General features: G+C 76.4%; 49 protein-coding genes and 1 tRNA gene (2 of these 50 only partly in view). 30 read left to right on the top strand and 20 right to left on the bottom strand.

Translation table 11 applies throughout. The features are described from left to right. Positions 1-406, top strand: the 3' portion of a protein-coding gene (locus tag K5O09_RS15225) for an amino-acid N-acetyltransferase (RefSeq protein ID WP_222170298.1). 152 nt of this gene lie to the left of the window's left edge; the window shows 406 of its 558 coding nt (coding positions 153-558); its start codon lies beyond the left edge, outside the window; it ends in the stop codon at positions 404-406. On the opposite strand, the gene K5O09_RS15220 is transcribed toward K5O09_RS15225, so the two are convergent. Next, positions 388-1269, bottom strand: a complete 882-nt coding sequence (locus tag K5O09_RS15220) for an A/G-specific adenine glycosylase (RefSeq protein WP_222172837.1) — start codon at positions 1267-1269, stop codon at positions 388-390. The genes K5O09_RS15225 and K5O09_RS15220 overlap by 19 nt on opposite strands. A gap of 250 nt (positions 1270-1519) precedes the next feature. On the opposite strand from K5O09_RS15220, the gene K5O09_RS15215 reads away from it, so the two are divergent. Beyond that, positions 1520-2149, top strand: coding sequence for a hypothetical protein (locus K5O09_RS15215; protein WP_255595691.1), 630 nt, complete (start codon positions 1520-1522; stop codon positions 2147-2149). Between the two features lie 10 nt (positions 2150-2159). Here the strand turns inward: K5O09_RS15215 and disA are convergent, their stop codons facing one another. After that, the gene (gene disA / locus K5O09_RS15210; protein ID WP_222170297.1) at positions 2160-3236 is read right to left on the bottom strand and encodes a DNA integrity scanning diadenylate cyclase DisA; all 1077 of its coding nucleotides are present in this window, start codon (positions 3234-3236) and stop codon (positions 2160-2162) included. 140 nt (positions 3237-3376) lie between these two features. On the opposite strand from disA, the gene radA reads away from it, so the two are divergent. Beyond that, positions 3377-4819 (top strand): DNA repair protein RadA, encoded by a 1443-nt coding sequence (radA, locus tag K5O09_RS15205; RefSeq protein WP_255595690.1) that lies wholly within the window; start codon positions 3377-3379, stop codon positions 4817-4819. A 126-nt stretch (positions 4820-4945) separates the two neighbouring features. Beyond that, positions 4946-5947 carry a hypothetical protein gene (locus K5O09_RS15200; protein WP_222170295.1) on the top strand — a complete coding sequence of 334 codons (1002 nt, stop codon included), beginning with the start codon at positions 4946-4948 and terminating at the stop codon, positions 5945-5947. A gap of 22 nt (positions 5948-5969) precedes the next feature. Here the strand turns inward: K5O09_RS15200 and K5O09_RS15195 are convergent, their stop codons facing one another. The 3 genes from K5O09_RS15195 to K5O09_RS15185 all read right to left on the bottom strand — a co-directional run bounded on the left by K5O09_RS15195 (position 5970) and on the right by K5O09_RS15185 (position 8750). Then, a complete protein-coding gene (locus K5O09_RS15195) occupies positions 5970-7559 on the bottom strand; it encodes a cell wall metabolism sensor histidine kinase WalK (protein ID WP_222170294.1) in 1590 nt (529 codons plus the stop codon). Then, positions 7556-8290 carry a response regulator transcription factor gene (locus K5O09_RS15190; RefSeq protein WP_222170293.1) on the bottom strand — a complete coding sequence of 245 codons (735 nt, stop codon included), beginning with the start codon at positions 8288-8290 and terminating at the stop codon, positions 7556-7558. Before K5O09_RS15190 ends, K5O09_RS15195 begins: the two co-directional genes overlap by 4 nt. A 79-nt stretch (positions 8291-8369) precedes the next feature. After that, positions 8370-8750, bottom strand: coding sequence for a VOC family protein (locus K5O09_RS15185; protein ID WP_222170292.1), 381 nt, complete (start codon positions 8748-8750; stop codon positions 8370-8372). Between the two features lie 197 nt (positions 8751-8947). Here K5O09_RS15185 and K5O09_RS15180 point away from each other — a divergent pair, with 197 nt between their 5' ends. Together K5O09_RS15180 and topA are read left to right on the top strand one after the other, a co-directional pair. Further along, on the top strand, positions 8948-9949 hold the full coding sequence (locus K5O09_RS15180; protein ID WP_255595689.1) for a phosphatase PAP2 family protein: 1002 nt from the start codon (positions 8948-8950) through the stop codon (positions 9947-9949). Positions 9950-10106: 157 nt separating this feature from the next. Then, the gene (gene topA / locus K5O09_RS15175; RefSeq protein WP_222170291.1) at positions 10107-12872 is read left to right on the top strand and encodes a type I DNA topoisomerase; all 2766 of its coding nucleotides are present in this window, start codon (positions 10107-10109) and stop codon (positions 12870-12872) included. A gap of 19 nt (positions 12873-12891) precedes the next feature. Here the strand turns inward: topA and bsh are convergent, their stop codons facing one another. From bsh to K5O09_RS15160, 3 genes are all read right to left on the bottom strand, one after another. Beyond that, entirely contained in the window at positions 12892-13839 is a 948-nt protein-coding gene (bsh, locus tag K5O09_RS15170; RefSeq protein ID WP_222170290.1) for a choloylglycine hydrolase, read from the bottom strand. Between the two features lie 119 nt (positions 13840-13958). Next, entirely contained in the window at positions 13959-15275 is a 1317-nt protein-coding gene (locus K5O09_RS15165; RefSeq protein WP_222170289.1) for an alpha-amylase family protein, read from the bottom strand. Between the two features lie 140 nt (positions 15276-15415). Further along, positions 15416-16537: a glycerol dehydrogenase gene (locus K5O09_RS15160; protein WP_222172834.1), complete on the bottom strand. Its 1122-nt coding sequence runs from the start codon at positions 16535-16537 to the stop codon at positions 15416-15418. Between the two features lie 181 nt (positions 16538-16718). On the opposite strand from K5O09_RS15160, the gene K5O09_RS15155 reads away from it, so the two are divergent. The 9 genes from K5O09_RS15155 to K5O09_RS15115 all read left to right on the top strand — a co-directional run bounded on the left by K5O09_RS15155 (position 16719) and on the right by K5O09_RS15115 (position 24190). Next, on the top strand, positions 16719-17723 hold the full coding sequence (locus tag K5O09_RS15155; protein WP_222170288.1) for a Gfo/Idh/MocA family protein: 1005 nt from the start codon (positions 16719-16721) through the stop codon (positions 17721-17723). Positions 17724-17874: 151 nt separating this feature from the next. Continuing rightward, positions 17875-18525 (top strand): dTMP kinase, encoded by a 651-nt coding sequence (gene tmk, locus K5O09_RS15150; protein ID WP_222172833.1) that lies wholly within the window; start codon positions 17875-17877, stop codon positions 18523-18525. Beyond that, positions 18522-19658 carry a DNA polymerase III subunit delta' gene (locus K5O09_RS15145; RefSeq protein ID WP_222170287.1) on the top strand — a complete coding sequence of 379 codons (1137 nt, stop codon included), beginning with the start codon at positions 18522-18524 and terminating at the stop codon, positions 19656-19658. Before tmk ends, K5O09_RS15145 begins: the two co-directional genes overlap by 4 nt. Positions 19659-19749: 91 nt before the next feature. Continuing rightward, entirely contained in the window at positions 19750-21315 is a 1566-nt protein-coding gene (locus K5O09_RS15140) for an alpha/beta hydrolase (RefSeq protein WP_222170286.1), read from the top strand. A 78-nt stretch (positions 21316-21393) separates the two neighbouring features. Beyond that, positions 21394-21466: transfer RNA gene (locus tag K5O09_RS15135), tRNA-Thr, on the top strand. Positions 21467-21740: 274 nt separating this feature from the next. Further along, positions 21741-22100, top strand: a complete 360-nt coding sequence (locus K5O09_RS15130) for a LapA family protein (protein WP_222170285.1) — start codon at positions 21741-21743, stop codon at positions 22098-22100. Next, on the top strand, positions 22097-22531 hold the full coding sequence (locus K5O09_RS15125; protein ID WP_222170284.1) for a hypothetical protein: 435 nt from the start codon (positions 22097-22099) through the stop codon (positions 22529-22531). Before K5O09_RS15130 ends, K5O09_RS15125 begins: the two co-directional genes overlap by 4 nt. A gap of 277 nt (positions 22532-22808) precedes the next feature. Continuing rightward, complete coding sequence (locus K5O09_RS15120; protein ID WP_222170283.1) at positions 22809-23252, top strand: DoxX family membrane protein; 444 nt, start codon at positions 22809-22811, stop codon at positions 23250-23252. Between the two features lie 92 nt (positions 23253-23344). Next, positions 23345-24190 carry a sulfurtransferase gene (locus tag K5O09_RS15115; protein ID WP_222170282.1) on the top strand — a complete coding sequence of 282 codons (846 nt, stop codon included), beginning with the start codon at positions 23345-23347 and terminating at the stop codon, positions 24188-24190. A 39-nt stretch (positions 24191-24229) separates the two neighbouring features. Here the strand turns inward: K5O09_RS15115 and K5O09_RS15110 are convergent, their stop codons facing one another. From K5O09_RS15110 to tkt, 5 genes are all read right to left on the bottom strand, one after another. After that, positions 24230-25363 carry a hypothetical protein gene (locus K5O09_RS15110; protein ID WP_222170281.1) on the bottom strand — a complete coding sequence of 378 codons (1134 nt, stop codon included), beginning with the start codon at positions 25361-25363 and terminating at the stop codon, positions 24230-24232. Between the two features lie 107 nt (positions 25364-25470). Beyond that, positions 25471-25692, bottom strand: a complete 222-nt coding sequence (locus K5O09_RS15105) for a DUF5701 family protein (RefSeq protein WP_222172832.1) — start codon at positions 25690-25692, stop codon at positions 25471-25473. Next, positions 25689-26816, bottom strand: a complete 1128-nt coding sequence (ligD, locus tag K5O09_RS15100; RefSeq protein ID WP_222170280.1) for a non-homologous end-joining DNA ligase — start codon at positions 26814-26816, stop codon at positions 25689-25691. Before ligD ends, K5O09_RS15105 begins: the two co-directional genes overlap by 4 nt. Positions 26817-26903: 87 nt before the next feature. Next, positions 26904-27344 carry a class Ib ribonucleoside-diphosphate reductase assembly flavoprotein NrdI gene (gene nrdI / locus K5O09_RS15095; protein ID WP_222170279.1) on the bottom strand — a complete coding sequence of 147 codons (441 nt, stop codon included), beginning with the start codon at positions 27342-27344 and terminating at the stop codon, positions 26904-26906. A gap of 339 nt (positions 27345-27683) precedes the next feature. Continuing rightward, the gene (gene tkt / locus K5O09_RS15090) at positions 27684-29849 is read right to left on the bottom strand and encodes a transketolase (protein WP_222170278.1); all 2166 of its coding nucleotides are present in this window, start codon (positions 29847-29849) and stop codon (positions 27684-27686) included. Positions 29850-30061: 212 nt separating this feature from the next. Here tkt and K5O09_RS15085 point away from each other — a divergent pair, with 212 nt between their 5' ends. Further along, on the top strand, positions 30062-32737 hold the full coding sequence (locus tag K5O09_RS15085; RefSeq protein ID WP_255595688.1) for a phosphoenolpyruvate carboxylase: 2676 nt from the start codon (positions 30062-30064) through the stop codon (positions 32735-32737). 77 nt (positions 32738-32814) lie between these two features. Here the strand turns inward: K5O09_RS15085 and K5O09_RS15080 are convergent, their stop codons facing one another. From K5O09_RS15080 to K5O09_RS15070, 3 genes are all read right to left on the bottom strand, one after another. After that, positions 32815-34023, bottom strand: coding sequence for a cobalamin-independent methionine synthase II family protein (locus K5O09_RS15080; RefSeq protein WP_222170277.1), 1209 nt, complete (start codon positions 34021-34023; stop codon positions 32815-32817). A gap of 123 nt (positions 34024-34146) precedes the next feature. Then, a complete protein-coding gene (locus K5O09_RS15075; protein ID WP_222170276.1) occupies positions 34147-35835 on the bottom strand; it encodes a long-chain-fatty-acid--CoA ligase in 1689 nt (562 codons plus the stop codon). Positions 35836-35902: 67 nt separating this feature from the next. Next, positions 35903-36580, bottom strand: a complete 678-nt coding sequence (locus tag K5O09_RS15070; protein ID WP_222170275.1) for an alpha/beta fold hydrolase — start codon at positions 36578-36580, stop codon at positions 35903-35905. A 186-nt stretch (positions 36581-36766) separates the two neighbouring features. Here K5O09_RS15070 and K5O09_RS15065 point away from each other — a divergent pair, with 186 nt between their 5' ends. Both K5O09_RS15065 and K5O09_RS15060 read left to right on the top strand, forming a co-directional pair. Further along, positions 36767-37480, top strand: coding sequence for an HAD family phosphatase (locus K5O09_RS15065; protein WP_222170274.1), 714 nt, complete (start codon positions 36767-36769; stop codon positions 37478-37480). Positions 37481-37598: 118 nt separating this feature from the next. After that, entirely contained in the window at positions 37599-37991 is a 393-nt protein-coding gene (locus K5O09_RS15060; protein WP_222170273.1) for a PspC domain-containing protein, read from the top strand. 24 nt (positions 37992-38015) lie between these two features. Here the strand turns inward: K5O09_RS15060 and K5O09_RS15055 are convergent, their stop codons facing one another. Both K5O09_RS15055 and K5O09_RS15050 read right to left on the bottom strand, forming a co-directional pair. Beyond that, complete coding sequence (locus K5O09_RS15055; RefSeq protein ID WP_222170272.1) at positions 38016-38261, bottom strand: hypothetical protein; 246 nt, start codon at positions 38259-38261, stop codon at positions 38016-38018. A 42-nt stretch (positions 38262-38303) separates the two neighbouring features. After that, positions 38304-39755 carry a DHA2 family efflux MFS transporter permease subunit gene (locus K5O09_RS15050; protein ID WP_222170271.1) on the bottom strand — a complete coding sequence of 484 codons (1452 nt, stop codon included), beginning with the start codon at positions 39753-39755 and terminating at the stop codon, positions 38304-38306. Between the two features lie 152 nt (positions 39756-39907). On the opposite strand from K5O09_RS15050, the gene K5O09_RS15045 reads away from it, so the two are divergent. Then, positions 39908-40354, top strand: a complete 447-nt coding sequence (locus K5O09_RS15045; RefSeq protein ID WP_222170270.1) for an ATP-binding protein — start codon at positions 39908-39910, stop codon at positions 40352-40354. A 57-nt stretch (positions 40355-40411) separates the two neighbouring features. Here K5O09_RS15045 and K5O09_RS15040 read toward each other — a convergent pair whose 3' ends face one another. Continuing rightward, the gene (locus K5O09_RS15040; protein ID WP_222170269.1) at positions 40412-41182 is read right to left on the bottom strand and encodes an endonuclease/exonuclease/phosphatase family protein; all 771 of its coding nucleotides are present in this window, start codon (positions 41180-41182) and stop codon (positions 40412-40414) included. Between the two features lie 57 nt (positions 41183-41239). On the opposite strand from K5O09_RS15040, the gene K5O09_RS15035 reads away from it, so the two are divergent. The 5 genes from K5O09_RS15035 (at position 41240) to K5O09_RS15015 (ending at position 46103) form a co-directional block, all read left to right on the top strand. Next, a complete protein-coding gene (locus K5O09_RS15035; RefSeq protein WP_222170268.1) occupies positions 41240-41869 on the top strand; it encodes a hypothetical protein in 630 nt (209 codons plus the stop codon). 124 nt (positions 41870-41993) lie between these two features. Further along, a complete protein-coding gene (locus K5O09_RS15030; protein ID WP_222170267.1) occupies positions 41994-42563 on the top strand; it encodes an RNA polymerase sigma factor in 570 nt (189 codons plus the stop codon). A gap of 59 nt (positions 42564-42622) precedes the next feature. Beyond that, positions 42623-44164, top strand: a complete 1542-nt coding sequence (locus K5O09_RS15025) for a DUF4527 domain-containing protein (protein ID WP_222170266.1) — start codon at positions 42623-42625, stop codon at positions 44162-44164. Between the two features lie 225 nt (positions 44165-44389). Then, positions 44390-44971, top strand: coding sequence for a hypothetical protein (locus tag K5O09_RS15020; RefSeq protein WP_222170265.1), 582 nt, complete (start codon positions 44390-44392; stop codon positions 44969-44971). A 136-nt stretch (positions 44972-45107) separates the two neighbouring features. Continuing rightward, positions 45108-46103 (top strand): 5'-3' exonuclease, encoded by a 996-nt coding sequence (locus K5O09_RS15015; RefSeq protein ID WP_222170264.1) that lies wholly within the window; start codon positions 45108-45110, stop codon positions 46101-46103. A gap of 224 nt (positions 46104-46327) precedes the next feature. Here the strand turns inward: K5O09_RS15015 and K5O09_RS19450 are convergent, their stop codons facing one another. Continuing rightward, on the bottom strand, positions 46328-50539 hold the full coding sequence (locus K5O09_RS19450) for a S8 family serine peptidase (protein WP_222170263.1): 4212 nt from the start codon (positions 50537-50539) through the stop codon (positions 46328-46330). A 591-nt stretch (positions 50540-51130) separates the two neighbouring features. On the opposite strand from K5O09_RS19450, the gene K5O09_RS15005 reads away from it, so the two are divergent. The 6 genes from K5O09_RS15005 to K5O09_RS14980 all read left to right on the top strand — a co-directional run. Continuing rightward, positions 51131-52555 (top strand): D-alanyl-D-alanine carboxypeptidase family protein, encoded by a 1425-nt coding sequence (locus K5O09_RS15005; RefSeq protein WP_222170262.1) that lies wholly within the window; start codon positions 51131-51133, stop codon positions 52553-52555. 91 nt (positions 52556-52646) lie between these two features. Beyond that, positions 52647-53084, top strand: coding sequence for an OsmC family protein (locus tag K5O09_RS15000; protein ID WP_222170261.1), 438 nt, complete (start codon positions 52647-52649; stop codon positions 53082-53084). A 117-nt stretch (positions 53085-53201) separates the two neighbouring features. Further along, the gene (locus tag K5O09_RS14995; RefSeq protein WP_222170260.1) at positions 53202-53441 is read left to right on the top strand and encodes a FeoA family protein; all 240 of its coding nucleotides are present in this window, start codon (positions 53202-53204) and stop codon (positions 53439-53441) included. Continuing rightward, on the top strand, positions 53438-55441 hold the full coding sequence (gene feoB, locus K5O09_RS14990) for a ferrous iron transport protein B (RefSeq protein ID WP_222170259.1): 2004 nt from the start codon (positions 53438-53440) through the stop codon (positions 55439-55441). Before K5O09_RS14995 ends, feoB begins: the two co-directional genes overlap by 4 nt. Further along, on the top strand, positions 55438-55665 hold the full coding sequence (locus K5O09_RS14985) for a hypothetical protein (protein ID WP_222170258.1): 228 nt from the start codon (positions 55438-55440) through the stop codon (positions 55663-55665). Before feoB ends, K5O09_RS14985 begins: the two co-directional genes overlap by 4 nt. Positions 55666-55826: 161 nt before the next feature. After that, positions 55827-57671: the 5' portion of an FAD-binding and (Fe-S)-binding domain-containing protein gene (locus K5O09_RS14980; protein WP_222170257.1), read on the top strand. It continues 1080 nt past the right edge of the window; 1845 of the gene's 2925 nt are visible here — the first part of the coding sequence; the start codon lies at positions 55827-55829; its stop codon lies beyond the right edge, outside the window.

The raw sequence follows: 57671 nt of genomic DNA, 5'->3' as shown, positions 1-57671 counted from the left end.
CGCCGAGGCCGAGGACGGCACCCTCATCGGCTGCGGGGCGCTGCACGTGATGTGGCAGGACCTCGCGGAGGTCCGCACGCTCGCCGTGGCGCGGGAGTGGCGCGGCCGGGGGGTGGGGCACGCCCTGCTCGAGGCCCTCACGGAGCGGGCGCGCGACCTGGGCCTCAGCCGGCTGTTCTGCCTGACGTTCGAGGTCGGCTTCTTCGCCGCGCACGGCTGGGGCGAGGTCACCGGCCCGGCCGTGCCGCCGGAGGTGTTCGCCGAGCTGCTGCGCTCCCACGACGACGGCGTCGCCGAGTTCCTCGACCTCGCCCGGGTGAAGCCGAACACGCTCGGCAACACCCGCATGATCGTGCAGCTCGACGCGCCCGGCGACGACACCGGGGCTCACAGGGGCAGCCGGTAGCGCACGGGGTCGTCCGGCCCGGCGCCCGGGACACGCTCCACCAGGCCGTCGTCGAGCAGCCCCGCCAGGCAGCGCCCGCGCTGCGCGGCGTCGGGCCACGCGGCCGCCACGGCGTGCTCGGGGACGGGCTCGAGGGCGTCGCGCAGCAGCGCCATGATCCGCCCGCGGACCTGCCGGTCGGTCCCCGCCCACGCCTGCGTGCGGCGCCGCGCGGCGTGCAGGTCCGCCGGGTAGCCCTCCGCCCGCCACGCACAGGCGTCACGCACGGGGCAGGCGTCGCAGCGCGGCGACCGGGCGGTGCACACCAGCGCACCCAGCTCCATCGAGGCCGCCGCCCACCGCGCGGCCGCGTCGTCCTGCGCCGGGACGAACCGCTCCGCGAGCAGGCGCTCGCCGGCCGTGATCGCCGGCGCCGGCAGGGCGACGCCCTCCGCCACGCGCGCCAGCACCCGCCGCACGTTCGTGTCGAGCACCACCGACCGCAGCCCGAAGGCGAACGCCCGCACCGCGGCCGCCGTGTACGCGCCGATGCCGGGCAGCGCGAGCAGCGCCGCCTCGTCGGAGGGGACCAGCCCGCCGTGCCGCTCGACCAGCGCCCGCGCGCAGTCCTGGAGCCGCAGCGCGCGGCGCGGGTAGCCCAGCCGGTCCCAGGCGCGCAGCACGTCCGCCGGGCTCGCGGCCGCCAGGTCGGCGGGCTCGGGCCACCGCGCGAGCCACGCCCGCCACGCCGGCTCCACCCGGACCACCGGCGTCTGCTGCAGCATCACCTCGCTGACCAGGACCCCCCACGGCGTGCGGTCCGGCGCGCGCCAGGGCAGGTCGCGCGCGTGGGCGTCGAACCACGCGACGACGGCCCCGCGCACCGCTGCGGGGTCGAGCGGCTCGAGCGGCTCGAGCGGCTCGAGCGGGGCGCTCACCCCCGGCGGGGGAGCGGGGACGGCAGTGGCGGGCGCGAGCGGGGAGCGGGGCGGCACGGGGACATCCTCACCCGGGACGGGCAGCACCGGCGCACGGCAGCTGCCGCCCGGCCGGGGCCCGGAGGTCCGCGCACCGTGGCGGCCGGACGCGCCCCCCGGGCGTGCCGCGCGGGTGCCCGGCGGCGCTCCGGCTACCGTGGCCTCGGCGACCGAGCGGGAGGAGCAGGACATGGGCGTGCTGCGGCCGGCGGGCTCGCTGCCCGCGCGGGTGTACTGGACGCGCCGGCTCGTGGTGCTGCTCGCACTGGCGGCGGTCGTCGTCCTCGTCGTGGTCGGCGCGAGGGCGATCCTCGGCCCCGACGACGACCCGGCGCCGGCCCCCGACCCCGCGTCCACCACGGGCGCCGCGGGCGACGGCACGGAGCCGAGCGCCCCCGGCACGCCCGCGTGCGCGCCGGCCGACCTCGGCCTGCAGCTGGTGGCCGACGCGACGTCGTACCCGGCCGGCGCACTGCCCACCTTCACCGTGCGGCTGGTCAACGACGGCGGGGCGGCGTGCCTCGTCGACGCGGGCGAGGCCCAGCGGCAGATCCTCATCACGTCCGGCAGCGACCGGATCTGGGCCAGCACGGACTGCGCCTCCGACGAGCCGCTGAAGCTCCTGCTCGCACCGGGCGAGCCCGACGAGCGGCAGGTCCAGTGGGACCGCAACCGGTCCGTCGAGGGGTGCGCGGGCGACCAGCCCGCCGCCCAGCCCGGCACCTATCAGGCGGTGCTCACGCTGGCGGGCGTCAGCACCGAACCGGTGGTCTTCGGGCTGGAGTGAGCGGCAGGCGCTAGACGTACCGCTCGAGGATGCTCGACTCCGCGAGCCGCGACAGCCCCTCGCGCACGGCGCGCGCCCGCTGCTCGCCCACGCCGTCGACGGCCATGAGGTCGTCGATGTTCGCCGCCAGCAGCTTCTGCAGCCCGCTGAAGTGGCCCACGAGCCGGTCGACGATCGCCGCCGGGAGGCGCGGCACCTTCGACATCAGGCGGTAGCCGCGCGGGCCCGTCGCCGCGTCGAGCATCTCCACGCCCGACGGCAGGCCCAGCACGCGGGCGATCAGGGCCAGGTCGAGCAGCTCGGTGGAGTCGAGGGCGGCGAGCGCCGACTGGATGACCTCGGCGTCCCGCCGGCTGGAGTCGAGGTAGTCGCGGATCACCAGCTCGCTGTCCGAGCCGATGCCGCCGGTCAGCTCGTCGAGCTGCAGCGACAGCAGGCGGCCGTCCGTGCCGAGCTCGACCACGTAGCCCGCGATCTCCTCGGAGATGCGACGGACCATCTCCTGGCGCTGCACGACCACGCAGACGTCGCGGACGGTGACGAGGTCCTCGATCTCGAGGGCCGACAGCGTGCCGCTCACCTCGTCGAGCCGGGACTTGTACCGCTCGAGCGTGGCGAGGGCCTGGTTGGCGCGCGACAGGATCGCGTCCGCGTTCTCGAGCACGTGGCGCTGCTCGCCGACGTACAGCGCGATGATCCGCATGGACGCGGACACCGAGATGACCGGCAGGCCCGTCTGCTTGGCGACGCGCTCGGCGGTGCGGTGGCGGGTGCCGGACTCGGAGGTCGCGATGGTCGGGTCGGGCAGCAGCTGCACGGCCGCCCGCACGATGCGCGCCGTGCCGGGGTCCATGACGATGGCGCCGTCCATCTTCGCGAGCTCGCGCAGCCGGGTGGCGGAGAACTCCACGTCGAGCTCGAACCCGCCCGAGGAGATGCTCTCGACCGTCGCGTCGCGGCCGAGCACGATGAGCGCGCCCGTACGGCCGCGCAGGATCCGCTCCAGGCCGTCGCGCAGCTCGGTGCCGGGGGCGACCGCGGCCAGCGTGTGCCGCAGGAGGTCGTCCGGCGGGGTGGTCGTGGGCACGGCGCGATCCTACGGGGACGGCGACCGGCGCGCCGGGAACCGCCCGGGTCGCGGACGTTGCGATGCGGTCACGGTGCCGGGCCTCCGCGCGGGTCGGTGCGCCCGCTGGCGTGTCGGTGGCGGCGGCTAGCGTGGCGTTCGTGACCACCACCACCTCCGCCCGGGCCGCGCGCCCCGCGTTCCGCTGCGCGGAGTGCGGCTGGACCACCTCCAAGTGGGTCGGGCGGTGCGGGGAGTGCCAGACGTGGGGCTCGGTCTCCGAGGACACCGGGCCGGGTGGTGCGGCTCCGCGGACGGCGGTCCAGGTGCCGGTGCGCGGCGCCGCGCGCCCGATCGCGGAGATCGACGTCGAGGCCAGCCGGTCGCGGCCCACGGGCGTCGGAGAGCTCGACCGGGTGCTGGGCGGGGGACTCGTCCCGGGCGCCGTGGTGCTGCTCGCGGGGGAGCCGGGCGTGGGCAAGTCGACGCTGCTGCTCGACGTCGCGAGCCGGGTGGCGACCGGTGGGCGGACGGTGCTGTACGTGACGGGCGAGGAGTCGGCCGGTCAGGTGCGGCTGCGCGCCGAGCGGATCGGCGCGCTCGCGGGCTCCCTGCTGCTGACGGCCGAGACCGACCTCGGGACGATCCTCGGGCACCTCGCGCAGACCGAGCCGGACCTGCTGGTGCTCGACTCCGTCCAGACGGTCGCGTCGGCCGCGGTCGAGGGCTCGCCCGGCGGGGTGGCGCAGGTGCGTGAGGTCGCCGCCTCGCTCATCGCCGCCGCGAAGGAGCGCGCGCTGCCGGTGGTCCTGGTGGGGCACGTGACGAAGGACGGCGCCGTGGCGGGGCCGCGGACGCTCGAGCACCTCGTCGACGTCGTCTGCCAGTTCGAGGGCGACCGGCACTCCCGCCTCCGGCTGCTGCGCGCCACCAAGAACCGGTTCGGCCCCACGGACGAGGTCGGGTGCTTCGACCTCACGGAGACGGGCATCGTCGGGCTCGCGGACCCGTCGGGGCTGTTCGTCTCCCACGAGCGGCACCACGTCCCGGGCACGTGCGTCACCGTCACCCTGGAGGGGCGGCGCCCGCTCGCCACGGAGGTGCAGGCGCTCGTGGCGCCGAGCATGCTCGCGAACCCCCGCCGCACGACCAGCGGCGTCGACGGCTCGCGGCTCGCGATGGTGCTGGCGGTGCTCCAGCGCCGGGCGGGTCTCCGCGTCGCGGACCAGGACGTGTACGTGTCGACCGTGGGAGGTGCGCGGGTCGTCGAGCCGGCGGCCGACCTGGCGCTCGCGCTCGCGACCGTCAGCAGCCGGGAGAACGTGGCGCTGCCGCCGCGCCTGGTCGCGATCGGCGAGGTGGGGCTGGCAGGGGAGATCCGCCCGGTGACGGGCACGGCACGCCGGCTGGCGGAGGCCGCCCGGCTGGGGTTCACCCACGCGGTGGTGCCCGCGGGGTCGGTGGAGCCCGCGCAGGTGCCCGACGGCATGCGCGTCGCGCAGGCGGCCGACCTGGCCGAGGCGGTCCGGCTCACGCGCCCGGACGCCGTCCGGGGACGCGGAACCCGGGCCGAGGCGGGGGCCGCGCCGGACGCGGCGGGCTGACACCGCCGGTGACCCACGGACGAGGGGTCCGACGCCGCGGCATCGCCGGACAGTAGGCTGCCGCGGAACCTCCGGACGTCCGCCGCCGCGGCGCCCGGGACGAGTGGAGCGGCAGGGAGCACGGGCATGAGCGACACCGACGGCCGGCAGCCGCACGCGGACGACGCGTCGCGGGCGGGCGACGGCGGGCCCCGGTGGCCCTCCCTCCCGGAGGGTGGTTCCCCGTCGGCGAGGCGCGCCCGCCGGGCGGCGCACGCGGGTGACGTCGACCCGGCTCCGACCCCCGCGACTCCGGTGGCCTCCGCCCCGGCGGGCACGGACCCGCGTCCGGCCAGCGGGGCGCACGCCGCGGTGCCGGCCGCGACGCCGCGGACGGCCGGGACGGGCACGGCCTCCCCGGCCGGCCCGGATCAGCCGTCCGGCACCCCGGAGGCCCCCGCCGGTGACGGGGCGGACGACGCCCCGGCCAGGTCCGGACGACGTCGGGCCCTCGTGGTCGGCGGCGTCGTCGCGGGCGTCGTGCTCGTCGGCGGCGGGATCGCCGCGGCCCTGCTGCTGCGCGGCGACGGTGCCGAGCCCGCAGCCGGGCCCGCGCCGGTCGTCACCCTGCCGTCGCCGACCTCCACCGCCACGCCGGTCGCTCGTGAGGCCGACACCCCGTTCGCCGCCGCGCTGCCCACCACGGTGCTGCAGTACGCGCTGGCGGACTCCGCGCCCGACGACGAGTGGCTCGGCGCGGACGCCCTCGAGGCGTGGTCGGAGACGTACTCCGACGGCGGGTCCGGGACGGTCACCGTGCGGGCGGGCCAGTGGGAGACGGCCGAGGAGGCCGCCGCCGTGCTCGCCGGCCTCCGGGACGCCCTCCCGGCCGTCGCCGACGCGGCCGGGGGCGACGCGACCTCCACGGCCCCGGCCACCGACGCCCCGTCGGCCGGTGCGACCGGCGGCGGTCCCGCCGTGCTCCTGGAGGGCGACGTGGTCGTCGCCGGGGAGCCGGTGGGCGCCGTCACGGTCGTCGACGCCGGTGACGGCACCGGCGTGGCGGTGTGGAGCAACGGGACGGCGGTGTTCCGGGTGGCCGGACCTGCCGTCGACATCCGCAACCTGTACGCGGCCTACCCGCTCTGACGCCGCGCCGCCCGGCCCCGGCTCACCGGGTGCCGGGTGCGACGTGCGCCCCCGGGGCGGGCAGCCGCACGGTGAAGCTCGTCCGCCCGGGCGTGCCGTCGACGCCGATGGTGCCGCCGTGCGCCGCGACGACGGCGTGCACGATGGCGAGGCCCAGGCCGGTGGATCCGGCGGCACGGTTCCGTGACGCGTCCCCGCGGGCGAACCGCTCGAACAACCGGGAGCGGAGCGGCTCCGGGATGCCGGGGCCGTCGTCCGCCACGCGCAGCACGACGTCGTCGCCGTCGGTGGTCACCGACACGACGACGGTGGTGCCGGCGGGTGTGTGCACCCGGGCGTTCGAGAGCAGGTTGACCAGGACCTGGCGCAGCCGGTGCTCGTCCCCGACCACGAGGGCGCCGGGCTGGTCCGGCCCGTCGTCACGGGAGTCGTCGCCGGCGGCGCCCAGGTCGAGCCGCCAGACGTGCTCGGGGCCCGCGACGTGCGCGTCGGCGACGGCGTCCACCGCGAGCGCCGCGAGGTCGACCTCCCCGACGTCCAGGTCGCGGCCCGCGTCGAGCCGGGCGAGCAGCAGCATGTCCTCGACGAGACCGGTCATGCGCCGTGCCTCGGACTCCACGCGGTGCATCGCCCGCACGGCGTCGTCCGGCAGGTCGTCCGGGAGGCGCTGCACGAGCTCGGCGTAGCCCCGGATGGAGGCCAGCGGGGTGCGGAGCTCGTGGCTGGCGTCGGCGACGAACCGGCGGACCTGCGTCTCGGACTCGTGCCGGGCGGCGAGCGCCGACTCCACGTGGCCGAGCATCCGGTTGAGCGCGGCGCCGACCTGGCCGACCTCGGTGGCCGGGTCGGTGTCGCGCTCGGGCACGCGCTCGCGGATGTCGACCTCGCCGCGCGACAGCGGCATCTCGGACACCCGCGCGGCGGTCGCGGCCACCCGGTCCAGGGGCCGCAGCTCCCGGCGCACCAGCACCGTGGCGGACGCGGCGGCGAGCAGCAGCGCGACGACGGCGACGGCCAGCTCGACGACCACGTAGCGATCCACGGTGGCGGTCACGGACTCCAGCGGCAGGGCGGTGACGGAGGTGTCACCGCCCTCCGTGACCACCGCGACGACGCGGTACTCCCCGAGGTCGGGCAGCACGACCGTGTCCACGGTCCCGTCGGGCGTGAGGTCCAGCAGAGCGTCGGTCTGGGCGTCCGTCAGCGGGCGGATCGTCCCGGAGTCGTCCAGGTAGCCCGCCTGCAGGGCGGAGGCGTCGGCGCGCTGGAACAGGACCACGGTGCCGACGTCCTGCCCGGGCAGGCCGAACGCCGGGGGCACGCCGTCGTCCTCCCCCTCGGGCAGGGGTGCGGGGCGCGTGGCGTCGTCCGAGGGCGTGGTCCCGCCGTCCCCGAGGTCGTCCACGCGGTCGCCGCCGAGACGGCCCGGTGCGGCGGCGGCGCGGCTGCTCGCGGACTCGAGTCGTTCGTCGATCTGCTGGACCAGGGTCGAGCGCAGCGCGAGGGTGGAGACGAGGCCCATGACGGCGGCGACCACCGCGAGCAGTGCGACGACGACCACCACGAGCCGCCGGCGGAGCGTCCACCGGCGGCGCGCCGGCGCGGCCGTCACGGGGCGGGCTTGAGCACGTACCCGACGCCCCGCAGCGTGTGGAGCATCGGCTCGCGCCCCTTGTCGATCTTGCGGCGCAGGTAGGACACGTACAGCTCGACGATGTTGGCCTGGCCGCCGAAGTCGTACTGCCACACGCGGTCGAGGATCTGCGCCTTCGACAGCACGCGCCGCGGGTTGCGCATGAAGTAGCGCAGCAGCTCGAACTCCGTCGCGGTGAGCCGGATGTCGTCGCCGCCGCGGGACACCTCGTGCGAGTCCTCGTCCATGCGCAGGTCGCCGACGACGAGGACAGCCTCCTCGCGGTCGGCCACGGCCCCGGCCCGGCGCAGCAGCGCGCGGAGCCGGGCGACGACCTCCTCGAGGCTGAACGGCTTCGTGACGTAGTCGTCGCCGCCGGCGGTGAGCCCGGCGATGCGGTCCTCGACGGCGTCCTTGGCGGTGAGGAACAGCACGGGGACCGTGGGGTGGGTCGCACGGATGCGGCGCAGCACCTCCAGGCCGGACAGGTCGGGGAGCATGACGTCGAGCAGGATGACGTCGGGGTCGAACGCCTTGGCCTGCTTGACGGCGCCGTGGCCGGTCAGGGCGTGCTCGACGGACCAGCCCTCGTAGCGCAGTGCGGTCGCGAGGAGCTCCGCCAGGGTGGGCTCGTCGTCGACGACGAGGGCGCGGACCGGCTGGCCGTCCGCGCGGGTGAGGGCGTCGCGCTGCAGGGTCGAGGTCGTCATGCGGTCGAGCATGGGTGCCGGACCTGGGGCCCACCTGCCGCGTGGCTGTGAAGCACCTGAGCGTCCCGCGGGACGGAGGTCAGTCCTCCTCGATCACCGACAGCACGTTGCCGGACGGGTCGGTGAACCAGGCGATGAGCGGACCGCCGCCGCGGAACACGCCGTCCTCGTCGGTCTGCACGGGGGTGCCCTCGTAGCGCTCGAACTGCACGCCACGCCCTCGCAGCTCCGCGACCGCCGCCGGCACGTCCGGCACCGGGAAGTTGAGCACCGTGTACCCGGCCGGCGCGTGCGCGTCGCCCTTCGGGTACAGCAGCACGTCGCGGCCACCGGACAGGTGCAGCCAGAGCATCCCGTCGCGCTCCTGCGCGTCGAGGCCGAGCACATCCGCGTAGAACGTCCGGGCGGCGGGCACGTCCGCCACCGAGTACCCGCTGAAGCCCTTGCTGAGGTCGAGCACGGCAGCCTCCTCGTCGTCGTGCGTCCCGGTCCCAGCGTGGACCCTGCGGAGGCCGGCGGGAAGCCCCCGCCCCCGCCCTCGCCCCCGGGCCCCGGCGCCTGGCCCCGCGTCGGCGACCCCGGCGGGGCTGGTGGAGGAATCGTGCGCGTGCACGACCCGCGCGGCGCGGCGTGGGTGCCCTCCCCTACCGTGGACGGGTGTCCCGCCCCGCCACCGCCGTGCCGCCCGCACGCCCCGAGCCCGAGCCGCTCGCGCCCGTCCGCGGCGCCCGGGGCCCGGCCGTGGGCCGCGCCCTGGTCGCGCTGCTCGTGGCGCTGGTCGCGAGCGCGGGCATCGGCGTCACCTGGGCCGTCTTCGTGGGGACGGAGCACGGCCAGGCGGTGGACCAGGCGTCGCTGGACGGCGCGCACATCGGGCAGATCCGGCTCTGGGAGGTCGCGGGGCCGGTGCTCGACGTCGTGTCGGTGGGCTTCATCGCGGCCGCCGTCCTCGGGTGCGCCGCGATCGCGGTCGTGCGGCGGCGCTGGGGCCTCGCCGTGGTGGCGGCGGTCGTGCTCGGCGGCGCCAACCTGACGACGCGGGTGCTCAAGGTCCTCGTGCTCGACCGTCCCGAGCTCGGGCACGGACCGGAGTTCAACACGCTGCCGAGCGGCCACACCACCGCCGCCGCCTCCGTGGCCGCCGCCCTGCTGCTGGTGGTGCCGCCCCGCGTCCGGCCCTGGGTGGCGGTGCTCGGCGCCGGCTACGCGGGTGCGACCGGGGTGAGCACCCTCGTGGGGCAGTGGCACCGCCCGTCGGACGTCGTCGCCGGGCTGCTCGTCGTGCTCGCGTGGGGCGCGGTGGGCTGCGCGCTGCTCGCGCTCGGCGGGGACCCGGCGGGGGAGCGGACCCCGCCGACCGCGGCGGTCCGCGCGGTGACGTCCGGGACGCGCGGACCCGCGGCCACGGACCGCGCGGCCACCTCGGTCGCGCTCGCGCTGCTCGGTGCCGTCGCCGTCGTCGCGGGGGCCGTCGCCGCGGTGGCGCTGCGCCGCACGTGGCTGTCCGCGGACCCGGTGGGCGGCCGCGCGGAGCTGCTGACGTCCTACGGCGGCGGCGCCCTGGGGATCGTCGCGGTCGCGGCCGCGTCGTCCGCCGTGCTGCTCGTGCTGCGCCGGGCGGCGACAGCGGGATCGGCCGGTGCAGGACGGACGTCGTAGAGTTCCCCCGCACGGGGGGTGGCATCCTGTCGTCGCCCGACCGGACCGGACCTGAGCACCGGAGCCGGCCGCCGCAGCGGGGGCACGGTGGGGCACGGTCGCCCCGGGAGCCCGGCACCGCGCCGGGCACCGGGCAGTTCTGAGGAAGCAGGAGCGCATGTCGTCACGTCGCAAGCTGGTCATCGTGGAGTCGCCCGCCAAGGCGCGCACGATCGCCGGGTACCTCGGCGACGAGTACGAGGTCGAGGCGAGCGTCGGGCACATCCGTGACCTGCCGCAGCCCAGCGAGCTGCCCGCGGACATGAAGAAGGGTCCGTTCGGGAAGTTCGCGGTCGACGTGGACAACGGCTTCGAGCCCTACTACGTGGTCGACTCCGACAAGAAGAAGAAGGTCGCCGAGCTCAAGCGCCTGCTCAAGGAGTCCGACGAGCTGTACCTCGCCACCGACGAGGACCGCGAGGGCGAGGCCATCGCGTGGCACCTGCTGCAGGAGCTCAAGCCCCAGGTCCCGGTCAAGCGCATGGTGTTCCACGAGATCACCCGGGAGGCCATCGCCCGCGCGCTGGAGAACACCCGCGAGCTCGACGACCGGCTGGTGGACGCCCAGGAGACGCGGCGGATCCTCGACCGGCTGTACGGCTACGAGGTCAGCCCGGTGCTGTGGCGCAAGGTCCGCCAGGGCCTGTCGGCCGGCCGGGTGCAGTCGGTCGCGACGCGCATGGTGGTCGAGCGGGAGCGCGAGCGCATGGCGTTCGTCGCGGCGGACTACTGGGACCTGACGGCGACGTTCGCGGTGCAGGACGCCGCGGAGCCGACGTTCGACGCCCGGCTGGTGCAGCTCGGAGAGCGGCGCGTGGCGACGGGGCGCGACTTCGGCGACGACGGCGTGCTGCGGGGCAGCGGTGCGAGCCGTCCCGTGCACCTCGACGAGACCGCGGCGCGGGCGTGGGTGACGGCCCTCGACGGCGCGGCGTTCGGCGTGCGGTCGCTCGAGACCAAGCCGTACACCCGCCGTCCGGCGGCGCCGTTCACGACGTCGACGCTGCAGCAGGAGGCCAGCCGCAAGCTGCGCATGGCCTCCCGGCAGACGATGCGCACCGCGCAGTCGCTGTACGAGAACGGCTACATCACCTACATGCGGACCGACTCGCCGACGCTGAGCACGCAGGCGGTGGACGCCGCGCGCCGGCAGGCGGCCGAGCTCTACGGCGCGGACCACGTGCCGGATCGGCCGCGCGTCTACGCGTCGAAGGCGAAGGGCGCGCAGGAGGCGCACGAGGCGATCCGTCCCGCCGGCGACGACTTCCGCACGCCCGCCCAGGTGGCCGGAGAGCTGTCCGGCGACCAGTTCCGCCTGTACGAGCTGATCTGGAAGCGCACCGTGGCGTCGCAGATGGCGGACGCGCGCGGCTCGACGGCCTCGGTCCGGATCGCCGCGACCGTCCCCGCGCCGGCGGCCTCCGGGGGGCCCGACGCGGGCGCGCCGACCGACGCCGTGTTCGCGGCCTCCGGCACCGTCATCACGTTCCGTGGGTTCCTCGCGGCCTACGAGGAGGGCCGCGACGTCGAGCGGTACTCGGGCGACACCGAGGGCGGCGAGAAGGGCGGTGCCCGGGAGACCCGGCTGCCGCAGATGGCCGAGGGCGACCCGGTCACCGCCTCCGACCTCACCGCCGACGGCCACCGGACCTCGCCGCCGCCGCGCTACACCGAGGCGAGCCTGGTCAAGGCGCTGGAGGAGCGCGGCATCGGCCGGCCGTCGACGTACGCCGCGACGATCTCCGTCATCCAGGACCGCGGGTACGTGACCTCGCGCGGCCAGGCGCTCGTGCCGAGCTGGCTGGCGTTCGCGGTCACGCGCCTGCTGGAGGAGAACTTCGACCGGCTCGTCGACTACGACTTCACCGCCTCGATGGAGGAGGACCTCGACGCCATCGCCGCGGGGCAGAAGGACCGCGTGGACTGGCTGACGCGGTTCTACTTCGGGTCGGCGGCGGCCGACGGCCCGGACGGGGACGGCCTGCGGGAGCTCGTCGCCAACCTCGGCGAGATCGACGCCCGCGAGGTGAACTCGATCGACATCGGCGAGGGCATCACGCTGCGCGTGGGCCGCTACGGCCCGTACATCGAGGACTCCGCCGGTGAGCCCGGCCCGGACGGCACCCCGCGCCGCGCGTCGGTCCCGGACGACCTGGCGCCGGACGAGCTGACCGTCGAGAAGGCCCGCGAGCTGCTCGAGACCCAGCCGGAGGGCGACCTCGTGCTGGGCACCGACCCGGCGACGGGGCACACGGTCGTGGCGAAGAACGGCCGCTACGGCCCGTACGTGACGGAGCTGCTGCCCGAGCCGGAGCTCGACCCCGGGCTGTCCGCGGCCGCGCGCAAGAAGGCGCTCGCGGCGCTGCCGAAGCCGCGCACGGGCTCGCTGCTGAAGTCGCAGTCGCTGCAGACGATCACGCTCGACGAGGCGCTGCAGCTGCTGAGCCTGCCGCGCGTCGTCGGCACCGACCCCGAGACCGGGCTGGAGATCACCGCGCAGAACGGCCGGTACGGGCCGTACCTCAAGCGCGGCACCGACTCCCGCACGCTGCCGTCCGAGGAGGCGATCTTCACCACCACGCTCGAGGAGGCGCTGGCGATCTACGCGCAGCCCAAGCGCGGGCGCGGCGCGACGGCCACCCCGCCGCTGCGGGAGCTGGGCGACGACCCGACCTCGGGCAAGCCGATCGTGGTGAAGGACGGCCGGTTCGGGGCGTACGTGACCGACGGCGAGACGAACCGCACGCTCCCGCGGGACGTCACCCCGGAGTCGATCACGCCCGAGCAGGCGGTCGAGCTGCTCGCCGAGAAGCGCGCGCAGGCGCCGAAGAAGAAGCCGGCCCGCAAGGCGGCCCCGCGCGCGAAGGCGGCGTCGAAGAAGTAGCCGGGCGGTCCCGTGGGCGCTACGCGGTGACCAGCTCCGTCCCGGTCGTGTCGTGGTCGGCCATCCGCACGCTGCGGATGGCCGGCTCGTCGTAGGTGTTCCAGTAGTAGGTGCCGGTGCGCGCCGAGAACAGCCCCGTGTAGATCGTCTTCTCGAACTCCCCGCTGTCCATCGCGGCGGCACCGTCCACCATCGCGACCTGCTGGAGCGTGTGGAACGCGCGGCTGACGTTGGCCTCCTCGCCGTCCTGCTCGGGGTAGTGCGCGTGGACGTACGCCGCCCGCACGAACCGGGACGTCGAGGAGTAGTCGCCGGGGATGCCGCGCATGTGCGACCCGGAGCCGAACGGCACGAGGTGCGCCCGTCGGAGCACGGTCTCCCCGGGGAACTCGGGGGACGTGTTGAGGTAGTTCCGCAGGTTCTCGTGGTGCCAGCCGAAGCCGGGCTGGTTCGTCAGCACGTCGACGTCGTCGTCGTGCACGTGCAGGCCGTCCGCCGTCTGCTCCACGACGACCGCGCGGTCCGCGTCGCCGATGATCCAGTGCAGCATCGAGCTCGGGAACCGCTCGCTGACGGGCCGGTCCACGATCACGACGTGCTCGAGCGCCGCGACGACCTCGTCGACCGTCGCGAACTGCGAGGCCACCCAGAGCGGGAGCTCGAAGGCCGCGACGTTGGTCGCGCCGTCCACCGGCCCGGGTGCGTACGAGGCGTACCCGGGGAAGTTCAGGCCGGCGACCGCGAGGCCGGCGTCGTTGCCGCAGTCGAAGTAGAGCGGGACGCCGGCCTCCACGATGCCCGTGCCGATGACCGCGTGGCGGATCGTCGGCACCGCGCCGAACGGCGAGCGGGGCGCGTACCCCGTCGGGGTCAGGACGACCCCCTCGCCGTAGCCGGTCGTCCAGTCGAGGTTGCGGGCGAGGTAGAGGTGACCGTCGCCGTCCGTGAACCTGATCCCTGTGCACATGTCGTGGCCCCTGTCCGGTGCGCCCGGCCGTCCGGGTGCCGCGGCGTCGGTGGCGCGGCGCGGCCGGGTCCGCCCTCCCAGCATGTGCCTGCCCGGGGTGTCCCGCAGCGGCAGCGGGGTCAGACCTCCCAGACCGCCCAGCAGCGGCCGCCGACCCCGCCCGTCGCGGGCCCGCCGTCGGACGCGACGAGGCGTGCCCCGGCGGGCGGCGCGAACGGCCACGGGTCGTCGTCCAGGTTCAGCGCGACGAGCAGGGTCGCGGCCCCGTCGGCGGCGCGCGACTCGTACGCCAGGTGCGTCCCCGTGACCTCGACGACGTGGGTGCGGGCGGTGTGCAGCCACGGGTGGCGGCGCCGCAGGCCGATCAGCGCCGCGTGCCGGTCGTGGGTGGGGCGGCCGTCCGGGGCGACGTCCGGCCCGGCGAGGTCCTCCGGTGTCGGCGGGTACGGCGGGCGGACCGCGTCGTCGCCGCCGGCGCGGTCCTCCTTCACGCCGCGGTACGCCTGCTCGTCGCCGTAGTAGACCGCCGGGGTGCCGCCCACGGTCATGAGCACCACGAGAGCGTGGCCCGCGAGCGTCGCGTCGCCCACCCGGCTGGTGAGGCGCGTGACGTCGTGGTTGCCGACGAACGTGTACGGCACGAACGCGTCGAGGAACTCGTCGTGCCGGCTCAGCGTCCACGCGAGCTCGTGCCAGTTGCGGTCGACGACGGAGGACCAGATCGCCTTCCACAGCTCGTACTGCGTCACCGAGTCGACCCCGGACTCCGCGACGAACCCGGTGTAGTCGCCGTGGATGACCTCGCCCATGAGGTACGCATCGGGGTGGGCGGCCCGCACCCGGTCGGTGACCTGCCGCCAGAAGGCCGTCGGCACCGCGTAGGCGGCGTCGAGGCGCCAGCCGTCCGCCCCGGCGTCCAGCCAGTGGGTCATCACGTCGGCGACCAGGTCGACGACGCGCGGCGAGTCGTGGTTCAGCGTCACCAGCGAGCGGTGGCCCTCGAAGCAGTCCCACTCCGGTACGCCGTCGGCCCAGCGGATGCGGAACAGCTCCGCCTCGGGCGCGCCCGGGCCGCCCTCCAGTGCCGCGCGGAACAGGGGGTGCTGGTCACCGACGTGGTTGAAGACGCCGTCCAGCAGCACGCGCACGCCGCGCTCGTGCGCCGCGGCGAGCAACCGGTCGAGGTCGTCGCGGTCGCCGAGCCGGGGGTCGACGCGCAGGTGGTCGACGGTGTCGTAGCCGTGCGTGGCGGAGGCGAGCACGGGGCCCAGTGCGAGCCCGTTCAGCCCCAGGTCGACCAGGTAGTCCAGCCAGCGCTCGACGTGCGCCAGCCGGTGCGTGACCGGTGTGGCGGCGTCCGCCGCCGGCTCGGCGCCGGTGAAGCCCAGCGGGTAGACGTGCCACCACAGGGCGTGCTCCACCCACGCGGGCGCCATCGTGCCTCCTTCGTCCGTCCCTCCGTGCAGACTCGCAGGCCCGCGGCCCCGTGTCACCTCGGCGGCCGGGCGCGCGACCCGGCGCTCCGGGCGGGGCCGGCGGGGGCACCGCGGACCCGCCCGGAGCGGCCCTCAGGCCCTCAGTGCGCCCGGTGCGGCACCGGCTCGGGCAGCCCGGCGTCGGCCCGCACGCCGCGCGAGAAGCCCTCGATCGAGCGCAGCGCGTCCACCAGGTCCGGCACCCGCACCGTGAACGGCATGGCGTGGATCGTCTCGCCCTCGGCGGTGGCGGCCTCCGCCACGCGCGTGAGGTCGTCGACGTCGTCGGGGGACAGCCCGACCTCGGTGAGGGTGTTCGGGAGGCCGACGCGCGTCGTGAACTCGACGAAGTCCCGGATCTCCTGGACCGGCGCCCCCTCGAGCACGAGCTGCGTCACCGAGCCGATGTTGACCTTCTGCCCGTGCGTGAGGCCGTGCGTCTGCGGCGCGGCGGTGAGGCCGTTGTGGATCGCGTGCGCCGCGGCGAGCCCGCCCGACTCGAACCCGAGGCCCGACAGCAGCGTGTTCGCCTCGACGACCTTCTCGACCGACGGCGTCACCAGGTGGTCCCGCACGGCGGCGACGGCCGGCAGCGCGTGCTCCCAGAGGATGTCCCAGGAGAGCCGGGCGAGCGCCGTCCCCGTCGCGGTCGGCAGGCCGCCGGCCATCGTCGTGGCGTCGGTGCGCGCCACGGCCCGCGCCTCGATCCACGTGGCGAGCGCGTCGCCGACGCCCGCGACGAGGAAGCGCGCGGGGGCGTTCGCGACGAGCTGCGTGTCGACCAGCACCAGGTCGGGGTTGCGCGGGAAGAACCGGTACTCCTCGAACGCGCCGTTCTCGTCGTAGATCACCGACAGGGCGGAGCAGGGCGCGTCCGTCGAGGCCAGGGTCGGCACGGACACCCACCGGATGCCGGTGAGGAACCCCGCCGCCTTGACCGCGTCGAGCGTCGACCCGCCGCCGACGCCCACCACCACGTCGGCGCCCGTCTCCCGGATGCGGGCCGCGATGCCGTCGACGGCCGCCGCGGTGGCGTAGACCCCGAAGCCGTCACGCGTCAGCGGCAGACCCGCCGTCTCGAGCGAGCGCGAGACGGCGTCGCCGACGAACGACCACACGGTGTCGTCGGCGACGACGAGAGGCGTGCGGCCGATGGGCTCGACCAGCTCCCCGAGGCGCTCGATCGCGCCGCGCCCCTGCGCGTAGCGGCCGGGGCTGATCATCGTGCGGACGGGCAGATGGTCCTGGGTTGCGGACACGGCTCCTCCTCGGGTCGTGCGCCGGAGGGAGGGCCGTCGTGCCGGCCCGGACGTCCCACCGACTCGTCCACCGTACGGACGCGGCCGGGCGGGGGCACGGGGACGTCGGTCCCGACCTGGGAGGCCGGACGCTACTGTCGCGGGCATGACACTCGTCGAAGACCCGCGCACCGCGCCGCCGATCCGATGGGGGATCCTCGGCGCCGGCAACATCGCCGGAGCGTTCGCCTCCGCCGTCCGCTCCGCCACCCGGGCCCAGCTCGTGGCCGTCGGATCCCGGGACCGCGTGAAGGCCGAGCGGTTCGCCACGCAGCACGGCATCCCCACCACGCACGTCGGGTACCGCGACCTGGTCGAGGACCCGCAGGTGGACGCCGTCTACGTCGCCACCCCGCACTCCGAGCACCGCGAGCACGCGCTGCTGGCGATCGCCGCCGGCAAGCACGTGCTGGTCGAGAAGGCGTTCACCCGCAACGCCGCCGAGGCCGAGGAGGTGCTCGCGGCCGCGCGCGCCGCGGGCGTGTTCGTCATGGAGGCGATGTGGACGCGGTTCCTGCCGCACGTCGCCGCGCTGCACCAGGTGATCGACTCCGGCGAGATCGGCGAGGTCGTCACGCTGCAGGCCGACCACGGCCAGTACTTCGCGTTCGACCCGGCGAGCCGGCTGTACGACCCGGCGCTCGCGGGCGGCGCGCTGCTGGACCTGGGGGTCTACCCGGTGTCGTTCGCGCACGACCTGCTCGGCGTCCCGGACTCCGTGCGGGCGGTGGGCACGCTGACGGAGACCGGCGTCGACGGCCAGATCGGCATGGTCCTGCAGTACGGGGAGCGCACGCAGGCGGTGCTGCACACCACGCTCTGGGCGAAGACGCCGACCACCGCCGCGATCACCGGCACGGAGGGCAGCATCGTCGTCGAGGGCTCGTTCTACGCGCCGACGTCGTTCCGGGTGCAGCGGCGCGACGGGCGGACCTGGCAGTTCAGCCAGCCGACGCCGCACGGGCTGCAGTTCGAGGCCGCCGAGGTCGCGCGCCGCGTCGCCGAGGGCGCGACGGAGAGCCCGCGCATGTCGTGGGCGGGCACGCTCGCGGTCCTGCGCACCATGGACGAGGTGCGCGCGCAGGTCGGGGTCGTCTACCCCGGCGAGTGAGGCACCGCGGCCGCCGCGGGCGGGTCGGGGGGTGTGGGCGCGGGTGGATACCCTGACGCCCGTGACGCTGCCCGAGCCGCCCGCGGCCCCCGCTGCCCCGTCGTCGAGCCCCGGTCCCGGGCAGGCGCCCGCCGGGCCCGTCGACGGCGTCGTGCCCGGCGGGCTCTTCGTGTCGTTCGAGGGTGGCGACGGCGTCGGCAAGTCCACGCAGTCGCGGCTGCTCGGGGAGTGGCTCGAGGGCCTGGGGCTCACCGTCGTCCTCACCCGGGAGCCGGGCGGCACCGAGCTGGGGAGGGTGCTGCGCCGCGAGGTGCTGCACGGCGGGCACGTGGACCCGCGCACCGAGGCGCTGCTGTACGCCGCCGACCGCGCCCACCACGTCGCGTCGCTGGTCCGGCCCGCGCTCGAGGCCGGGCAGGTCGTGGTGACCGACCGCTACCTCGACTCGTCCGTGGCGTACCAGGGCACCGGGCGGGACCTCGGTGCCGACGAGGTGGAGCGGCTCTCGCTCTGGGCGACGGGCGGCCTGCTGCCCCGGCTGACCGTGCTGCTCGACCTCGACCCCGCGGCGGGCCTGCGGCGGCTGCACGCGCGGCCCGACCGGCCGGACCGGCTGGAGAGCGCCGGGGACGACTTCCACCGCCGCACCCGCGAGGCGTTCCTGGCGCGGGCGGCGGCCGACCCCGGCCGCTGGCTCGTGCTGGACGCGGACCGCCCGGTCGGGGCGATCGCCGCCGACGTCCGCGGCCGGGTCGCGGCGCTGCTCGGCGTGCCGGACGCGGCGGCTGAGGTGGCGCCGTGACGACCGTGTGGGACGACGTCGTCGGGCAGGAGCCGGCCGTCCGCGTGCTGCGGGAGGCCGCCGAGGACCCCACCCGCATGACGCACGCGTGGCTGCTCACCGGGCCGCCGGGGTCGGGGCGCTCCAACGCGGCGCGCGCCTTCGCGGCGGCGCTGCAGGACCCCTCGGGGGACCCGCGCAGCCCCGGGTGCGCGACGGTGCTGGCCGGGACGCACCCGGACGTCACGTTCGTCGCCACGGAGGGGGTCGTCATCCGCGCGGACACCGTGCGCCCCCTCGTCGAGCTCGCCCAGCGGGCCCCGTCGCAGGGCCGCTGGCGGGTGATCGTCGTCGAGGACGCCGACCGGCTCAACGAGACCTCCGGCAACGTGCTGCTCAAGGCCATCGAGGAGCCGCCGCCGCGCACGGTGTGGCTGCTGTGCGCCCCGAGCCCGCAGGACGTGCTGGTGACGCTGCGCTCCCGCAGCCGGTCCGTCGCGCTGCGCGTGCCCCCGGTGGAGGACGTCGCCGACCTGCTGGTCCGGCGTGACGGCATCGACCCCGCGACCGCGCTGGTCGCCGCCCGGGCCGCCCAGTCGCACGTCGGGGTGGCGCGGCGGCTCGCCCGCGACCCGGAGGCCCGGGCGCGGCGCTCGGCGGTGCTGCGCATCGCCCCGCGGGTCCGGGGCGTGGGGGACGCCGTGCTGGCCGCCGGGGAGCTGGTCGAGACCGCGCAGGCCGACGCGAAGGCCGCCACGGAGGAGCGCGACGCCCGCGAGCGCCAGGAGCTGCTGCGGTCCCTGGGTGCCGAGGGGCTCACCGCGATCCCCCCGGCGCTGCGCGGGCAGGTGCGGCAGCTCGAGGAGGAGCAGAAGCGCCGCGCGACGCGGGCGCAGCGCGACGTGCTGGACCGGGCGATGGTGGACCTGCTGTCGTTCTACCGCGACGTGCTGGTGATCCAGCTCGGCGCGGATGTGCACCTGGTCAACACGGAGCACGAGGACGCGGCGCGGTCCCTGGCCGCGTCCTCGACGCCGGAGCAGACGGTGCGGCGCATGGACGCCGTCTCCGAGGCGCGCACCCGGCTGGAGGGGAACGTGGCACCGCTGCTCGCGGTCGAGGCGATGATGATCGCCCTGCGCCCGCAGGCATGACGCCGGGCGGGGGCGCGGGCGCGGGAACCCGCGCGTGACCGGCCTGGGGACGACGCGCCTGCGGGTGCCGGGCGGCCGTTACGGTTGTCCGGTGACATCCGCCTCGCCGCTCCCCAGCCCCTCCGCGCCCGCTCGCCGGGCCGCCCGCCGCGGCGGACGCGTGGCCGCGCTCGCCGCCGTCGCCGCCCTGGTGCTCGCCGGGTGCGTCGGGCCCAAGGAGCAGACCGAGGTCACCGCGCAGCCGACGCCGACGGCCGCGGACGTGCGCGGGCTCGACGCGATCTACGACCAGGACCTCGACTGGCAGCCCTGCGGGGACCTGGAGTGCGCGACGCTCGTCGTGCCGCTCGACTACGGCGAGCCCGACGGCGACACCATCGAGGTCGCGGTGAACCGTCACCGGGCGACCGGCGACCGGATCGGCTCGCTGCTCATCAACCCCGGCGGCCCGGGCGCCTCCGGGCTCGACGCCCTGTCCGGCATCGCGCTGCCGCGGTTCGGGGAGGAGGTGGTCGCGCGCTACGACCTGGTGGGCTTCGACCCGCGCGGCGTCGGGTCCTCCACCCCGGTGACGTGCGTCGACGGCCCCGCCATGGACGCGCTCGTCTCCACCGACTTCGACCTCGCGACGGACGCGGGGGTCGCGCAGGCCGAGGCCGCGTACGGCGACTTCGGGGCGGCCTGCCTGCAGAACACCGGGCCCGTGCTCGGGCACGTCGACACCGTCAGCGCCGCGAAGGACATGGACGTGCTGCGCGCGGCCCTCGGCGACGAGACCCTCGCGTACGTCGGCTACTCGTACGGCACGCAGCTCGGCGCCACGTACGCGGCGCTGTTCCCCGAGCACGTCGGCCGCCTCGTCCTCGACGGCGCGCTCGACCCGACGCTGCCCGCCGAGGAGATCTCGAAGGGCCAGGCCGTCGGGTTCGAGAACGCCCTGCGCGCCTACGTCGCCGACTGCCAGGCCGGTGCCGACTGCCCGCTGACCGGCTCCGTCGACGACGGCCTCGCGCAGGTCCGGGCCCTGCTGGACCGCGCGCGGACGTCGCCGCTGCCCACCGGCACGGACCGGCCGCTGACCGGCACGCTGGCGTTCAGCGGGATCGCGCTGCCGCTGTACGACGAGGGCTCCTGGAGCTACCTCACGATGGGCCTCGACGCCGCGCTCACCGAGGGCGACGGGTCCGTGCTGCTGCAGCTCGCCGACCTGTACTACGACCGCAACCCCGACGGCACCTACGCGACGAACTCCACCGCCGCGTTCTGGTCCATCGGGTGCGCCGACGACCGCAGCACCACGGACGTGGCGCAGATGCGGGCGCAGGCCGCCGACATCGAGGCCGCGGCGCCCACCGTCGGCTCCTTCTTCGGCTACGGCGGCACCGTCTGCGCGCAGTGGCCCGTCCCCGAGGCCGGGGGGCTCGACGACTACTCGGCGGCGGGTGCCGCGCCGATCGTCGTCATCGGCACCACCAACGACCCCGCGACGCCGTACGCCTGGGCCGAGAGCCTCGCGCGGACGCTCGACTCCGCCACGCTCCTGACGTACGAGGGGGAGGGGCACACGGCGTACGGGCGCTCGAACTCCTGCATCGCCGACGCGGTCGACGCCTACCTGGTCGACGGCACCGTCCCCGCGGAGGGCACCCGCTGCTGACCCCCGGCGCCGCCGCTTTGGAGGACGCGCCGTGCGCCGGGTACAGTGTCGGTGCTCGTCCGCCGGAAGTGCGGGCGCGCCGCCTTAGCTCAGTCGGCAGAGCGTCTCACTCGTAATGAGAAGGTCAAGGGTTCGATTCCCTTAGGCGGCTCAGGTCCAGAACAGCCCGGGATCATCGCGATCCCGGGCTGTTCTGCTGTTCCCGGCGACGCGGCCTCCGGCGGGCCCGCGTGGGCCGACGGGCGGGACCACGTGATCGGCGTCGACGCCCCACCGCTCGACGGCGACGGTGTGGTCCGGCGCCTCCCTCCGGGGTGCCGGCCGGCCGGTCGGGGCCTGGCCCGGCGGGGCGTAGACTCGGGACCAGCCCGGTGTCGAGGACCTCCCAGCGAGGCGACGACCCGGATCCAGCATCGGAGGGCGTCATGCCCGTCCAGCCTGCTTCCCACTCCGCCCCCACCCGCGACCGTGAGCCCGTCGGCCCCGCGCAGCGCGCCCCCGGTGCCACGGCACCCACCCGGGCCTCCGGCACCCGCACCAGCGCCGCGTGGCTCGGGATCTGCCTCGGCGTCCTCGTGCTGGTCGCGCTCGTGGTGTTCATGCTGCAGAACACCGGGCCGGTCGAGGTCTCGTTCCTCGGCCTGAACGGCACCGCGCCGCTCGCGCTGACCCTGCTCATCGCGGGACTCGGGGTGGGGATCGTGGTCCTCGTCGTCGCCTCCTTGCGCATCGGCCAGCTCCGCCGTCGAGCAGCCGGCGGGCGCCCGACCGGAGCGCGGCGATGACCGCCCACGGCGAGCTCGCCACCGGCGAGGCGCTCCGCCTCAGCTCGATCCTCACCAGCGGGTTGCCCGCGCTGCTCGGCACGGGTCAGGCGCCGACGCGGTACACGGTCCCGGTCGTGTTCTCCCGCCAGGTGTCGGTGCCGGAGAAGACCGCCATCGAGGGACCGGAGACCGTGCGGCGGCTCGCCGGGCGCGGCTACCCGCAGGTGACGCTGCAGGTCTCGGACCGGCGCCTGCTCGTCGGCCACACCAGCCTCGAGGAGCTCGAGGAGGGCCTCGCGCACGAGCTCACGCTCCTGCTCGCCGACATCGGGCAGGCGGTCTCACGCGAGCGCGACGAGCGCGCCGCGGCCGCAGCCGTCCGCCAGTCCGCCGAGTCCGACCGCGCCGTCGACGTGCAACGGGCGGTCGACCGCATCGTCTTCGCGTGAGGCAGCAGCGTCGTCCGTCTGGGCCGTGGACGCGGTGACCGGGGAGCCCCGGTGGTCCACCCACGCCGGGCCGAGCGACGCCTGGCAGGTGCAGACCGACGGCCGGGTGCTACTACGCACCGAGCAGGCGCCGGCCCCGGCCCGCGGGCCCGCACCCGCGCAGGTCGCCCTCGCGCGGGTCGCTGACCCGTCCTACCGTCGATGGTGGTGCCCGTGGGGCACCGTCCCACCCACCCTCGCCGGGCACGCGCCCGGCGCTCCGCACCCTGGAGGCCGCATGGACGTGCGCGACCTGCCGCTGCGCCTCGGCGCCGGCGCCTACATCCTCAGCTCGGGAGTCGACAAGCTGTCGGCCGACGAGGAGACCGCCGCGGGGTACCACGGCATGGCCGCCGGGGCGTACCCGTTCCTGGCCGACGTCGATCCGGCGACGTTCACGAAGGCGCTCGCGGCCACGGAGATCGCGCTCGGCGCCGGTCTGCTGCTCCCGGCCGCCCCGCGGAAGCTGCTCGCCGCCGGGTTCACGGCGTTCTCGGCCGGCCTCGTCGGCATGTACTGGCGGACGCCGTCGCTGCGCCGGGGACCGAGCGACCCGCGGCCGAGCCCCGACGGCGTCGGCGTCGCGAAGGACGTGATCATGCTCGGCGCGTCGGCGTCCTACCTGCTGCACGCGCTGACCCGGCGGTCGGGGCACCGGAAGCAGCGGGCGCGCAGGGGCTGACGGCGCGGCCGGCATCCCCTGCCGGCGACGCGCTGTTCGCGCTGCGCTGACCCCCTTGCCGGGCTGCCCCTCGTCGCACGTACGGTGGCGCCATGCCCGACGTCATCGTGTCCGCCGCCGACCTCGCCCGTGAGCTCGACGGACCGCGCCCGCCCCGCCTGCTCGACGTCCGCTGGACGCTCGGCGGCCCGCCCGGGATCGGGGCGTACCGCGAGGGCCACCTCCCCGGCGCCTCGTACGTGGACCTGGACACCGAGCTCGCCGCCGCCCCGAGCGCCGCGGCCGGCCGGCACCCGCTGCCCGACGTCGCCGACCTGCAGTCAGCGGCCCGGCGGTGGGGTCTGCGGGCGGGTGAGCCCGTGGTCGTCTACGACGACTCCGGCGCGATGTCGGCGGCCCGGGCCTGGTGGCTGCTGCGCTGGGCCGGGGTGGAGGACGTGCGGATCCTCGACGGCGGACTGGCCGCCTGGACCGCCGCGGGCGGGGCCGTCGAGACCGGGGAGCGCGACGTGGAGCCCGGCGACGTCGAGCTCTCCCCGGGGCACCTGCCGACGCTCGACGCCGACGGCGCGGCGCAGTGGGCCGACGAGGGCGTGCTGCTGGACGCGCATGCCGCCGAGCGGTATCGGGGCGAGGTCGAGCCGGTCGACCAGCGCGCGGGTCACATCCCCGGGGCCGTCAGCGCGCCGACGGCGCAGAACCTCGGCGCCGACGGGCGGTTCCTGCCCGCGGACGACCTGACGGCCCGGTTCGCGGCGCTCGGGGTCCCCGAGGGCGACGTGGCGGTGTACTGCGGGTCCGGCGTGACGGCCGCGCACCAGGCGGCGGCGCTCGTGATGGCCGGGCGGACGCCCGTGCTGTACCCGGGGTCGTGGTCGCAGTGGTCCGCGGACCCGGAGCGCCCCGTCGCGACCGGCGAGGACGCCGCAGCCCGCTGACGTCCGCCGGCCACGGTCCCACGGGACGCGGGCCGGCGGTCACGGTCCCGATGCTGCTCCCAGGACCTCGCGCTCCGCGCGCCGCACCACGTACCGGTCGCTGAGCACCACGACCAGCGTGATGACGTACGCGAAGAACAGCACGTCCGCGGTCGACAGGATGCCGCGCCGCCCGCCGACCAGGGCCGTCAGCAGCACCAGGGCGGCGGCGTTCACGACCAACGAGACCACCGCCGTCGTCACGGGTCCCCGACCGGGGCCGCCCGTGCGGGCCACGAGGGCGGCGTTCGCGAGCACGACGAGCGCCACGACGAGGACCACCTGCGTCGGGCGCGGCTCCGGCCCCGGGTAGACCTCCACGAGGATCACGGTGAGCAGGGCGGTCAGCACGACCTTCTCGGCGAGCGGCCACCCGCGGTCCGTGCGGACGCGGGCGGGGCTCCCGGCGGGCACCCAGCCGATCGCCGCGCTCACGGCGTCCGCGTCGAACCGCCACGGCCAGTCCGGGCGCGGCAGCCGCGGCCACCCCCACCGCACGGCCAGGACGACCGCCACGGCCAGCAGCACCAGCACCGCCGCGACCCACGGCCGGTTCCGGAACCCCGCAGCCCAGCCGTCCGTCGGGTCGACGCCGAGGACCACCCGAGCGAACTCGTCCGTGGCGTCCAGCTGCGCGACGTGGATCCACCACTCCTGCGGCAGCTTGATGACGACCCAGACCACCGCCGCGGTCACCACCAGCGCCCGCCGGCTGATCCGCAGCGGGTTCCAGCGGGTCCGGACGGCCTCGACGGCGATCACGACGTACTCGAACGTGTTCGGGAACACCAGGAGCAGCCAGCGCGCCCCGGTGAGCTCGAACGCCAGCACGCCCACCAGCCGGTAGTACCAGAGAGCCGCGACCACGGCGACGGAGAACCGGTCGGGCCAGTTCCGCCGCACCGCCAGGTACGTGATCGCGAGGTAGTAGACGTCGAGGGCCTTGTCGAACGACTGGTACCAGTCGACCCCGACGTCCGTCAGCGCCGACAGGATGCCGCCGTCCACGCCGTCGACCACGAGCGACGCCAGCAGCGCCGGCAGCGGGAAGCGGGGGATGAGCAGCGGGACCGCGAGGCGCAGCGCCAGGACGACGGCGACCACGCTGCCGTCGGTGAACGAGTCGGCCGACATGCCCGCAACCTAGTGCCGCGGCCCACCCGGGCGGCAGTGGCGCCGCGCCGGGGCGTGGCAGCCGGGGGCGTGCGTCGGTGCGCGGGCGGTGCGACCGCGGCGGCCCGTCAGCCGGCGGACGCCCGCCCACCCGCGGACGCCGCCCCCAGCCACGTGTGCGGGGTGCGGTCCCAGCACCAACCCAGCTTCGGCGCGCGGGCGCTGATCCACACGGCGGGCACCCGCTGGTTCCGCGCGCGCGACTCCAGGAGCGAGAAGCAGGGGTGAGCGTCCGCCGGGGTCGGCGAGTTCCCGCATGCCGGCGGCGCCGGTGCGGTGCTCGGGGTCAGCCGTCCGCGTCGTCCGCGTGGTCGGCGGCGTCCCGGGGCCGGTCGCGGTCCCTGCTCGGCTGCACCCGCTTCGGCTCGCCCGGCATCTTCGGGTACTCCGGCGGGTACGGCAGGTCGCCCAGGTCGTGGTCCCGCTCGTCGCGCGCCGCCAGCTCGAGCAGCCCGTCGAGGGACCCGGCCGGGACGTCCTCGGTCCCGGGCGCCGGTGACGTCCGGGCGACGAGCGGCGCGAACAGGTCGCCGACAGCCGCGAACCGGGCCGGCACCGTCGTCACGTCGAAGTCGTCGGGGTGCACGTCCGGGACCTCCTCCCAGCGCAGCGGCGCCGACACCGTCGCCCGGCGGTTCGGCCGCACCGAGTACGCCGACGCGATCGTGCGGTCGCGGGCCATCTGGTTGTAGTCCACGAAGATCGCCTCGCCGCGCTCCTCCTTCCACCACCGCGTGGTGACCTGGCCGGGCAGCCGCCGCTCCAGCTCCCGGCCCAGCGCGATGACGGCGCGGCGGCACTGCGTGAACGACCAGCGGGGCTCGATCGGCACGAAGATGTGGATGCCCCGCCCCCCGGACGTCTTCGGGAAGCCGGTCAGGCCGTGCTCGGCCAGCACCTCCCGCACGTGCGGCGCGACCCGGGCGGCGTCGTCGAACGAGGTGCCGGGCTGGGGGTCGAGGTCGATGCGCAGCTGGTCGGGCGCCTCGACGTCGGCGCGCGTCACCGGCCACGGGTGGAACGTCAGCGTGCCGAGGTTCGCCGCCCACGCGACGACCGCGAGCTCCGTCGGCGTCACCTCGTCGGCCGTGCGCCCGGACGGGAACGTGATCGTCGTCGACTCGACGTAGTCCGGTGCGCCCTGCGGGACGCGCTTCTGGAAGAACGCGTCGCCCCTGCTGTCCGCCCGGGTCGACAGGCGTGCGCCCTCGAACCAGCCGCGGGGCCACCGCTCGAGTGTCGTCGGGCGGTCCCGCAGCGCGCCGAGGATCCCGTCGCCGACGGACAGGAAGTACCGCACGACGTCCAGCTTGGTCAGGCCGCGGTCGGGGAAGTACACCTTGTCCGGGTTCGAGACCCGCACGGTGCGCCCGCGGACGTCGATCTCCTCGGCCGGCACCTTCGAGGGGCTCATCCGCTCACGGTAGGGCGCACCCCCGACACGCGCACCCGTGCGCGCCCTGCGCGTGCGTGCCGGCACGCCCCCGCGGGTGCGGCGAGGTCAGGCGGCGGGGGTGCCGCCGTCGCGCGCGAGGGCCTCGTCCAGCTCCGCGAGGATGCGCCGGCACTCCTCGACGTCCCAGGGGGTGCCCGCGATCTCGAACTCGAACAGCACGGGCCGGCCCGACCGCGCCGCGATCTGGCGCGCGGCCATCTGGTAGTGCCGGCCGAAGTTCCGGTTGCCGGAGCCCATGACGCCGACCATCCGCCGGCGGTTGACGGGCGAGCGCAGGAACCGGCGCACCGCCTCGGGGATCGTGTCGTTCCGGTCGTTGCCCGTCTTGTACGAGGGCGTCAGCAGCACCCACGGGCCGTCGGCCTCGCTCAGCCGGTGCTCGCGCTCGGACAGGTCGAACACGGGCCGCCCGAGCCGCTCCGCGAACGACCGCACCAGCCCGGACTTGCTGGAGTAGAAGTAGACGGGGGTCTGCCGCGCGCTCACCCTCCCGACCCTCCCGCGCCCACCCCGCCCCGCCCGGGGGACCAAGGTCCCGCCGCCCACCGCGCCGTGCGCCGCCCCGCCGGCGCACCCGTGCCCCCCGCGCCCCCGTCTCTCCCCGTTCGGAGACTCCGAACGTGCTCGGAGGGGTGCGCGCGGGATCGGAGGTGTCCGGCGAGGTCTCCGATCCCGCGCGGGACTCTCCGGTACCGGTGGGAGCCTCCGAACGGAGAGAGGGGGACGGGGGCGGGGCGGGCCGGCGAACGTGGGACCCCGGGTGGACGCGCGACGGCCGGGCACCCGCAGGGGGTGCCCGGCCGTCGTGGTGTCAGCGCGTGCGGGTCAGAGCTGGTCGCCCGTGCCGCTCTCCGACGGGGCGCCCGCGTCCGACGCCGGGGCCGAGTCGCCGCGGGCCGCCGCGATCGACTCGTGCGCGGCGGCGACCACGGCGTCCGCCGTGATGCCGAACTCCTCGTAGAGCGTCTCGTACGCCGCGGAGGCGCCGTAGTGCTCCAGCGAGACGGCGCGGCCGGCGTCGCCGAGGATCTTCCACCAGGACAGCGCGATGCCGGCCTCGACGGACACCCGGGCCCGGACGGACGACGGCAGGACCGACTCGCGGTACGCCTCGTCCTGCTCCGCGAACCACTCGAGCGACGGGGCCGACACGACGCGCGTCGGGACGCCGGCGGCCTCGAGGGTCTCGCGGGCCGCGACGGCCAGCTGCACCTCGGAGCCGGTCCCGATGAGGATGACCTCCGGCGTACCGGTGGACGCCTCGAGCAGCGTGTACGCACCGCGGGCCACGCCCTCGGCGGACGCGAAGCCGTCCTCGCCGCGGGGGAACGTCGGGACGTTCTGGCGGGTGAGGATGAGCGCGGCCGGACCGTCGGTGCGCTCGAGGATCGCCTTCCACGCCTGCGCCGTCTCGTTGGCGTCGGCGGGCCGGACGACCGCGAGGCCCGGGATGGCCCGGACGGCGGTGAGGTGCTCGACCGGCTGGTGGGTCGGGCCGTCCTCGCCGAGGCCGATCGAGTCGTGCGTCCACACGTAGATCGCCGGCACGCCCATGAGCGACGCCAGGCGCACCGCCCCGCGCATGTAGTCGGAGAACGTGAAGAACGTCCCGCCGTACGCGCGCGTCAGGCCGTGCAGGGCGATGCCCGACAGGATCGCGCCCATGCCGTGCTCGCGGATGCCGAAGTGCAGCGTGCGGCCGTACTCGTTGCCGGCGAACTCGTGCGTGGACCGCTCGGCGGGGATGAAGGACGGCTCACCCTTCATGGTGGTGTTGTTCGAGCCGGCGAGGTCGGCGGAGCCGCCCCAGAGCTCGGGCAGCACCGGCGCGAGGGCGGACAGCACCTCGCCGGAGGCGGCGCGGGTGGCGACGGCCTTGCCGGCGGGGAACGTCGGCAGCGCGTCGGCCCATCCGGCGGGCAGCTTCCCGGCACGCAGGCGCTCGAGCAGCTCGGCGCGCTCCGGGTTCGCCGCGCGCCAGGCGTCGAAGCCCTTCGTCCACTCGGCCTTGGCGGCGGCGCCGCGCTCCAGGGCCTTGCGGGTGTGCGCGATGACCTCGGGCGCCACGTCGAAGGACTTCTCGGGGTCGAAGCCGAGGACCTCCTTGAGGCCGCGGACCTCGTCGGTGCCCAGCTTGGAGCCGTGCGAGCCGTGGGTGTTCTGCTTGGTCGGCGACGGCCAGGCGATGATCGTCCGCAGGCCGATGAACGACGGGCGGTCGGTGACGGCCTTGGCGGCCTCGATCGCGGCGTGCAGCGCGTCCACGTTCTCCGTGTACTCGCCGCCCTCGGTCCAGTCGACCATCTGCACGTGCCAGCCGTAGGCCTCGTACCGCTTGAGGACGTCCTCGGTGAACGCGATCTCGGTGTCGCCCTCGATCGAGATGTGGTTGTCGTCCCAGATCGCGATGAGGTTGCCGAGCTTCTGCGTGCCGGCGATCGACGACGCCTCGGAGGACACGCCCTCCTGCAGGTCGCCGTCGGAGCAGATCGTGTAGACGAAGTGGTCGAACGGGCTGGTGCCGGGCGCCGCCTCGGGGTCGAGCAGGCCGCGCTCGCGGCGGGCGGCCATCGCGAAGCCGACGGCGGACGAGATGCCCTGGCCGAGCGGCCCGGTGGTGATCTCGACGCCCTTCGTGTGCTTGTACTCGGGGTGCCCGGGGGTCTTGGAGCCCCAGGTCCGCAGCGCCTCGATGTCCTCGAGCTCCAGGCCGAACCCGGCGAGGTAGAGCTGGATGTACTGCGTCAGCGACGAGTGGCCCGCCGACAGGACGAACCGGTCCCGGCCCAGCCACTGGGGGTCCGCGGGGTCGTGCCGCATGACGTTCTGGTAGAGCAGGTAGGCCGCCGGGGCCAGGCTGATCGCCGTCCCGGGGTGGCCGTTGCCGACCTTCTCGACCGCGTCCGCCGCGAGCACGCGCACCGTGTCCACAGCCTTGTGGTCCAGCTCGGTCCAGCCGACCGTCTGGGCGAGGGGAGCCTTCGCGTTCACCGCACCTCTTTTCCGCCCGGACCGGCGGCCCGGGGCATCGGGGGTTCAGGCCCGCCGACCGCAGGGCAGCGGCCGGTCGCGGGCACTGGTCCGAGCCTAGACTCCCGGGCGCATCCCGCAGGACACGGGCGCGGGACGTCCGTCCACCGGGACAGGTGGTCGCCTGGCGGACAGCCGTCTCGGGCGTCGGACGGTTGACCTACTCTTGACCCGTGACCGACCCCCAGCCCTCGCTCGAGGCCCGCCGTGGCCTCGCGCGCCACGAGGTCCCCGACCCGCTGCGCAACGACGTCCGGATGCTCGGCGAGTTCCTCGGCCGCGTCATCCGGGAGTCCGGCGGCGACGACCTGTTCGACGACGTGGAGCGCGTGCGCTCCCTGACCATCCGCGCCCACGACGAGCAGGACCTGTCCGCGCTCGCCGAGGCCGAGGAGCTCGTCGCGTCGTTCAGCATCGAACGCGCCCAGCAGGTGGCCCGCGCGTTCACCTGCTACTTCCACCTGGCGAACCTGGCCGAGGAGCACCACCGCGTCCGCGTGCTGCGCGACCGCGAGGCCGAGCTGCCCGCCGGCGAGCTCATGCAGGACGACTCCCTGCCGGCCGCCATCGACGCCCTGGCCCAGGAGGTCGGGCGCGACGAGGCGCTGCGCCGGCTCCAGGAGCTCGAGTTCCGCCCGGTGCTGACGGCCCACCCGACGGAGGCCCGCCGGCGTTCGGTGTCCCGGGCGATCCGCCGCATCTCCGACCTGCTGGCCGAGCGGGACGCCCTCGCCGCGGGCGGCACGTCGCGCGCCGAGAACGACCGCCGCGTCCTCGAGGAGATCGACACGCTCTGGCGCACGTCGCCGCTGCGGACCCAGAAGCCGACGGTGCTCGACGAGGTCCGCACGGTCATGAACATCTTCGACACCACGCTGTTCGAGACGTTCCCGACCGTCTACCGCCGGCTCGACGACTGGCTGAGCGGCCCCGGGGCCGGCCGCCAGGAGCCCGCCGTGCGCCCGTTCGTGCGACTCGGGTCGTGGATCGGCGGGGACCGGGACGGCAACCCCAACGTCACCGCCGAGGTGACGCGGGCCGCCGCCGCGCTCGCGAACGAGCACGTGCTCGGGGCGCTCGAGGAGTCCGCACGCCGGATCTCCGCCAAGCTCACGCTCGACGCGACCGGCACGCCGGCCTCCCCGGAGCTCACCGCGCTCTGGCACCGGCAGCGCGACCTGTCCGAGACGGCTGCCGCCAAGGCCGCGAACGAGGTCCGCGACCAGCCGCACCGCCGCGCGCTGCGCATGATCGCCGAGCGTGTCGCCGCGACCCGCCGCCGCGACGCCGACCTGTCGTACGCCGGCCCGGAGGAGCTGCTCGCGGACCTCGACGTGGTGCAGCAGTCGCTGCTCGCGGCCGGTGCCGAGCGCGCGGCGTACGGGGACCTGCAGCGCCTCGTGTGGCAGGTGCAGACCTTCGGGTTCCACCTGGCGGAGCTCGAGGTGCGGCAGCACTCGCAGGTGCACGCGGCGGCGCTCGCGGACATCGCCGAGAACGGCCTGGACGGGGAGCTGCAGCCCCGCACGGTCGAGGTGCTCGACACCTACCGCGCCATCGGCGCGGTGCAGCGGCGCTACGGCGTCGCGGCGGCCCGCCGGTACATCGTGTCGTTCACGCAGGCGCCCGAGCACCTGGCCGCCGTGTACCAGCTGGCCGAGCTGGTGTTCCCGGACCCGGACACCCGGCCGGTCATCGACGCGATCCCGCTGTTCGAGACGTTCGCGGACCTCGAGGCCAGCGTGGACATCCTCGAGGAGATGCTCACCCTCCCGGCCGTGCAGGCGCGGCTCGAGCAGAACGGCCGGCACGTCGAGGTGATGCTCGGCTACTCCGACTCCTCCAAGGACGTCGGGCCCGTGGCCGCGACCCTCGCGCTCGACGTGGCGCAGAGCCGGATCGCGCAGTGGGGCCAGCGCAACGGGCTGCGGCTCACGCTGTTCCACGGCCGCGGCGGCGCCCTCGGGCGTGGTGGCGGCCCCGCGAACCGCGCCGTGCTCGCGCAGCCGCCGGGCTCCGTGGACGGCCGGTTCAAGCTCACCGAGCAGGGCGAGGTCATCTTCGCGCGCTACGGCAACCCGGTGATCGGCGCGCGGCACATCGAGCAGGTCGCCGCGGCGACCCTCCTGGCGGGGGCCCCGTCGACCGAGCAGCGCAACGCCGCCGCGACGGGTCGGTTCGCCGACCTGGCGGCCGCGCTCGACTCGTCGTCCCGCACGCGGTTCTACGAGCTGGTCCGTGCCCCGGGCTTCCCGCAGTGGTTCGCCCAGGTGACGCCGCTCGAGGAGATCGGCCTGCTGCCCATCGGCTCCCGCCCCGCGCGGCGCGGGCTGTCGGTGGAGTCGCTGGACGACCTCCGGGCGATCCCGTGGGTGTTCTCCTGGTCGCAGGCCCGCACGAACCTCGCCGGCTGGTTCGGCCTCGGCACCGCGCTGGACTCCGTCGGAGACCTCGCCGAGCTGCAGGCGGCCTACGCCGAGTGGCCCCTGTTCAGCACGATGATCGACAACGTCGAGATGTCGCTGGCCAAGACCGACGAGCGGCTCGCCGAGCGCTACCTGGCCCTCGGTGACCGGGACGACCTGGCGGGACTCGTGCTCGAGGAGATGGCGCTGACGCGGCACTGGGTGCTCGCCATCACCGGGTCGGACAGCATCCTGGCCCGCCGACGCATCCTCGGGCGGGCCGTGCAGCTGCGCAGCCCCTACGTCGACGCGCTGTCGCTGCTGCAGATCCGGGCCCTGCGGGCGCTGCGGACCGGCGAGTCGGAGGACCACGTCGAGGACAACAAGCGGCTGCTGCTGCTCACCGTGAACGGCGTGGCCGCCGGCCTCCAGAACACCGGCTGACCGGCGCACCGCCCAGCGGCACGCGAACGGCCCGGCACCCCGCGGAGGGTGCCGGGCCGTTCGCGTGCCGGGTGGTGTCAGGCCCAGAGGCGGGCGGACGCCAGGCGGGCCCCCTCGACCAGGGCCTCGAGCTTCGCCCAGGCGATCTGGTGGTGGATGCGCCCGCCGAGGCCGCAGTCGGTGGCCGCGACGACGTTCTCCCGCCCGACGAGCCGCGCGAACCGCTCGATGCGGTCGGCGACCAGCTCGGGGTGCTCGACGACGTTGGTCGCGTGCGAGACGACGCCCGGCAGGATGAGCTTGCCCTCGGGCAGCGCGACGTCCTCCCACACGCGCCACTCGTGCTCGTGCCGGACGTTGCCCGCCTCGAACGAGTACGCGCCCGCGTCGACCTTCAGCATCGTGGACACGATGTCGGCCATCGGCAGGTCCGTGGTGTGCGGCCCGTGCCAGGAGCCCCAGCACAGGTGGTAGCGGATGCGGTCCTGCGGCAGGCCGCGCAGGGCGTGGTTGAGGGCCTCGACGTTGCGCTCGGTGAAGCGCACGTAGTCCTCGACCGTCGGCTCGGGGGTGATCTGGTCCCAGTTCTCCGCCATGGACGGGTCGTCGATCTGCAGCACCAGCCCGGCGTCGATGATGGCGACGTACTCCTCGCGCAGCGCGTCGGCGAGCGCCCAGACGTACTCCTCGTCGGTGGCGTAGTAGCTGTTGGCCATGCGGGCGGCCGACCCCGGCGCGATCGAGGTCACGAAGCCCTCCTGGGCGCCGGTGGCGTCGAGCGCGGTGCGCAGGTTCGCGACGTCCTGCGCCACCGCGGCCCGGCCGGTGTACGACAGGGGGGCGACGGCCGTCGGGAACGGCTTCGGCGAGCCGCCGTGGAACACGCCGCTGGTCGGGTCGGCGTAGGCCTCCTCGAACCGGGCGCGGTCGCGGCGGCGGGCGAACCCGGTGACCCGGACGTCGCCCGGGCCGGACTGCACGTCGGCGAACAGCCACTCCGCGCCGCTGCGCAGCTCCAGCCCGCCCAGGCGCTGGAACGAGTACGACCACCAGGCGCCGTAGTCGATCGGGCTGCTCATCGACTTGCCGAACTCGCCGTCGCCCGGCACGTCGATGCCGAGCGCGACCTGGCGCCGCACGAGGTCGGTCACCGCCGCGGAGAGCAGCTCCTCGTAGCCGGCCGGGTCCTCGCCGGCCTCACGCGCCGCGTTCGCCGCGATCAGCTCGGGCGTGCGGGGCAGGCTCCCGGCGTGGCTGGTCAGGATGCGGTCGGTGCTGCGGATCATCGGGTCTCCCGGCTGGGCAGGTGGGTCGCGGCCATCGTGGCACAGCGCCCCGCACCGCCCGGGCCGCGGTCCACCCCCCGGTCACCGCGTCGCGGGCGTGCGCCCCGGGACCGGCGGCCCGCGCTACAGGCGCGGCAGCACGAGCTCGCGCACCTGCTTGCGCAGCACCTTGCCGAGCATCGAGCGCGGGGTGTCCTCGATCGCCACGACCCGCGCCGGGACCTTGTACGCCGCGAGCTGCTCCCGGCAGTACGCCCGCAGGGCCGCCTCGTCGAGCGTCGCGCCCGGCTCGAGCTCCACGGCCGCCACGACCATCTCCCCGCCGCGCTCCAGGGGCTTGCCGATCACCGCTGCGTCCGCGACCGTCGGGTGGCCGCGCAGCACCGCCTCGACCTCGGACGGGGAGACGTTGAAGCCCCCCGTGATGATGAGCTCCTTGGCCCGGTCGACGATCGTGGTGAAGCCGTCCGCGTCGACCGTGACGATGTCGCCGGTCCGCAGCCAGCCACCCGGCAGGAGCGTCGCCGCGGTCTCGTCGGGGTTGTTCCAGTAGCCCGCGAACACCTGCGGCCCGTGCAGCAGCAGCTCGCCGGGCTCGCCCTGCGGCACGTCGACGTCGGGGTGCTCGGGGTCGACGACCCGCATCCGCGTCGACGGGAACGGGATGCCGATGGTGCCCGCACGGCGCGACGGGTGGAACGGGTTGCCGAGTGCGACGGGGGAGGACTCCGTCATGCCGTAGCCCTCGACGAGCAGGCCGCCGGACATCGACTCCCAGAGCTCCACGGTGGCGTCGGGCAGGTTCATGGCCCCGGAGATGCAGAACCGGCACGACGCGAGCGAGACGCCGCGCTCCTTGGCGGCCATGGCGGTGCGCTCGTAGATCGGCGGGACGGCGCAGTACACGGTCGCCGGTGACGTCTTCATCGCGTCCAGCACCAGGCCGGTGTCGAACTTCGGGAACAGCACGATCAGCGCCTGCTTGCGGATGCCGTAGGTGAGGTACAGCGTCATGCCGAACGCGTGGAACATCGGCAGGATCGCGTAGAACACCTCCTTGCGGTACTCGGCGCCGTGCATCCACGCCTCGCCCTGCAGCGCGTTGGCGTACAGGTTGAGGTGGGTGAGCATCGCCCCCTTGGGGCGGCCGGTGGTGCCGGACGTGTACTGGATGGCGGCGAGGTCCGCGACATCCGGGCGCGGGTGGTCCGCGGCGAGCCGCCCGTGACCCAGCAGGTCCTCCCAGGGGATCGTGCCCGGGGCGGGTGCCGTCAGGGAGCGCCGGGTGGCGCGCAGGCTCGGGACGGGCAGGGACAGCGCCGCCCGCTTCACCGCCGGGAACGCCCGCAGCAGGTTGACCGACACGATGTGGTCCAGCTCGACGTCCGGCGGGAACGCGCGCAGCTGCTCGACGGCCTTGTCCCACGCGATGACGACCCGGGCCTGGTGGTCCTCGAACTGGTGGCGCAGCTCCCGCGACGTGTAGAGCGGGTTGTGCTCGACGACGACGGCACCGAGCCGCAGCACGGCGTAGAACGCGACGACGTGCTGCGGGCAGTTGGGGAGCAGCAGCGCGACCCGGTCCCGGGCGCGGACCCCGAGCCGGCGCAGGCCCTCCGCGGCGCGCTCGACCTGCTCGCCGAGCTCGGCGTAGGTGGTGCGGCGCCCGAAGAACTCCAGCGCGGGGTGGTCGCGGCCCTCGGCGACGGAGCGCTCGAGCATCGCGACGAGGGACTCCGTCGGCAGCTCGATGTCGGCGGGCACGCCGGGCTGGTAGTGCGCGACCCAGGGACGGTCGTCGGTCGAGGTCATGCCGCCATTGTGGCCGCCCGGCGGGGTGCCCGGGGGCGGAACGCGCGACGCCCGCGGCGCGCGCCTGTCAGCCCAGGCGGGGCGCCGGCAGCGGCATGCGCTGCGCGAGGTCCCGCAGCACGTGCAGCAGGATCCGGTTGAAGGCGACGGGAGCGTGGCTGTTGACGTCGTGGCCCGCGCCCGGCACCACCCACTGCCGTGCGCCCGGGTGCGCGCCGAGGTAGCGGCGCGCACCGAACCGCAGCGGGTCGCGCGCACCGTTGACGAGCCAGACGGGCAGCACCAGGCGGCGCAGGTCCCGCAGCGGGGAGTAGCCCTGCAGGGCGGCGAGCATGTCCGTGACGACGTGCCAGGTGCCGCCGCCGAGGCCCAGCGCGGGGACCAGCCGGCGGGAGGCGCGGCGGTAGGCCCGCAGCGGCTTGCCCTTGAGGTCGGTGGAGCAGCCCGCGAGGACGACACCGGCGAGGCGGTCCTCGTGCTCCCCGGCGTACGCCAGCGCCATGTACCCGCCGAGCGACAGGCCCACGAGCAGCGGCGGGGAGTCGCAGGAGCGCACCGCCTCGTCGATCGCCGCGAGCCCGCCCTCGAACGTGAACCGCTCGGAGGACCGGCTGCCGTGCCCCGGCAGGTCGATGGCGACGGTGGCGTGGCCGCCGTGCGTCAGCGCCCGGACCTGGTCCTCCCAGATGGCGGAGGACGTCCGGGTACCGTGCACGAGGACGATCGGGTGCGGTGAGCTGGACATGCGCCCTTTCCGAGCGGGTGCGCGCGGCGAGGCCGGCGGGGGAGAGCCGCGGCACGGCGCCGCGGGGCTCACCCACGGTAGCTGCCGAACCTGGGCGCCGCCTGGGACGGTCCCGCCTTCACCCGGGTGACTGCTCCCCGGCCGGCCGACGGTGCCGAGGTGCCCGGACGTGTCAGGCTCGGGGGCATGACGACGCCGACCGGACCCGCCAGCCCGCCCGCCTCCGACGGCCGGCGGGACGTCCTCGCCGAGGTCTTCGACGCCGTGCTGCTCGACATGGACGGGACGCTGATCTCCTCCACGCGGTCCGTGGAGCGCTGCTGGCTGCGCCTCGCGCAGGAGTTCGGGATGCCGACCGACGACCTCAGCCCGTTCGGGTTCCACGGGGTGCCGGCGCGCGACATCGTCGACCTGCTGCTGCCGGACGCCCCGGCGGAGGTCCGGGCCGCCGCGCTCGACCGCGTGGTGGAGCTGGAGGTCGCGGACACCGAGGGCATCGAGGAGCTGCCGGGGGCCGCCGACGTCCTGGGGCTGCTCGGGGCCGCGGGCAGGACCGCGCTCGTGACGTCGTGCGGGCGTCGGCTCGCGGCCGCACGGGTCGGCGCCGTCGGCCTCGCCGTGCCCTCCGCGGTCGTCACGGCCGACGACGTCGCGCGCGGCAAGCCCGACCCGGAGCCGTACCTGGCGGGCGCCGCGCTGCTGGGCGCGGACCCCCGGCGGTGCCTCGTCGTCGAGGACGCCGCGTCCGGCGTGCGGTCCGGCCGCGCCGCGGGGGCCGCCACGCTCGGCCTGCGCACCACGGAGCCCGAGGGTCCCGCGGGTGCCGACCTCGTGGTGGCCGACCTCGCGGCGGTGCGGTTCACCGTCGAGGAGGACGGCGTCCGGGTGCACCTGCGCTGATCGTCAGGGTGCAGTTCAGGGTCGGGCCAGGGTCCGTCCCGGATGTGCCGCCCGCTCCCGCCCGGCACCGTAGGAGGTGTCGCGACGGCGACACCCGAGACGACAGGAGTGAGTGACGATGACCGGCATCTACGAGGCGATGTGGCGCAACGGCCTGGTGCGCCCGCTCGACGGCCGCGTGCTCGGCGGCGTGTGCAGCGGGCTCGCGCGGCGGTTCGGCATGGACGCGTGGCCCATGCGGTGGCTGTTCGTGATCGTGCTGATCGTGCTGCCCGGCAGCCCGCTGCTGATCTACCCGCTGCTGTGGATCTTCATGCCGGGTGAGGACTGGGTGGCCCGGACGCACGGCCCGTCGGCGTACGACGCGTCGTTCCCCGGCGCGCGACCCGCGCAGCAGCCGCCGTACCCGCCGTACCAGGCGCCGTCCTCCGCGGCGCAGCCGGACGCCGGGCAGCCGTACCCGCCCGCGCAGGGCCAGGGCCCGCAGGACCCGGCCGCCGGCCCCCGCTGACCGGCCGGCCCGACGTCGAGGAGCTCAGCCGAGCTCCTCGACGTCGACCTCCCAGGCGAGGTCGTCCAGGATCTCGGCGGCGTGCGTGCGCGCCACCCGGACGGCGGTCTCGAGGTCGGGCGCCTCGCCCCGCAGGTCGAACGTGACGCGGCCGCCGGTGAACGCCGGCGGCGCGTCGTCGCGCAGCGCACCGAGGGCGTCGGCCATGCCGGCGCGGGTCTCGTCGTCCGGCACGTCGGGGACGGTCAGGTGGGCGACGTAGTCGGGCATGACCACATCGTGCCGGACGCCACCGACAGCCGACCGCACCGGTCAGGCCGGCGCGCGGCGACCCCGACGCGGGTCGGGCGGGCGGACGGCCGCCGCCGAGCCGGGGACGCCGACGACCGCGACCACGGCGCCGGCGGCCATCAGCACCGCGCACGCCCGCATGGCGACGGGATGGGCTCCGGCCAGCACCGCCGGGTCGGACAGCCCCGCCCCGACCCCGGCGACGAGCGGCAGCACGGCCACCGCGAGCAGGCCCGCGACCCGTGCCACGGCGTTGTTCGTGGCGGACGCGACCCCGGCGAGGTGGTCGGGCGCCGCTCCGAGGGCGGTGGCCGTCAGCGGGGCGACCGTCAGCACCAGCCCGGCCCCGACCACCACGACCCCGGGCAGCACGCCTGTGACGTACCCGGTCCCCGGCCCGATCCCGGCGAGCAGCAGGGCACCGGCTCCGGCGAGCAGCGGTCCGGTGGTCATGGGGATGCGCGGGCCGATCCGGGCGCCCAGGGCGCCGCCGCGTGCGGACAGCAGCAGCATCAGCAGCGTGGACGGCAGCGCCGCGACGCCCGCCGCGAGCGGCGACCAGCCGACGACCACCTGCAGCGTCACCGGCAGGAAGAAGAAGATCCCCGTCAGCGCGGCGTACACGAGCAGCGTGGCGAGGTTCACGGCGGCGAACGGCCGCCAGCGGAACAGCCGCAGCGGGAGCGCGGCGTGGTCGGAGCGGGCCTCGGCCGCCACGAAGGCGCCGAGCGCGAGGACCCCCGCGACGCCGGCGGCGGCCACCGTGGCGTCGGCCCGGCCGCGCTCGGACCAGGCGGTCAACGACCACGTCAGCGCGCCGAGGCTCGTCCCGGCGAGGACGGTCCCGAGCCAGTCGAGGCGGCGCGGTGCCTCGGGGTCCGACGACTCCGGCACCCAGCGCAGCGCGACGACCACGACCAGCGCGGCGAGCGGGATGTTGATGCCGAACACCCAGCGCCAGCCCGCCTGCTCGACGATCCAGCCGCCGAGGAACGGGGCGATCGCGCCGGCCGCGCCGGACAGGCCGGACCACGCCCCGATCGCGCGGGCGCGGTCCTGCTCCGCGAACGAGCCCTGCAGGATCGCCAGCGACCCGGGGGTGAGCAGGGCGCCACCGACGCCCTGCAGCGCCCGCGCGGCGACGAGCAGCCCCACGGTGGGCGCGAGCGCGCAGAGCACCGACGCGGAGGCGAACGCCACCGTGCCGACGAGGAACAGCCGGCGGCGGCCGAACCGGTCGCCGAGCGACCCGCCGAGCAGCAGCAGCGCGGCGAGCGTCAGCGCGTAGCCGTTGACGGTCCACTGCAGGCCCGCGGTGGTGGCGCCGAGGTCGTCCGCGATGGTGGGCAGCGCGATCCCGACGATCGTCCCGTCGAGGAACACCAGCGCGGAGCCGAGCACCGTGGCGAGCAGCGTCCCGCGCCCGGCGGACGTGCCCAGCGTCATCCCGGAGGTGCTCCCGCCCCCTGCCATCCGCGCTCCTCCCGGCCGCCTCCGCGCCCTGAGACCGTACGTCCGCCGCCCTGCCCGAGGAACCCCCCGGCGGCGCCGGGCCAGGACACCCGGTGCGTCCACGGTGTGGCGTTCGCGCAGCGGAGCGGCCTCGCGTCGGGCACAGTAGGCGGGTGGGTGACGTCAGGGACCTCCGTTCGGCGCCGGGCGCGCGGCGTGCGGACGCACGCGCGGAGCACGACGAGCTCGTCCTCGAGGCACGGCGTTCCGCCCCCCGCGCGGCGCGGCACTGGATCATGCACCGGGTCGCCGCGTCGGGCGTGCAGGGCTCCGCGAACCAGGTGATCGAGCTGCTGACGGGCGAGGTGGTCGCGAACGCCGTCGTGCACGGCCCGGAGCACGGCCGGGTGCGCGTCGCGGTCCGGATCGACCACCGCGGCGTGCGCGTGTCCGTGAGCGACGAGAGCCCCGCCCGGCCGCAGGTGCAGCACCCCGCGCCGACCGCCGTCTCCGGACGCGGCATGGCGCTGGTGGAGGCGCTGTCGCGGACGTGGGGCGTCGACCTGCACGACGGCGAGGGCAAGACGGTGTGGTTCGTCGTCGACCCCGAGGCCGACTGAGGTCACCGACCGCCCCTCCGCCCACGGCTCCCCGCCCCACCGCGCGGGGGTCCGGCGTCAGCGGCGCCCGAGCGCCAGGTCCACGACGAGCGCCCGGTGGTCCGACATCCCGGTGTCGACGGCGACCGGCTCGCTCGACGGCTCCACCGGCCCGTCGAGCAGCACGTGGTCGATCTGCCGGTCCGGGACCTCGACCGGGAAGGTGTCGACGCGTCCCACCGACCGCCAGCCCGTGACCCGCTGCGGCACGGAGCCCTCGAGGTTGAGGTCCCCGACGACGGCGAGCGGACGCGGCAGCCCGCGGCAGGCCCGCACGAGGTGCCGGAGCTGGACGACGTTCCACCCGGTGATGAACGTGAGGTGGGTCGCCACGACCGTCACGGGGCCGGCGGGCGTCTCCACCCGCGCGGCGAGCGCCGCCCGCTGCTCGTCCTGCACGAGGGACGGGCGGCGCGTCCCTCGGTGCACCATCGGCACACGCCGGCGCAGCGTCGGCAGCGTCAGGACCCGCCACGACGACACCGGGTGCCGGCTGAGCAGCGCGATGCCGTAGGCCGCGATGGCCGGCTGGTCCTCGCCGGTCGCCGCCGTCCACGTGCCGGGGTGGCCGTGGAGGGTCGCGACGAACCGGTGCTCGCCGGCGCCCATCGCCTCGGCGGCGACGGCCGTGAGGTCCGCCTGGTGGGAGCGTGGCTGGTCGCGGTCGACCTCCTGGAGCGCCAGGACGTCGGCGTCCAGACCGCGCACCGCGCCGGCGAACCGGTCGAGGTCGACCCTGCCGTCGCTGAGGCCGCGCCCGTGCAGGATGTTGAACGTCGCAAGTCGCACGCCCCGATTCTCCCCGTCGGCCTGCGGCTGCGCCCGTCGTCGTGTACACACGTCGCCATGAGCGACGCATCGCAGGGAGCCGGCGCGCCGGGTGCCGAGGTCCAGGCGGGCGCCGCCGCGCCGGACGACCCGCGGGCGGCCCTGCAGGACGCGCTGCGCATGACGGCCGTCGCGCTGGAGGACGCGGGGATCCCGTTCGCGCTGGTCGGCGGGTACGCGGCCTGGGCCCGCGGTGCGCCGGAGCCGAGCCACGACGCCGACTTCGCGGTGACGCAGGAGGACGTGGCCCGGGCCCAGGAGGCGATCGCGGCCGCCGGGCTGGAGGTGCACGAGCCCGCCGAGAACTGGCTGTTCAAGGCGTACCACCGCGGCGCGCTCGTCGACGTGCTCTACCGCATGGTGGGGGAGCCGATCACCCGGGAGATGCTGGCCCGCAGCGACACCATGGAGGTGCTCGCGGTGCGCATGCCGGTGCTCGACGCGACGGACATCATCTCCGCGAAGATGCGGGTGCTCGGCGAGCACTACTGCGACTTCACGCGGATGATCGCGATGGTCCGGGCGCTGCGCGAGCAGGTGGACTGGCACCGCGTCCGACGGGAGACGGCGACCACGCCGTACGGGCGGGCGTTCCTGCTGCTGGTGCACGAGCTCGGGATCTCGCCGGTCGGCCCGGAGCCGCGCTGAGCGGGGACCCGCCGCCGGCGGCCGGGGAAACCGGCCCGCGAGCCGGTGCAAGTCGCGCGCGCGACGCGACACAGTAGGGTCACCGGCCCGTCCCAGGCGCCGGCCGACCACCCGAGGGGATCGCGTGCACAGTCGCCAGCAGCCTGCCGCCGGGCCGACCGCCGACGTCTCCGACGCGCTCCCGCCGGGGTCGCCGCCCCCCGCGGGTGCCGCGGCGACCGGCCGCGGGGACGCGTGGTTCGACGACCTGTTCCGCTCGCACGCCCGGGCGGTGCACCGGTACCTGCTGCGCCGTGGCGCCGGCGAGGACGCCGAGGACCTCGCGGCCGACGTGCTCACCGTGGCGTGGCGGCGCCGCGACGAGCTGCCGGAGGGCATGGAGCTCGCGTGGCTGTACCGCACGGCCGGGTTCGTGCTGGCGAACCACCGGCGCAAGGGCCGCCCGGTCCCGGTCGCGGAGGTCCCGGACGAGCCGGACCCGGAGGACCCCGCGGTGCAGGCCGTGCGGGACGAGCGGGTCCGCGAGGCGCTCGGGCGGCTGAGCGCGCGGGACCGGCAGGTGCTGCTGCTCACCGCGTGGGAGGGCATGACGGGGGCGGACCTGGCGCTCGTGCTCGGCGTCTCGCGGGGCGGCGCCGACGCGGCGCTCTCCCGGGCGCGGTCGCGGCTGCGCGAGGTCTGGGCCGCCGACTGACCCGGCACGACGGGCGGCCGGCGGGTGCAAGCGCGGGCACGTCCGCCACACACAAGGGGGTGGACGCGCCCCGGCCGGATGCCGCGGGCGCCAGCGACCAGGAGGCCGACGTGGACGAGCAGCACCCCCACCCGCAGCCCGGGGACGCCGGGGACGACGAGGCGTTCGCGCGGCTGCGTGCCGCGGACCCCGCGGCGGACGCCCGGCTCGACGCCGGAGCGCTGCGCGCCGAGGTCGCCCACCGCACGGCGGGCGACGGGGCGGTGCCGCGCGACGACACCGCGGCACCCCCGGACGGCGCGACGGTGACCCCGCTGGCGGGACGGCGTCGCAGCCGGTGGCTGCAGGTCGCGGCGGTGGGCGTGGGCGCGGCCCTGCTGGCCGGGGGTGGCGGCTACGCGATCGGCGCGGCCGGCGGCGCCGGGGACGACCTGGCCGGCACCGCCGACCCGATCGTGCTCGGGCAGGGCGGGGTGACCGGGCTCTCCAGCGCCGCGGACAGCCCGGAGGCGACCACGGGCGCGGACACCATGCGGATCGCCCCCGGGTTCGGCAGCGGACGCGCGGAGTTCACCGCCCAGGGCCTGCCGGACGACGCCGGCTCGGCCCACGCCTGGGCGCTGGACGCCGCGTCGGTGTTCTCGGCGGACACGGCGGCGCGGGTCGCGGCGGCGCTGGGCGTGCCCGGCGAACCGCGCCTGGAGTGGGGGGCGTGGACGGTCGGCCCGGACGACGGCAGCGGTCCGAGCGTGTCCCTCCAGCCGGACGGCACCGCGAGCGTCAGCTACTACGACCCCACCCGCGACCCGTGGGCGTGCACGGCGTCCGCGGCCGACGAGCCGGGCCTGCCCGAGGCGGGCGGCGGCACGGACAGCGCCGAGGGCTCGGACGGCGCGGAGGGCTCGGACGGCACCGCACCGGCCCCGGGCGATGTCGCGACCATCGAGCCCGGCCTCGTCGACCCGGCTGCGCCGGTCGACCCGTCGGCGTCGTGCGACCCCACCGCGGGCGGCGACGCCCCGACGGGTGACGCGGCGGTGGCGGCGGCGCGCGACCTGCTGGCGGCGCTGGGCGTCGACCCGGACGGGTTCGTGTACGAGGTCGCGGACGCGGGCACCCCGCGGGCCAGCACGGTGCTCGCGGACCAGGTCGTCGACGGCCAGCGCACGGGCCTCGCCTGGAACCTCACCCTGGTCGACGGCGGCGTGCAGTCGCTGTACGGCGGGCTCGCGCCGCTCGTCGACCTGGGGGAGTACCCGGTGGTCGGCGCGGCGACGGCCGCGGCCCGGCTCGAGGACCCGCGGTTCGGCGGCGGCTGGGGCGGCGTGATGCCCCTGGCCCGTGCGGAGGCGTCGGACGACGCGGCGGTGACGGCGGACCCGTCCGCCGACCCGACGGTGCCGCCCACCGCGACGCCGGGCGCAGCCATCGCCTGGCCGGTGCAGCACGTGACCCTCACCGGCGCCCGGCTGGGCCTCACGGTGCTCTACCAGCCGGACGGCGCCGCGCTGCTCGTCCCGGCGTACGAGCTCACGGACACGGACGGCGGCACGTGGAGCGTGGTGGCCGTCGCGGAGGAGCAGCTCGACTTCGCCGGGTGACGTCCGGCGCCGGGGAGCCGGCGCGGGACGGCCCGGTGACCGGCCGCGGAGGGGCGGCCGGGAGGAACGGGCGGGGCGGGCGGGGGGTGTTGGGGGGGGGGGGGGGGGGGGGGGCCCCCCCCCGCCCGTCGCGTCCGCCCGTCGCGGCCACCGCTGCGGCGCAGAGCCGGCGGACGCCGCCCGGCTGCGGTTGCCGTCCGGCGCCGGGCGCGCGACCGTCGGGGCATGGGCCGACGACACCGCGCAGGGGACCACCACCACGACCGGCACGACGTGCGCCAGGGGCGGGGACGGGCCGGATCGGCCGACCCGACCGTCGCGCTCCCCGCGGGCGGTCGCGCACGAGGGCGCTCGGGCGACGGCCGCCGGGCGGCGTCCGGCAGCCGGGCGGGCCTGCTGCTGCGCGCGGCGGCCCTCGGCGTCGCGGCCGGCAGCCGGGCGTCGCTCGCCGTGGCCGCGCCGGCGCTCGCGGACCCCGGGTCGCGGGGCGTCACACGTCTGGTCGCCCGGGCGGGCGTGGCCGCCGAGCTCGTCGGGGACAAGCTGCCGAGCACGCCGAGCCGGCTGCTGCCCCCCGGACCCCAGAGCCGCGCGGTCGCGGCGGCCCTCGGCGGTGCCGCCCTCGCCCGGCAGCGGGGCCGGTCGGTGTGGCTCCCGGCGGCGACGGCCGCGCTGTGGTCCACCGCCGGCACGTGGGGCGGTGCGGCGTGGCGCGGGTGGGCGGCGCAGCGGGGCCCGGACTGGCGGGGCGCGGTCGCGGAGGACGCGGTCGCCGTGACCCTGGCGCGGCTGGCCGCCCGGCGCTGAGCCCCGGACCCGGGGTCGGGGAGCGCAGGGGCTCGTCCGTGCGGGCCGTGCTGCTGGTGCCCCGGCGCGCGACCGGCGAGACTGCCGCCGTGCCCGTGTCCCCGCGGCACCGTCACCCCCAGGCCCCGGAGGACCGATGACCAGCCGACCCGGCTCGCTGATGCTGCTCGACTCGGCGTCGCTGTACTTCCGCGCGTTCTACGGCGTCCCCGACTCGGTGACCGCCCCGGACGGCACCCCCGTGAACGCGGTGCGGGGGCTGCTCGACATGATCGCGCGGCTGGTGACGGACCACCGGCCGGAGCGGCTCGTGGCGTGCTGGGACGAGGACTGGCGCCCGGCGTTCCGCGTCGCGGCCATCCCGTCGTACAAGGCGCACCGGGCTGTCGGCGGCGCGGAGGCCGCGGCCGAGGCGGCCGAGGCGGGCGTCGCGGTCGCGGAGGAGGTGCCGGACGCGCTCGCGCCGCAGGTGCCGGTGATCGCGGAGGTGCTGGCCGCCCTGGGCATCGCGCGCGCGGGCGCCGAGGGCTACGAGGCCGACGACGTGATCGGCACGCTCACCGCGCGCGAGGTCGCGTCGGGCTCCGGCGCGCCCGTGCTCGTCGTGACCGGGGACCGGGACCTGTTCCAGCTCGTCGACGACGACGCCGGCGTCCGCGTGCTGTACACGGTCCGCGGCATCAAGGACGTCGAGGTGGTGGACGCGGCCCGGCTGCACGAGCGGTACGCCGTCGCCACCGGCGCGGCGTACGCGGACATGGCGGTGCTGCGCGGCGACCCGAGCGACGGCCTGCCGGGTGTCCCCGGGATCGGGGAGAAGACGGCGGCGTCGCTGCTGGCGCGGTACGGCGATCTCCGCTCGGTGCTGGCCGCGCGCGACGCCGCGGACGCCGGGCTGACGGCCGCGCAGCGCCGCCGGCTGGTCGACGCCGACGCGTACCTCGCGGTCGCGCCGGGTGTCGTGCGGGTCGCGTCCGACGCGCCGGTGCGGCTGGCCGGCGGCGCGGCGGACCCGGAGCGCTTCACGTTGCCGCGGCAGCCCGTCGACGCCGAGGCGCTCGTCGACCTCACGGCGCGGTGGGGGCTCGAGTCGAGCGTGCGCCGGGTGCTGACCGCGCTCGCGCAGCGCTGACGACCCACCCCGGGGCCGACGGCGGTCGGTGCGGCGGCCCCGGTCGGGCCCGTGCGTGAGAGAGGGGGTCACCGCCCCCCGGTGACCCCCTCCGCGCGGCCGGTTCCCCCGAGCCGCCGCGCCGCGGCCGTCCGGCCCTGGATCACCCCGGACCGCCCGGCCGCCCCCTGGACCCCGGGCGGGCGGCACCCTTCCGTGCCGCGCCACCCGGGAGGTGTGTCCCCTCAGCGCACCCGCAGCACCCCCAGCGTCAGGGTCGGGCCGTAGCCGCCGTCCCCGGTGTACAGGGCGGTCACGGTCGTGGTCCGCGTGACCTTCGGCAGGGTGAAGGTGGCCGTGCCGTCGGTCAGGGTCGCGGTGCCCACGGGCCGCAGGCCGGCGAGCAGCGTGACCTTGCCCCCGGGCACGGGGCCGTCGGGCACGCCCGCCACCGTCACGGTGACCTCCGGCGTGGTCCCCCGGGAGACGGTCCAGGAGGCCGTGCTCAGCGTGATCCGGGGTGTGACGGCGGTGACCCGGTACGACTTCTGCGCCTGCGAGCCCTGCACGTCCGCGTTGCCGGCGTACACGGCCGTCAGGGTGTGCGACCCCGCGCGCAGGTCCCGCGGCAGCTCGACCGTCGCGGTCGCCGTGGTGCCGTCGCCCGGCGCGAGCTCGGCGGTGCCGAGGACGGTGCCGCGCTCGCGGACCTCCACGGTGCCGGCCGGGACGGCGCCCTGTCCCGTGACCGTCACCGTCGCCGACACGGGGGAGCCGTAGCGGCCGGACGAGGCGGAGAGCGCGAGCTTCGTGCTCGAGCCGGCCTTCTTCACCTGCACCACCACGGCGTCGGACGTGGAGGCCGCCCAGGCGCCGCTGTCCGGCGCGTACACGGCCGTGAGACTGTGCCGGCCGCCGCCCAGCCGGGCGGTCGCGGTGGCGGTGCCGTCCGCGACCGGCGCGGTGGCGATCTCCGTCTCCCCGTCGCGGAACGAGACCGTGCCCGTGGCCTGCGCGGGTGCGACCGTGGCGGTGAGCGTGAGGTCCTTGCCGACCCGCGCCGGCCCGGAGACGTCGAGCGTCGTGCTGGTCGCCGTGGCCTCCGGCACCGTCACGTCCAGCACCTGGGCCCGGGTCGTGGGGTCGGCGTTGTGGCTGTGGAGCACGAGCAGCCGGTCCGCCGGGGCGCCGGTCGTGGTGGACCGGTGCACCGTGATCTCCGTGCCGTCCGCGGCCACCGACCACAGCGTGTCCGGGACCCCGGAGTCGAACCAGTACGGCGGGTCGAACGGGTCGACGCTGAACGCGTCGGCGGCGTCGACCCGGCCGTCCGGGTCCGCGGCGTAGTCGGAGGCCGTCCAGACCGTCACCGACGGCGTCGCGCCCGGTTCCAGGCCGAGCGCGGCGATGCTCACGGGCGCGACCAGCACCGAGCTGTCGAACACCGTCGTGTCGACGTCGCCGAACGCCCCGTTGACGCCCTGGACGTCCAGCAGCGCGCCGGTGGCGAGGTCGAACGTCGCCGCGACGGTCACGTCCGCCGCGTCGCTGAGCTTGCGCACGACGGTCTGCGCGTCGGCGGTGCCGTCCGCGTCCAGGTCCCAGTCGACGACCGGCAGCACGGCCTGGCCCAGCGTCGCCCAGTCGCCGTCCACGGCGATGCCGATCCCCAGGTAGCCGTCGGCCGGGTCGCCGCCGGCTGCGGCGTGCTGCGGTGCCGTGGAGGTCCAGCCGACCCAGCGCAGGTCGCCCGACGCCGTCGCGGACTCCGAGGTGATGAAGCCCGGGACGTCCTCGAGCTTCGGGCTGGTGGCGCCGAGGGTGAGCGGGGCGACCAGCGACGTCCAGCCGCCGGAGGCCACGCCGCGGCCCGACAGCGTCAGCGGCGCGGTGCCCGCGCCGGCGTCCGGGAAGGACACGTCGCCGGCCGTGAGCTCCGAGACCAGCCGCGGCGCGGCCTGCACCGGCACGCGGAGCTGGGCGTCGCCGGCCGTGAGCACCAGGCGCCCGGACAGCGACGCCACGTACTCGCGCGGCACGCCGCCCTGGGACGTCGCGGAGGTCGGGTCGATCTCCCGCTCCAGGGTCGCCGGGTCGGCGGTCAGCGTGAGCGTGACCAGCCGCTGCTGGCCGGCGGGGACGGTGACGCTCGCGGGCGACGTCGTGATGGTCGCGCCCCCGGTGGTCGTCGCCGCCTGGAACGCCGTGCCGTACGTGACGGCCGCGTCGCCCGTGTTCTGCACCGTCACGGTCTTGCGGAGCGTGACGGGCGTGGCGCCGACGTCGACGACGCCGAACGTCACGGACACCTGGTCCGGGTCCTCCGAGCCGTAGGCGAGCACGGTGTCGGCGACGGCCGCGCGGGCGTCCACCCGGCCGGACCCGACGCGCTGCGGGCCGTAGGCGGTCCCGGTCTGCCCCGCGCCGGTCCACACGTCGTGCGTCGCGGTGTTCATGACGGCCGCCTTGACCTGCGCGGGCGTCCAGCCGGGCTGCGTGGCCCGGACGAGCGCCGCGATGCCCGCGACGTGCGGCGAGGCCATCGAGGTGCCGGACAGCGAGTGGGCGGCGTTCCCGGTCCCGGAGGCCGCGGAGAAGATCAGCGTGCCGGGGGCCGCGACGTCGGGCTTGATGATCCCGAGCGAGCCGTGCGCGCCGCGCGACGACCCGGGGTTCAGCGCGTCGCCCACCTCGTCGGCCACGACGGCCGCCGCCAGCGACGGGCCGATGTGCGCCGTGACGCCGCCTGCCTGGACCGCGGGCAGCAGCGCGTCCGTCGACGAGGCCGTGAGCTGCGCGCCCGGGATCGTCGCGTTGCCGGCGATCCCGGCGGCGAACACGGTCGACTCGGTGCCGATCAGGACGCCCGCCGCTCCCGCGGCCTCGGCGTTGGTCCACCGGGCGCCGGAGCCGCACGCCCGCGTCGCGTCGTCGTCGTCCCACCACAGCCAGACGATGTTCCCGGCGACCTGCGCCGCGTACTCGTCCAGCGCGGTGCAGCCGTCGACGCCGTCGCCCAGGTACACGACCGGCGCGGTGACGTCCTCGGTCCCGGCGTAGGAGATCGAGTTCTGGGCGGACCAGGTGCGCACGAGCGCGGCGTCGGGGGCCCCGGTGACCTCGACGCCGTCGTAGGTCTGCGGGCTGCCGACGGAGTTCGCGACGGTCAGGCCGGAGGCGGCCGAGCCGGGAGAGCCGCCGACGTCCGTGATGTCGCCGGAGTTCCCCGCGGACAGCACCGCCAGGGTGCCGAGGTCGGAGAGCCGGTCGATCAGCAGGTTGTCGGGGTCGTCCGAGGGCGTCGCGGAGGCGCCCAGCGAGAGGTTCACGACGTCCAGGTGGTCGCTGTAGTCGCCGTCGCCGTCGGGGTCGGCCGCCCAGTCGAGGGCGAGCCCCGTCAGGTCGGTCGATCCGCCGATGTCGCCGAACACCTTGAGGGCGTACAGGCCGGCGCCGGGAGCGGAGCCCGGCCCGACCTCCCAACCGGACAGGTCGGTCAGCGACGCGTAGTCGCCGCGGAAGGTGGTCCCGTCGGGCTGCACGCCGTACGCGGCCGCGGTGCCGGCGACGTGGGTGCCGTGCCCCGAGTTGTCCGAGGTGTACGGGCTGTCGATCGGGTTCTCGTCCGGCGTCGGCGTCGGGGTCGCGCCGGGGAGCTGGGACGCGGGGTCGGCGTCGTAGAGCGGACCGGCGAAGTCGTACCCGCCGAGGTACTTGGCCGGGTCGAACAGGCCGTCGGGCACCGGCTGCGTGCCGTCGGCGCCGTAGGCGGCGGCGTACGCCTCGGCGGTGCCCGGGCCGCCGAACGCGGCGTGCGTGTAGTCGAGGCCGGTGTCGATGACGCCGATCCGCACGCCGTCGCCGGTCTCGCCGGTGTCCTGCCACACCTGGAGGGCGCGGGTGAAGGCGTCGGTGGAGGAGTTGTCCGGGGTCTTGGTCGTCACGCGGTAGACGGCCACGACGTCGTCGGAGGACGCGAGCTCCCGCACCCGCGCGGCGTCGCCCGTGACGAGCGTCCCGGACACCAGGTTGGAGAGCGTCGCGATGCGCGTCGGCTCCGGGGTGGCGGCGCGGGCGCCGGGTGCCTGCTCGTCGGGCACGACGGCCTCGGCCACCTGCTCCACCTGCGCCGTGGCGTCCTGCACCGCCGCGGCGTCACCGCCGTCCTCCGCCACGTCGAGGCCGGAGGGGGTGTCGAGCTGCACGAACGCGGTGACGGTGCCCTCGGCGTCCACCAGCCCGGGGGCGATCTTCCCCGCCGTCGCCGCGAGCACGTCGTCCGGGGCGATCGGGCCGCCCGCGTCCGCGCTGACGGCACCGGGGGAGGCCGGTGCGGGCGGTGCCGCGGACCGGTCCAGCGGGAGGCCCGCGGCGGAGGCGGCGCCGCCGGCCCCGAGGGTCGTGGAGGCGGCGAGCGCCAGGACGGTCAGCGAGGCACGGAGCGAACGACGCGGCATGGGAGTCCGTTCTTCGGCGGGAAGGCGGCGTGCACCGAGGCCGTGACTGACCGTCACGTCCCGGGATGACTCGGTTCACCGTACAAACTTCTGGGCGATTCGTCACGGTTTCCTCACAGATCGGCTCCTCGGTCGCATGCTGCGGCGGGCCGGGGTCCGTGACCTGCGCCACACGCGACCTGCGGCGACTCCCGGGACGGACGACGCCACGGCGCGCGGCGCGACCGGCGGGGACGGGCACACGGGAGCCCCCGGATGTGAAGAGACCGTGGAGAGTGGCGGGGTCGATCGTCACGGCATCTCCGCGAACTGGTCGCGCCCCGCCCCAACGGTGCCGAGGTCCGCTGCCTAGCCTCGTCGTCCGTGAGTCAGAGCATGCCCGCGGCGCGGAGCACCTCCCGCGGCCGGCATGCCGCCCCGCGCGGTGTCGCGGGACCGGCCGCCCCCGCGGCACGCACACCCACCCAGCCCGGACGGGAGGAGGGTGTCGCGACGCCCTCCGGCCGGTCCGACGCCGCGCCCGTCGCCCCCGCGACGGGACCGTCCGCGTCGACCCCGACGACCCCGACCGAAGGTGCAGCACACACGCCCGTGACGTCCGCCCCCTCCGCCCCCTCCCGCTCGTCCGCCCCCTCCGGCAGCACCCCCTCCGTGCCGCCGGTGCGCGACTCCGCACCCACCGGCCGCCGCGCCGCCGCTCCCGGTGGGCGTCGCGTCGCCGGGGAGGTCGGCGCGCGCGGTGCCCACCGCGCCGAGGGTCGCGCCTCGGTGCGCACGCCCGCCCGCGGCGTGGTCGTGCCGGCGACCCTGGCCACCGCCGACCTGCCGCCCAACCGCGCCGAGCGCCGCCGCCGCCGCGCCCCGCGCCGGTCGTCGACCCGCGTGGCCCAGGGCGCCGTCGCGCTCGGGCTGGCCCTGGGTGTCGGCGGCTTCGCGCTCGCGCCGGTGGGCGCCGACCGCGGTCTGCTCGGTGCCCGTGAGGCCCGCCCCCTGGACGCCGCGGACCCCACGCCGAGCGCGCCCGCCGCGGCGCCGGCGCCCGACCCCGAGACGGTCCGCGAGCGGGGAACCGCCGTCGTGCTCGCGAGCACCGTCGCGCAGGACGCCGACAACGCGCGCGCCGAGGCCGAGGCCGCGGCCGTGCCGGCGGACGCCGTGGCGGAGCTCAGCACCGCGGTCGCGGAGCTCGACACCCTCATCGCCACGACGCAGGCCGAGCAGCCGGCGATCGCGGCCCTCGCCCCTGAGGACGCGCCCGCCCCCGTGCTGTCCGGCGACGCGCTCTCCGACGCGGTGGCGGACGCCGCCGCCGACGCCGCCGCGGAGGAGGGCGCGACGACGACCTCCGGCACGGTGGGCGAGCCCGAGGCGGCCCCGACGGGCACCGGCGCCACCGACGTGCCCGGCGCGACGGCCGGGGACCTGCCGGAGGCTGACGCACCCGGCGACGACGCGGCCGAGGCGGAGACGGCGGACCCGGCGGCCGCCCGGCTCACAGCCGCCGTCGAGCGCGTCAGTACGCTGACCGCCGAGCTCCAGGTCGTCACCCAGCGGACCCAGGAGGCTGCGGCGGCCGCAGCCGAGGCCGCCCGCAAGGAGGCCCAGCGGACGTCGCTCGACGCCTACGCCAACGGCCAGATCCCGTCCTCCGCGCTGTGCGAGCTCGGCTTCGCGCCGGGCCAGCAGCTCCGCTGCGACGCCGCCGAGGCCCTCGAGCAGCTCGACGTCGCGTTCGCCGCCGCGTTCGGCACCCACCTGGTCATCACCGACTCCTACCGGTCGTACGGCCAGCAGGTGGCGTGCCGGCAGCAGAAGGGGAGCCTCTGTGCGACGCCCGGCACCTCGAACCACGGCACCGGCACCGCGGTGGACCTCGGGGGCGACGCGTACGCGTTCGGCACCGACCAGCACGACTGGATGCTGGCGCACGCCGAGGAGTACGGCTGGACGCTCCCGGACTGGGCCCGCGTCACCGGCTCCAAGCCCGAGCCGTGGCACTGGGAGTACGTCGGCTGACCCACGCGGGTGCGGGGGGCGCGCGGCGGACCTACCGTGAGCAGCGCGGCGGCCGCCCGGTCGCCGGACCCCGACCCGTGAGGAGCACCCCATGCCCACGCGCACCGCACGCACCGCCTGGAACGGCACGCTGGACCAGGGCGGCGGTCAGGTGGAGCTGAGCAGCTCGAAGGTCGGCACCTACGACGTGTCGTTCCCGAAGCGCGCGGCCGACGAGGCCGGTGGCACGACGAGCCCCGAGGAGCTCATCGCGGCCGCGCACTCGTCCTGCTACGCGATGCAGCTGTCCGCCCTGATCGGCGAGGCCGGCGGCACACCCGAGGCGCTCGAGGTCACCGCGGACGTCACCCTCGCCCCCGACCCGGCCGGCGGCTTCCGCATCAGCGGGATCGCCCTGCGGGTGCGTGGTGAGGTGTCCGGGCTCGACGAGGCCGGCTTCCTGCAGGCCGCGCAGGACGCCAAGGCCACGTGCCCCGTCAGCAAGGCGCTCACCGGCACGGAGATCACACTCGACGCCGCCCTCGACTGAGGCCCGGCTCGACGCCCCCTCGTCCCGCGCGTCCGCGCGGGGGAAGGGGCGTCGCCGCGCCGGCGGGGGACCTGAGTCCCATGAGGACAGGCTTGCCTCACCTCTAGCGTCGGCGGCATGGACCTCGCGCACTGGCCGACCGGCACCGACGCCCGGGTGCTCGCCGTCGACGTCGACGCGACGGCGCGGCTGCGCGTCGGTGAGCTCGGCCTGCGGCCGGGCGCGGTGGTGCGGGTGACCCACCGCGCCGCGTTCGGCGGGCGCGTCGTGGCGATCGGCGCACAGCGGTTCGCCGTGGACGCGGCGACCTGCGCCCGCGTGCGCGTCTCGGGTCTCGCCGGCGGTGACGCCGCGTGAGCTGCCACGAGCCGGCGCCCGGCGCGGCGACCACCGTCACGCTGAGCGCCCGCACCGCCACGGTCGTGCTCGTCGGCAACCCGAACGTCGGCAAGTCGACCCTCTTCAACGCCCTCACCGGTGCCCGGCAGACCGTCACGAACGCACCGGGCACCACGGTCGAGCTCCAGGTCGGCGCCTGGCGGCTCCCGGCGGGCGCGGACGGCACGCGGGCACGGGTGCGGCTGGTCGACCTGCCGGGCACCTACAGCCTCGTGGCCCGGTCGCCGGACGAGCGCGTCACCGCCGACGCGGTGGCCGGACGCGGGACGGTCGGGACGCCCGACCTGGCCGTCCTGCTCGTGGACGCCACCGCGCTCGGGCGTTCCCTCTACCTGGTGGCCCAGGCGGCGCGCGCGGGCAGCCGGCTGCTCGTGGTCGTCACCATGTCCGACGTGGCCGCCGCCCGAGGCCTGCACGTCGACACCGCGCGGCTCGCCGACGTCCTGGGCGTCCCCGTGGTCGCGGTGGACCCGCGCGCCGGGCGCGGGCTGGCCGACCTGGGCGCGTCGGTGCGGGACGCGCTCGCCGGCGGGGTGCCGCCGGTGCGGGGGAACGCCCCCGCGGCGCCGCGGGCCGAGGCCGCCGACGCCGGGCCCGACGCCGCCGGGCCCGACGCCGCCGCGGCGGACGGCCCGCTCGCCGACGCGTCGGCGCTGCTGGACTGGGCTGATGCCGTGCAGCGCGAGCTCACGGACGGCGCCCCCGCCGTGCCGGTCGTGCGGACGCTGTCGGACCGCGTCGACAGGCTGCTCCTGGACCCCTGGTGCGGGATCCCGGTGTTCCTCGCCGTGATGTGGGCGATGTTCCAGCTCGCGACCACGGTGGCCGGCCCGCTCATCGACGGCGTCGACGGCCTCGTGAACGGGTTGCTCGCCGACTGGGTCCGCGGCTGGCTGCCCGGGCCGCCGTGGGTCGAGGGGCTGCTCGTCGACGGCGTGCTCGCGGGCGTGGGCACGGTGCTGTCGTTCGCGCCGCTCATGGCGCTGGTGTTCCTGGCGCTCGCGCTGCTCGAGGACTCGGGCTACCTGGCCCGCGCGGCGTTCGTGGCGGACCGGGCGATGCGCGCCATCGGCCTGGACGGCCGGGCGATGCTGCCGCTCGTCGTCGGGTTCGGCTGCAACCTGCCCGCCCTGTCCGCGACCCGCGGCCTGCCCGACGCCCGCAGCCGGCTGCTCACCGGGCTGCTCGTGCCGTACACCTCGTGCCCCGCGCGCCTGACCGTGTACATCCTGATCGCGGGGATCTTCTTCCCGGACCGCGCCGGGACCGTCATCTTCGCGATGTACGTGGCGAGCATCGCGCTGGTCGTCCTCGGCGGTCTGGCGCTGCGTCGCACGCTGTTCCGGGACCTGCGACGCCAGCCGCTCGTGCTGGCGCTGCCCGCCTACCAGCGGCCCCGCGTCCGCGCGCTGCTGCTGTCGGCCTGGTCCCGGGTGGCGTCGTTCGTGACGAAGGCGGGGCGGATCATCGTGACCACCCTCGCCGTGGTGTGGCTGCTCATGGCGGTGCCGGTCGCCGGGCACCACGCCGTCGGCGACGTCCCGGTGGGGGACAGCCTGTACGGCCGTGCGGCGGAGGCCGTCGCCCCGGTGTTCGCACCGGCCGGCTTCGACGACTGGCACATGTCCGCAGCACTCGCCACCGGCTTCGTCGCCAAGGAGGTGGTGGTCGGCTCCTTCGCGCAGACCTACGCCGTGGAGGAGCCCGACGACCCGGCGCACGCCGGCGACCTCGGTGCCCGCATCCGCGCGACGTTCGAGCAGGCGTCCGGGGGGCACGCCGCCGCCGCCGCGGTCGCGTTCCTCGTCTTCGTGCTCGCGTACACGCCGTGCCTCGCGACGGTCGGCGAGCAGCGCCGGCTGTTCGGCAGCCGCTGGACGGCCGGCGCGGTCGGCGTGCAGCTCGCGCTCGCGTGGCTGCTCGCGGTCGCGGTGTTCCAGGTGGGGAGGCTGCTGTGAGCGTGCTGGAGGACGTGGTCGCCCAGGTCCGTGCCGGGGTGCGCCCCGGCCTCGCCGCGGCCCGGCTCGGGATCGACCCGGGCGTGGCGGAGGCCGCGCTCGACCACGCCGTGCGGCTCGGCGTCGTCACGCCGGCGGCGGCGCTGGAGCTGGGGTGCTCCGGGTGCGGCACCGTGCAGCGGGCGGCCCCGGCGTGCGGCGGGTGCCCTCTCGCGCGTCGCTGAACCGGCGACCGCGGCGGCGCCGGGTGCGGTCCGCGTGCCGAGCGGTCCCGGTGGGGCGCGGTGGGTGCCGACCGGTGCGTGCCCCGTCGCGCCCACCGGCGTGCCGCCCGCGTGCTGGACGTCCCGGGGGCGGCCGGGGCCGCGGTGCGACACTGGCGCCCGTGCCGACCGTCACGTCACCGGGAGCCCCGCAGGCCGCCGCCGACGCCGCCGAGCTCGTCCGCGCGCTGCGCGCCGCCGTCGCCGGTGGGGTCGACGACTCCACACGCCGCCGCGCCGAGTACGCGACCGACGCGTCCAACTACCGGGTCGTGCCCTCCGTGGTCGTCTTCCCGCGCGACGTGGACGACGCGCTGGCCGCCCTCGAGGTCGCGCGCGGGCTCGGCGCCCCGGTCACGTCGCGCGGCGGCGGCACGTCCGTCGCCGGCAACGCGGTCGGCACCGGGGTGGTGCTCGACTGGTCCCGGCACGTCAACCGCGTCCTCGAGGTCGACCCCGCGTCGTCGACCGCGCGCGTCGAGCCGGGTGTCGTCATGGCGATGCTCCAGCGCGAGGCCGCGCCGCACGGGCTGCGCTTCGGGCCGGATCCCTCCACACAGGCACGGGCGACGCTCGGCGGCATGATCGGCAACAACGCGTGCGGCCCGCGCGCCGTGGCGTACGGCCGGACCGCCGACAACGTGCTCGAGCTCGACGTCGTGGACGGTCGGGGCCGCCGGTTCACCGCGGGTCGGGGTCTCGACCCGGTGCCCGGGCTGGACGCCCTGGTCCGGTCGGAGCTGGAGGTGCTGCGCACGGAGCTCGGGCGCTTCGGGCGCCAGGTGTCCGGCTACTCCCTGGAGCACCTGCTGCCGGAGAACGGCGCGGACCTCGCGAAGGCGCTCGTCGGCACCGAGGGCACCGTCGTCACGCTGCTCGGTGCGACCGTCCGGCTGGTCCCGGTGGCCTCCGCCCCCGTCCTCGTCGTGCTCGGCTACCCCGACATGGCCACCGCCGCCGACGCCGTCCCCGCGCTGCTGGCGCACCGGCCGCTCGCCATCGAGGGCATGGACGCCCGTCTGGTCGACGTGGTGCGGCGCGTGAAGGGCGCTGCGGCCGTCCCGCCGCTGCCCGAGGGTGCCGGCTGGCTGATGGTCGAGGTCGGCGGCGACACGCTGGACGAGGCGCTGGAGCGCGCGCGGGCGCTCGCCGCCGACGCCGCCACCCCTGCGGTGGGCGTCTTCCCGCCCGGGGCGGAGGCCGCCGCCATGTGGCGGATCCGCGAGGACGGCGCCGGCCTCGGCGGGCGCACACCCTCCGGCGAGCAGGCGTGGCCCGGCTTCGAGGACTCCGCGGTCCCGCCCGAGCGCCTGGGCGCCTACCTGCGCGAGCTCGAGGCCCTCATGGCGCAGCACGGCGTCGACGGGCTCGCGTACGGGCACTTCGGCGACGGCTGCGTGCACCTGCGCCTCGACGTCCCGATGGAGCGCTCCGGCGACCCTCTGCGGTCGTTCATGACCGACGCCGCCCACCTCGTGGCGGCGCACGGCGGGTCGCTGTCCGGCGAGCACGGCGACGGCCGGGCCCGCTCCGAGCTGCTGCCGGTCATGTACTCCGAGCGGGCCATCGGCGCGTTCGAGGCGTTCAAGGCCCTGCTCGACCCGGACGACCTGCTCAACCCCGGCGTGCTCGTGCGCCCGCGCCCCCTCGACGCCGACCTGCGGCGCCCGCACGCCCGCCCGATCCCCGCCGGGCACGGCGGGTTCGCGTTCGGGCACGACCAGGGCGACTTCACCACGGCCGTGCACCGGTGCGTCGGCGTCGGCAAGTGCCGCGCGGACTCCTCGGCGGCCGGCGGGTTCATGTGCCCGTCGTACCTGGCGACGCGGGACGAGAAGGACTCCACCCGGGGTCGCGCGCGCGTGCTCCAGGAGATGGCGAACGGCTCGCTGGTCTCCCGCGGCTTCACCTCCCCGGAGGTGCACGAGGTCCTCGACCTGTGCCTGTCCTGCAAGGCGTGCTCGTCC

It is taken from the genome of Cellulomonas sp. C5510, assembly GCF_019797765.1.
Lineage (GTDB): Bacteria > Actinomycetota > Actinomycetes > Actinomycetales > Cellulomonadaceae > Cellulomonas.
The sequence above is the reverse complement of the archived record's forward strand: the minus strand, read 5'-3'. Positions and strand labels throughout refer to the sequence as shown.

Excerpts from the sequence above, each read along its gene's own strand:
- K5O09_RS15055 (WP_222170272.1), bottom strand. The coding sequence starts at position 38,261 with ATGCCCGACTACGTCGCCCACCTGACCGTCCCCGACGTGCCGGACGAC.
- K5O09_RS15060 (WP_222170273.1), top strand. The coding sequence starts at position 37,599 with ATGACCGGCATCTACGAGGCGATGTGGCGCAACGGCCTGGTGCGCCCG.
- bsh (WP_222170290.1), bottom strand. The coding sequence starts at position 13,839 with ATGTGCACAGGGATCAGGTTCACGGACGGCGACGGTCACCTCTACCTC.
- K5O09_RS15080 (WP_222170277.1), bottom strand. The coding sequence starts at position 34,023 with ATGATCCGCAGCACCGACCGCATCCTGACCAGCCACGCCGGGAGCCTG.
- K5O09_RS15125 (WP_222170284.1), top strand. The coding sequence starts at position 22,097 with ATGACCGCCCACGGCGAGCTCGCCACCGGCGAGGCGCTCCGCCTCAGC.
- K5O09_RS15070 (WP_222170275.1), bottom strand. The coding sequence starts at position 36,580 with ATGTCCAGCTCACCGCACCCGATCGTCCTCGTGCACGGTACCCGGACG.
- K5O09_RS15075 (WP_222170276.1), bottom strand. The coding sequence starts at position 35,835 with ATGACCTCGACCGACGACCGTCCCTGGGTCGCGCACTACCAGCCCGGC.
- K5O09_RS15110 (WP_222170281.1), bottom strand. The coding sequence starts at position 25,363 with ATGTCGGCCGACTCGTTCACCGACGGCAGCGTGGTCGCCGTCGTCCTG.
- K5O09_RS15035 (WP_222170268.1), top strand. The coding sequence starts at position 41,240 with ATGAGCGACGCATCGCAGGGAGCCGGCGCGCCGGGTGCCGAGGTCCAG.
- K5O09_RS19450 (WP_222170263.1), bottom strand. The coding sequence starts at position 50,539 with ATGCCGCGTCGTTCGCTCCGTGCCTCGCTGACCGTCCTGGCGCTCGCC.
- K5O09_RS15115 (WP_222170282.1), top strand. The coding sequence starts at position 23,345 with ATGCCCGACGTCATCGTGTCCGCCGCCGACCTCGCCCGTGAGCTCGAC.
- K5O09_RS15130 (WP_222170285.1), top strand. The coding sequence starts at position 21,741 with ATGCCCGTCCAGCCTGCTTCCCACTCCGCCCCCACCCGCGACCGTGAG.
- K5O09_RS15160 (WP_222172834.1), bottom strand. The coding sequence starts at position 16,537 with ATGATCAGCCCCGGCCGCTACGCGCAGGGGCGCGGCGCGATCGAGCGC.
- K5O09_RS15120 (WP_222170283.1), top strand. The coding sequence starts at position 22,809 with ATGGACGTGCGCGACCTGCCGCTGCGCCTCGGCGCCGGCGCCTACATC.
- K5O09_RS15065 (WP_222170274.1), top strand. The coding sequence starts at position 36,767 with ATGACGACGCCGACCGGACCCGCCAGCCCGCCCGCCTCCGACGGCCGG.
- K5O09_RS15050 (WP_222170271.1), bottom strand. The coding sequence starts at position 39,755 with ATGGCAGGGGGCGGGAGCACCTCCGGGATGACGCTGGGCACGTCCGCC.
- K5O09_RS15190 (WP_222170293.1), bottom strand. The coding sequence starts at position 8,290 with ATGACGACCTCGACCCTGCAGCGCGACGCCCTCACCCGCGCGGACGGC.
- ligD (WP_222170280.1), bottom strand. The coding sequence starts at position 26,816 with ATGAGCCCCTCGAAGGTGCCGGCCGAGGAGATCGACGTCCGCGGGCGC.
- topA (WP_222170291.1), top strand. The coding sequence starts at position 10,107 with ATGTCGTCACGTCGCAAGCTGGTCATCGTGGAGTCGCCCGCCAAGGCG.
- K5O09_RS15015 (WP_222170264.1), top strand. The coding sequence starts at position 45,108 with ATGACCAGCCGACCCGGCTCGCTGATGCTGCTCGACTCGGCGTCGCTG.
- K5O09_RS15000 (WP_222170261.1), top strand. The coding sequence starts at position 52,647 with ATGCCCACGCGCACCGCACGCACCGCCTGGAACGGCACGCTGGACCAG.
- K5O09_RS15155 (WP_222170288.1), top strand. The coding sequence starts at position 16,719 with ATGACACTCGTCGAAGACCCGCGCACCGCGCCGCCGATCCGATGGGGG.
- K5O09_RS15020 (WP_222170265.1), top strand. The coding sequence starts at position 44,390 with ATGGGCCGACGACACCGCGCAGGGGACCACCACCACGACCGGCACGAC.
- K5O09_RS14995 (WP_222170260.1), top strand. The coding sequence starts at position 53,202 with ATGGACCTCGCGCACTGGCCGACCGGCACCGACGCCCGGGTGCTCGCC.
- K5O09_RS15200 (WP_222170295.1), top strand. The coding sequence starts at position 4,946 with ATGAGCGACACCGACGGCCGGCAGCCGCACGCGGACGACGCGTCGCGG.
- K5O09_RS15165 (WP_222170289.1), bottom strand. The coding sequence starts at position 15,275 with ATGGCGCCCGCGTGGGTGGAGCACGCCCTGTGGTGGCACGTCTACCCG.